58 protein-coding genes and 2 pseudogenes (2 of these 60 running past the window's edge) are annotated in these 55,135 nt (G+C 70.4%); 27 read left to right on the top strand and 33 right to left on the bottom strand.

All coding sequences use genetic code 11. From position 1 onward, the window contains the following. The 4 genes from IE185_RS15245 to IE185_RS15230 all read right to left on the bottom strand — a co-directional run. Positions 1 to 525, bottom strand: the 5' portion of a protein-coding gene (locus IE185_RS15245; RefSeq protein WP_189715331.1) for a serine/threonine kinase C-terminal domain-containing protein. The gene continues 87 nt to the left of window position 1, outside the view; only the first 525 of its 612 coding nucleotides appear in the window; it begins with the start codon at positions 523 to 525; the stop codon falls past the left edge of the window. A 419-nt stretch (positions 526 to 944) separates the two neighbouring features. Then, entirely contained in the window at positions 945 to 2,738 is a 1,794-nt protein-coding gene (locus IE185_RS15240) for an AbeC-like domain-containing protein (protein ID WP_229843524.1), read from the bottom strand. 201 nt (positions 2,739 to 2,939) lie between these two features. Beyond that, a complete protein-coding gene (locus IE185_RS15235) occupies positions 2,940 to 3,437 on the bottom strand; it encodes an NUDIX domain-containing protein (protein WP_189715360.1) in 498 nt (165 codons plus the stop codon). Positions 3,438 to 3,613: 176 nt separating this feature from the next. Further along, positions 3,614 to 4,903, bottom strand: coding sequence for a protein-L-isoaspartate O-methyltransferase family protein (locus IE185_RS15230; protein WP_229843523.1), 1,290 nt, complete (start codon positions 4,901 to 4,903; stop codon positions 3,614 to 3,616). Between the two features lie 720 nt (positions 4,904 to 5,623). Here IE185_RS15230 and lipP1 point away from each other — a divergent pair. Next, positions 5,624 to 6,592: a LipP1 family hormone-sensitive lipase gene (gene lipP1, locus IE185_RS15225; protein ID WP_229843522.1), complete on the top strand. Its 969-nt coding sequence runs from the start codon at positions 5,624 to 5,626 to the stop codon at positions 6,590 to 6,592. A gap of 211 nt (positions 6,593 to 6,803) precedes the next feature. Here the strand turns inward: lipP1 and IE185_RS15220 are convergent, their stop codons facing one another. Continuing rightward, positions 6,804 to 8,045 (bottom strand): MFS transporter, encoded by a 1,242-nt coding sequence (locus IE185_RS15220; protein ID WP_138898684.1) that lies wholly within the window; start codon positions 8,043 to 8,045, stop codon positions 6,804 to 6,806. 123 nt (positions 8,046 to 8,168) lie between these two features. Between IE185_RS15220 and IE185_RS15215 the strand changes: the two genes are divergently transcribed. Then, a complete protein-coding gene (locus IE185_RS15215) occupies positions 8,169 to 9,104 on the top strand; it encodes a LysR family transcriptional regulator (RefSeq protein ID WP_138898683.1) in 936 nt (311 codons plus the stop codon). A 39-nt stretch (positions 9,105 to 9,143) separates the two neighbouring features. On the opposite strand, the gene IE185_RS15210 is transcribed toward IE185_RS15215, so the two are convergent. The 5 genes from IE185_RS15210 to IE185_RS15190 all read right to left on the bottom strand — a co-directional run bounded on the left by IE185_RS15210 (position 9,144) and on the right by IE185_RS15190 (position 14,622). Continuing rightward, positions 9,144 to 9,815, bottom strand: coding sequence for a LutC/YkgG family protein (locus IE185_RS15210; protein WP_189715329.1), 672 nt, complete (start codon positions 9,813 to 9,815; stop codon positions 9,144 to 9,146). After that, positions 9,812 to 11,290, bottom strand: a complete 1,479-nt coding sequence (locus IE185_RS15205; protein WP_138898402.1) for a lactate utilization protein B — start codon at positions 11,288 to 11,290, stop codon at positions 9,812 to 9,814. The genes IE185_RS15210 and IE185_RS15205 overlap by 4 nt, the downstream gene beginning before the upstream one ends. Next, the gene (locus IE185_RS15200; RefSeq protein ID WP_138898403.1) at positions 11,287 to 12,042 is read right to left on the bottom strand and encodes a (Fe-S)-binding protein; all 756 of its coding nucleotides are present in this window, start codon (positions 12,040 to 12,042) and stop codon (positions 11,287 to 11,289) included. Before IE185_RS15200 ends, IE185_RS15205 begins: the two co-directional genes overlap by 4 nt. A 239-nt stretch (positions 12,043 to 12,281) precedes the next feature. Next, entirely contained in the window at positions 12,282 to 13,805 is a 1,524-nt protein-coding gene (locus IE185_RS15195; RefSeq protein WP_138898404.1) for a hypothetical protein, read from the bottom strand. 268 nt (positions 13,806 to 14,073) lie between these two features. Beyond that, a complete protein-coding gene (locus tag IE185_RS15190) occupies positions 14,074 to 14,622 on the bottom strand; it encodes a DUF1062 domain-containing protein (RefSeq protein WP_138894170.1) in 549 nt (182 codons plus the stop codon). Between the two features lie 436 nt (positions 14,623 to 15,058). Between IE185_RS15190 and IE185_RS15185 the strand changes: the two genes are divergently transcribed. Next, positions 15,059 to 15,361, top strand: coding sequence for a hypothetical protein (locus IE185_RS15185; RefSeq protein ID WP_138894169.1), 303 nt, complete (start codon positions 15,059 to 15,061; stop codon positions 15,359 to 15,361). A 561-nt stretch (positions 15,362 to 15,922) separates the two neighbouring features. On the opposite strand, the gene IE185_RS15180 is transcribed toward IE185_RS15185, so the two are convergent. Continuing rightward, positions 15,923 to 16,402 (bottom strand): carboxymuconolactone decarboxylase family protein, encoded by a 480-nt coding sequence (locus IE185_RS15180; RefSeq protein WP_138894168.1) that lies wholly within the window; start codon positions 16,400 to 16,402, stop codon positions 15,923 to 15,925. Positions 16,403 to 16,612: 210 nt separating this feature from the next. Here IE185_RS15180 and IE185_RS15175 point away from each other — a divergent pair, with 210 nt between their 5' ends. From IE185_RS15175 to IE185_RS15165, 3 genes are all read left to right on the top strand, one after another. Continuing rightward, the gene (locus tag IE185_RS15175; RefSeq protein WP_138894167.1) at positions 16,613 to 17,548 is read left to right on the top strand and encodes an RNA polymerase sigma-70 factor; all 936 of its coding nucleotides are present in this window, start codon (positions 16,613 to 16,615) and stop codon (positions 17,546 to 17,548) included. Positions 17,549 to 17,684: 136 nt separating this feature from the next. Then, positions 17,685 to 17,987, top strand: coding sequence for an ArsR/SmtB family transcription factor (locus tag IE185_RS15170; RefSeq protein ID WP_189715327.1), 303 nt, complete (start codon positions 17,685 to 17,687; stop codon positions 17,985 to 17,987). Beyond that, positions 17,984 to 18,376 (top strand): VOC family protein, encoded by a 393-nt coding sequence (locus tag IE185_RS15165; protein WP_138894165.1) that lies wholly within the window; start codon positions 17,984 to 17,986, stop codon positions 18,374 to 18,376. The genes IE185_RS15170 and IE185_RS15165 overlap by 4 nt, the downstream gene beginning before the upstream one ends. 330 nt (positions 18,377 to 18,706) lie before the next feature. On the opposite strand, the gene IE185_RS15160 is transcribed toward IE185_RS15165, so the two are convergent. Then, on the bottom strand, positions 18,707 to 19,219 hold the full coding sequence (locus IE185_RS15160) for a hypothetical protein (protein WP_138894164.1): 513 nt from the start codon (positions 19,217 to 19,219) through the stop codon (positions 18,707 to 18,709). A 174-nt stretch (positions 19,220 to 19,393) separates the two neighbouring features. Here IE185_RS15160 and IE185_RS15155 point away from each other — a divergent pair, with 174 nt between their 5' ends. After that, a complete protein-coding gene (locus tag IE185_RS15155) occupies positions 19,394 to 19,936 on the top strand; it encodes a DUF1707 SHOCT-like domain-containing protein (protein ID WP_138894163.1) in 543 nt (180 codons plus the stop codon). Between the two features lie 252 nt (positions 19,937 to 20,188). Here the strand turns inward: IE185_RS15155 and IE185_RS15150 are convergent, their stop codons facing one another. The 3 genes and pseudogenes from IE185_RS15150 to IE185_RS15140 form a co-directional block, all read right to left on the bottom strand. Then, positions 20,189 to 20,704 (bottom strand): GNAT family N-acetyltransferase, encoded by a 516-nt coding sequence (locus IE185_RS15150; protein WP_138894162.1) that lies wholly within the window; start codon positions 20,702 to 20,704, stop codon positions 20,189 to 20,191. Positions 20,705 to 20,974: 270 nt separating this feature from the next. Further along, on the bottom strand, positions 20,975 to 22,195 hold the full coding sequence (locus IE185_RS15145; protein WP_138894161.1) for a glycosyltransferase: 1,221 nt from the start codon (positions 22,193 to 22,195) through the stop codon (positions 20,975 to 20,977). 172 nt (positions 22,196 to 22,367) lie between these two features. Next, positions 22,368 to 22,838, bottom strand: a pseudogene (locus IE185_RS15140) (serine hydrolase domain-containing protein); the annotation flags it as partial. A gap of 308 nt (positions 22,839 to 23,146) precedes the next feature. On the opposite strand from IE185_RS15140, the gene IE185_RS15135 reads away from it, so the two are divergent. From IE185_RS15135 to IE185_RS33140, 5 genes are all read left to right on the top strand, one after another. Then, positions 23,147 to 23,530 (top strand): VOC family protein, encoded by a 384-nt coding sequence (locus IE185_RS15135; RefSeq protein WP_138894160.1) that lies wholly within the window; start codon positions 23,147 to 23,149, stop codon positions 23,528 to 23,530. Positions 23,531 to 23,689: 159 nt separating this feature from the next. After that, positions 23,690 to 23,992, top strand: a complete 303-nt coding sequence (locus IE185_RS15130; protein ID WP_138894159.1) for an antibiotic biosynthesis monooxygenase — start codon at positions 23,690 to 23,692, stop codon at positions 23,990 to 23,992. A gap of 222 nt (positions 23,993 to 24,214) precedes the next feature. Further along, positions 24,215 to 24,643 (top strand): Rrf2 family transcriptional regulator, encoded by a 429-nt coding sequence (locus IE185_RS15125; protein ID WP_138894158.1) that lies wholly within the window; start codon positions 24,215 to 24,217, stop codon positions 24,641 to 24,643. A gap of 82 nt (positions 24,644 to 24,725) precedes the next feature. After that, complete coding sequence (locus IE185_RS15120; protein ID WP_229843520.1) at positions 24,726 to 25,463, top strand: NIPSNAP family protein; 738 nt, start codon at positions 24,726 to 24,728, stop codon at positions 25,461 to 25,463. A gap of 380 nt (positions 25,464 to 25,843) precedes the next feature. Further along, the gene (locus IE185_RS33140; RefSeq protein WP_229843519.1) at positions 25,844 to 25,993 is read left to right on the top strand and encodes a hypothetical protein; all 150 of its coding nucleotides are present in this window, start codon (positions 25,844 to 25,846) and stop codon (positions 25,991 to 25,993) included. A 292-nt stretch (positions 25,994 to 26,285) separates the two neighbouring features. Here IE185_RS33140 and IE185_RS15110 read toward each other — a convergent pair whose 3' ends face one another. The 4 genes from IE185_RS15110 to IE185_RS15095 form a co-directional block, all read right to left on the bottom strand. After that, the gene (locus tag IE185_RS15110) at positions 26,286 to 27,644 is read right to left on the bottom strand and encodes a (2,3-dihydroxybenzoyl)adenylate synthase (protein ID WP_138894156.1); all 1,359 of its coding nucleotides are present in this window, start codon (positions 27,642 to 27,644) and stop codon (positions 26,286 to 26,288) included. Positions 27,645 to 28,160: 516 nt separating this feature from the next. Beyond that, entirely contained in the window at positions 28,161 to 28,721 is a 561-nt protein-coding gene (locus IE185_RS15105) for a hypothetical protein (protein ID WP_138894155.1), read from the bottom strand. Positions 28,722 to 28,965: 244 nt separating this feature from the next. Beyond that, on the bottom strand, positions 28,966 to 29,475 hold the full coding sequence (locus IE185_RS15100; protein WP_138894154.1) for a DinB family protein: 510 nt from the start codon (positions 29,473 to 29,475) through the stop codon (positions 28,966 to 28,968). Between the two features lie 173 nt (positions 29,476 to 29,648). Beyond that, positions 29,649 to 30,557 (bottom strand): aldo/keto reductase, encoded by a 909-nt coding sequence (locus IE185_RS15095; RefSeq protein WP_138894153.1) that lies wholly within the window; start codon positions 30,555 to 30,557, stop codon positions 29,649 to 29,651. A gap of 176 nt (positions 30,558 to 30,733) precedes the next feature. On the opposite strand from IE185_RS15095, the gene IE185_RS15090 reads away from it, so the two are divergent. After that, entirely contained in the window at positions 30,734 to 31,264 is a 531-nt protein-coding gene (locus IE185_RS15090) for an SRPBCC family protein (RefSeq protein ID WP_138894152.1), read from the top strand. A 238-nt stretch (positions 31,265 to 31,502) separates the two neighbouring features. On the opposite strand, the gene IE185_RS15085 is transcribed toward IE185_RS15090, so the two are convergent. The 4 genes from IE185_RS15085 to IE185_RS33980 all read right to left on the bottom strand — a co-directional run bounded on the left by IE185_RS15085 (position 31,503) and on the right by IE185_RS33980 (position 34,052). Next, positions 31,503 to 32,297 carry a class I SAM-dependent methyltransferase gene (locus tag IE185_RS15085; protein WP_138894151.1) on the bottom strand — a complete coding sequence of 265 codons (795 nt, stop codon included), beginning with the start codon at positions 32,295 to 32,297 and terminating at the stop codon, positions 31,503 to 31,505. Positions 32,298 to 32,777: 480 nt separating this feature from the next. After that, positions 32,778 to 33,014, bottom strand: coding sequence for a hypothetical protein (locus tag IE185_RS15080; protein ID WP_138894150.1), 237 nt, complete (start codon positions 33,012 to 33,014; stop codon positions 32,778 to 32,780). Between the two features lie 55 nt (positions 33,015 to 33,069). Then, the gene (locus IE185_RS15075) at positions 33,070 to 33,297 is read right to left on the bottom strand and encodes a hypothetical protein (RefSeq protein WP_138894149.1); all 228 of its coding nucleotides are present in this window, start codon (positions 33,295 to 33,297) and stop codon (positions 33,070 to 33,072) included. A 134-nt stretch (positions 33,298 to 33,431) separates the two neighbouring features. Next, positions 33,432 to 34,052 carry a CU044_2847 family protein gene (locus IE185_RS33980; RefSeq protein ID WP_369408184.1) on the bottom strand — a complete coding sequence of 207 codons (621 nt, stop codon included), beginning with the start codon at positions 34,050 to 34,052 and terminating at the stop codon, positions 33,432 to 33,434. A gap of 137 nt (positions 34,053 to 34,189) precedes the next feature. Between IE185_RS33980 and IE185_RS15065 the strand changes: the two genes are divergently transcribed. Further along, on the top strand, positions 34,190 to 34,459 hold the full coding sequence (locus IE185_RS15065; protein ID WP_138894147.1) for a hypothetical protein: 270 nt from the start codon (positions 34,190 to 34,192) through the stop codon (positions 34,457 to 34,459). 173 nt (positions 34,460 to 34,632) lie between these two features. Then, positions 34,633 to 35,385, top strand: coding sequence for an ABC transporter ATP-binding protein (locus IE185_RS15060; RefSeq protein ID WP_138894146.1), 753 nt, complete (start codon positions 34,633 to 34,635; stop codon positions 35,383 to 35,385). An 11-nt stretch (positions 35,386 to 35,396) separates the two neighbouring features. Here IE185_RS15060 and IE185_RS15055 read toward each other — a convergent pair whose 3' ends face one another. After that, complete coding sequence (locus IE185_RS15055) at positions 35,397 to 35,753, bottom strand: hypothetical protein (RefSeq protein ID WP_189715325.1); 357 nt, start codon at positions 35,751 to 35,753, stop codon at positions 35,397 to 35,399. Positions 35,754 to 35,769: 16 nt separating this feature from the next. On the opposite strand from IE185_RS15055, the gene IE185_RS15050 reads away from it, so the two are divergent. Next, positions 35,770 to 36,147, top strand: a complete 378-nt coding sequence (locus tag IE185_RS15050; protein WP_229843517.1) for a sensor histidine kinase — start codon at positions 35,770 to 35,772, stop codon at positions 36,145 to 36,147. A 4-nt stretch (positions 36,148 to 36,151) separates the two neighbouring features. Here IE185_RS15050 and IE185_RS15045 read toward each other — a convergent pair. Then, positions 36,152 to 36,779: pseudogene (locus IE185_RS15045) on the bottom strand (LuxR C-terminal-related transcriptional regulator). A 178-nt stretch (positions 36,780 to 36,957) separates the two neighbouring features. On the opposite strand from IE185_RS15045, the gene IE185_RS15040 reads away from it, so the two are divergent. Then, positions 36,958 to 38,016, top strand: coding sequence for a vWA domain-containing protein (locus IE185_RS15040; RefSeq protein ID WP_138894145.1), 1,059 nt, complete (start codon positions 36,958 to 36,960; stop codon positions 38,014 to 38,016). A 217-nt stretch (positions 38,017 to 38,233) separates the two neighbouring features. Here IE185_RS15040 and IE185_RS15035 read toward each other — a convergent pair whose 3' ends face one another. Both IE185_RS15035 and IE185_RS15030 read right to left on the bottom strand, forming a co-directional pair. Next, positions 38,234 to 38,620, bottom strand: coding sequence for a fic family toxin-antitoxin system, toxin component (locus tag IE185_RS15035; RefSeq protein WP_138894144.1), 387 nt, complete (start codon positions 38,618 to 38,620; stop codon positions 38,234 to 38,236). Continuing rightward, positions 38,617 to 38,913 carry a type II toxin -antitoxin system TacA 1-like antitoxin gene (locus IE185_RS15030; protein WP_229843516.1) on the bottom strand — a complete coding sequence of 99 codons (297 nt, stop codon included), beginning with the start codon at positions 38,911 to 38,913 and terminating at the stop codon, positions 38,617 to 38,619. Before IE185_RS15030 ends, IE185_RS15035 begins: the two co-directional genes overlap by 4 nt. A 489-nt stretch (positions 38,914 to 39,402) precedes the next feature. On the opposite strand from IE185_RS15030, the gene IE185_RS15025 reads away from it, so the two are divergent. From IE185_RS15025 to IE185_RS15015, 3 genes are all read left to right on the top strand, one after another. Beyond that, positions 39,403 to 39,954 (top strand): SigE family RNA polymerase sigma factor, encoded by a 552-nt coding sequence (locus IE185_RS15025; protein ID WP_138894143.1) that lies wholly within the window; start codon positions 39,403 to 39,405, stop codon positions 39,952 to 39,954. Then, on the top strand, positions 39,951 to 41,327 hold the full coding sequence (locus IE185_RS15020) for an outer membrane protein assembly factor BamB family protein (RefSeq protein ID WP_138894142.1): 1,377 nt from the start codon (positions 39,951 to 39,953) through the stop codon (positions 41,325 to 41,327). Before IE185_RS15025 ends, IE185_RS15020 begins: the two co-directional genes overlap by 4 nt. A 108-nt stretch (positions 41,328 to 41,435) precedes the next feature. Continuing rightward, entirely contained in the window at positions 41,436 to 42,419 is a 984-nt protein-coding gene (locus IE185_RS15015) for a tetratricopeptide repeat protein (RefSeq protein ID WP_138894141.1), read from the top strand. 595 nt (positions 42,420 to 43,014) lie between these two features. On the opposite strand, the gene IE185_RS15010 is transcribed toward IE185_RS15015, so the two are convergent. Continuing rightward, positions 43,015 to 44,124 carry a substrate-binding domain-containing protein gene (locus IE185_RS15010; protein ID WP_189715323.1) on the bottom strand — a complete coding sequence of 370 codons (1,110 nt, stop codon included), beginning with the start codon at positions 44,122 to 44,124 and terminating at the stop codon, positions 43,015 to 43,017. Between the two features lie 555 nt (positions 44,125 to 44,679). Between IE185_RS15010 and IE185_RS15005 the strand changes: the two genes are divergently transcribed. From IE185_RS15005 to IE185_RS14995, 3 genes are all read left to right on the top strand, one after another. After that, on the top strand, positions 44,680 to 46,080 hold the full coding sequence (locus IE185_RS15005) for a PucR family transcriptional regulator (protein WP_189715321.1): 1,401 nt from the start codon (positions 44,680 to 44,682) through the stop codon (positions 46,078 to 46,080). 179 nt (positions 46,081 to 46,259) lie between these two features. Further along, positions 46,260 to 46,505, top strand: a complete 246-nt coding sequence (locus IE185_RS15000; RefSeq protein WP_138896087.1) for a DUF485 domain-containing protein — start codon at positions 46,260 to 46,262, stop codon at positions 46,503 to 46,505. 5 nt (positions 46,506 to 46,510) lie between these two features. Further along, positions 46,511 to 48,121, top strand: coding sequence for a sodium/solute symporter (locus tag IE185_RS14995; protein ID WP_138896088.1), 1,611 nt, complete (start codon positions 46,511 to 46,513; stop codon positions 48,119 to 48,121). Between the two features lie 117 nt (positions 48,122 to 48,238). Here the strand turns inward: IE185_RS14995 and IE185_RS14990 are convergent, their stop codons facing one another. The 3 genes from IE185_RS14990 to IE185_RS14980 all read right to left on the bottom strand — a co-directional run bounded on the left by IE185_RS14990 (position 48,239) and on the right by IE185_RS14980 (position 49,708). After that, on the bottom strand, positions 48,239 to 48,505 hold the full coding sequence (locus IE185_RS14990; RefSeq protein WP_138896089.1) for a DUF4235 domain-containing protein: 267 nt from the start codon (positions 48,503 to 48,505) through the stop codon (positions 48,239 to 48,241). Next, a complete protein-coding gene (locus IE185_RS14985; protein ID WP_138896090.1) occupies positions 48,502 to 48,936 on the bottom strand; it encodes a DUF3618 domain-containing protein in 435 nt (144 codons plus the stop codon). Before IE185_RS14985 ends, IE185_RS14990 begins: the two co-directional genes overlap by 4 nt. Before the next feature lie 223 nt (positions 48,937 to 49,159). Further along, positions 49,160 to 49,708: a phosphatase PAP2 family protein gene (locus IE185_RS14980; protein ID WP_138896091.1), complete on the bottom strand. Its 549-nt coding sequence runs from the start codon at positions 49,706 to 49,708 to the stop codon at positions 49,160 to 49,162. Positions 49,709 to 50,041: 333 nt separating this feature from the next. Here IE185_RS14980 and IE185_RS14975 point away from each other — a divergent pair, with 333 nt between their 5' ends. Continuing rightward, positions 50,042 to 50,569 carry a GNAT family N-acetyltransferase gene (locus tag IE185_RS14975; RefSeq protein ID WP_138896092.1) on the top strand — a complete coding sequence of 176 codons (528 nt, stop codon included), beginning with the start codon at positions 50,042 to 50,044 and terminating at the stop codon, positions 50,567 to 50,569. 204 nt (positions 50,570 to 50,773) lie between these two features. On the opposite strand, the gene IE185_RS14970 is transcribed toward IE185_RS14975, so the two are convergent. Further along, positions 50,774 to 52,174 (bottom strand): MFS transporter, encoded by a 1,401-nt coding sequence (locus IE185_RS14970; RefSeq protein ID WP_229843515.1) that lies wholly within the window; start codon positions 52,172 to 52,174, stop codon positions 50,774 to 50,776. 94 nt (positions 52,175 to 52,268) lie between these two features. On the opposite strand from IE185_RS14970, the gene IE185_RS14965 reads away from it, so the two are divergent. After that, positions 52,269 to 52,847 (top strand): helix-turn-helix transcriptional regulator, encoded by a 579-nt coding sequence (locus IE185_RS14965; protein WP_138896094.1) that lies wholly within the window; start codon positions 52,269 to 52,271, stop codon positions 52,845 to 52,847. Positions 52,848 to 52,960: 113 nt separating this feature from the next. Then, a complete protein-coding gene (locus IE185_RS14960) occupies positions 52,961 to 53,542 on the top strand; it encodes a hypothetical protein (RefSeq protein ID WP_138896095.1) in 582 nt (193 codons plus the stop codon). Between the two features lie 300 nt (positions 53,543 to 53,842). Here IE185_RS14960 and IE185_RS14955 read toward each other — a convergent pair whose 3' ends face one another. After that, complete coding sequence (locus IE185_RS14955) at positions 53,843 to 54,544, bottom strand: TetR/AcrR family transcriptional regulator (protein ID WP_138896096.1); 702 nt, start codon at positions 54,542 to 54,544, stop codon at positions 53,843 to 53,845. 114 nt (positions 54,545 to 54,658) lie between these two features. On the opposite strand from IE185_RS14955, the gene IE185_RS14950 reads away from it, so the two are divergent. Next, a protein-coding gene (locus tag IE185_RS14950) for a saccharopine dehydrogenase family protein (RefSeq protein WP_138896097.1) crosses the window boundary here: on the top strand, positions 54,659 to 55,135 show its 5' end (the start). Its footprint extends 735 nt past the window's final position; the window shows 477 of its 1,212 coding nt (coding positions 1-477); it begins with the start codon at positions 54,659 to 54,661; its stop codon lies off the right edge, out of view.

Raw genomic sequence — 55,135 nt, 5'->3', positions numbered from 1 at the left:
CGGCCAGTCGACGCTGGGGCCCGCCGCCTGGACTTCGTACGTCGCACCGTTGGGGGCGGTGAAGACACGGTAGAGGCCGCGCCGCCGGCTCCCGCCCGAGGTGTCGTACTCGAAGTCGACCTCGGCCGCCGCCCGGCTCCCTTCGCCGACCGGTGCGATCGACTTCTCGACGTATCCGGACCACACCGACGCCACTCCCCGCGAGAAGGCCCGTGCCGTCTCGATGTTGCTCATCAGTCCGGTCGTACGGCCGACTTCCACGTACGAGGCGAAATCCCGCGCTTCGTGGACGTAGGTGGCGCCCCTGAGGCGCGGAGACCAGTCCGTGGGGACGGCCATGGCCGCTCCGTCAGGGCCGTCGGCGAGGCGGTAGCCGCTGGGCGGGAGGGTCGGGCGCACGGTGGGGAAGGCGGTGGGGGAGGTGTCGCCGGATCCGCCGGACGCGTCGTCGCCGCCCGGTACGAGCCACAACGCGGCGACGACGACCAGCAGCGCCGCGCAGCCGAGCACCACCACCCGGCGCACCAATGGGGTTCCCGGCGCGCGCAGTCGCGTCCGGGAGCCGACGGGAGGCGGCGGGGGCGGCTGCCGGGGGACGGGCGGCGGGGTCAGCGGCCGCCGTGCACCGCGGTGGCCGGCGCCCGGACCGGGCTTGTCGCCGCCCGCGCCCGGCGGGGATGACGGTGCCGGTGCCGGCGGCGCTGTCGGTGCCGGTGACGGCGAGGGGTCCCGGGCCACGGCCTCGGCGGCGGTTCGGGGCGGTGGACCAGAGGCGTTCGTGGAGGATGTGGCCGGGGCGTGAAACTCCCAGCGCTGGGCGCCCGCGTTCCACCGGGCTGTCGGCGGAGCCACGTCAGCCTCCCCGTACGGCGTCGGCCCAGGCGGCGACCGCGCCGGCGGCCGTGGTCGGCGGGCGGGCGACACGCTCCGCGGGCCGGCACCGGTCAGGTCTTCGCACGCTTGGGCTCCTTGTCTCCGCCGGCCGCGCCGGTCGACGTGCTGACGGTGTTGCTGTCACCGATCCCGACCGCGCTGTTGTGCACCGACTGGATGTAGACCGCGCCCTGCCCGAGGTTCACGGCCTTCTGCTCGAACTCGGCCGTCTGCCAGCCGGCTTCGTACAGCGCGAGTTGCACGCCGCGCGCCACCCGGTCCTGAATGGTCTTGAGATAGCGGTCGACGTCCATCGCCTGGAAGAGCGAGGCGTCGGGGTCCGCCCCCAGCTCCCGCACGGCGGCCTCGGGCCCGGTCGGCCGCGCCCGGGCGGACACGGCGGTCACCGCGCGCCAGCCGCTGACCAGGCCACGCGCGAGCGCGGCCACGGCCACCACCAGTGCCCGCGGCGCGTCCACCACGGCGCGGAGCGACAGGGCGACGGCATTGTCCCGGCCGAAGCGCTGGGCGGTGTCGTCCGCCTCCTGGAAGCTTCTCCGTACGGGCCGCAGCACATGCGGGGCGACCTCCAGCATCAGCATGCCTCCTTGCGTGTGCACCCGTACGAAGACGGTGACGACGATGTCCTCGTCCCAGCCGCCGACCCGGATCCGCAGAAAGTGCCGGCGCTTCTCGCCGCCCTCCTCGATGGCGCCCGCCCGGTGCTCCTCGAACTCGTCGGCGTCGACCGGCACGTCCTCCCGCCGGCGCAGGCCCTTGACGGGCAGGAACACGCATTCGTCGACGGCGAGTTCGCGCAGGCGGTCCAGGACCGCGGCCGCCACCTGCGCGGCACCGTGCGCAGACGGCACCCGCAACGCCTCCACGAGCGGAAGGACGCGCCGCAGAATCTCTTCGTTGCCCACGGCGTGGGGCCCTTCGGGACCGATGTCGGTGCGGGGCCTGAGCTCGACCGAGAGGTGCCACGGGCGGAAGGGCATGCCCGCGCCGCAGAACGGGTTCGCCGTCGCGTACATCACCACCGGCCAGTGCTGCTCGCCGCGGATGAGCTCCCGCACGAGGCGCAGACGCGAACCGGGGGAACGCTCGGCCGGATCTCGCGCGAGGTCCGCGTAGTGCTCCCGGGACAGCGGTCCCGACATGGTCCTGGCCGTCCGTTCGTGCCGCAGACCGACGAGCACCGCGAGCAGCAGAAGCAGACCGAGCGTCACGTAGGGAGACTGGAGCCAGGTGTCGTCGTCCGGGTCGAAGTAGAGCTTGTACTGCCATTCCAGTGGCAGCAGCCGGAACTGGAGGTCGAGTGTCTGGACGGCCCAGTGGACGGACTCGACGAACCAGCTGTCGAGCAGGCTGTCCTTCGCCCGGATCAGCGGCGCCATGGCCGTCGTCAACAGGAGAAAGCCCATGAGCAGGCGCGCGTAGAGCTGGAGCAGCCTGGCCGGCACACGCAGCACCGGAGCACTGCGCGTGGCCCTGACGGCCCAGGCCGCCGCGCTGAGCAGCAGACAGGGCAGCAGAAAGCGGGTGGGGAACCAGCCGCCCGTTGCCGACGCGGCCCCCACCCACACCGCCACCACGGCCGCCGACCAGATCAGTTCGTCGCGCCGGGCGCGGAGCGCGTGCCCGAGGACCCGGGCCGCGTCGATGCCGTAGCTCGGGGCTACGACACGCTCGTCGTGCACGTACAGCTCGTCGATGACCCGGTCCCGGAAGCGCGGGTCGAGATACGTCCCCGCACACAGCAGCCGGCCCGCCTCACTGACGGCGGGGTCGACGGGCGCCTTGCCGAGCAGCTGCGGGTCCGGGGTACTGGCCGACTGGGGAGGAACCGCCGTCTGGCTCATCCGGGTGATGGTAGGGGCGGGTGGGGCGCCGGTACAGCCGTAAACGCGCCACAGCGGCGGGAGTTGCGTGGGGGCTTACGACGTCCACCTGCGCCGAGCCGGTCCGCTCGGCGAGCAGCCGCCGGTGGTGGCCGGGGGTGCGTCGAGGCGGGACCCGGCCGTGGCCCCGCAGGCCGAGGGGAGGGTGCCACGGCGGTGGTACTACGGCAGCTCAGCGGGCGGCCCGGGGGCCTGTTCGCCCTGCTCCCCCCAGTCCCAGCTGTCGAAGTACGCGGCCACGCCGGTGCGGCGGGCCCGCATCACCGCTTCCAGGCGCGCGAAGTCCTGTGCCGGCATGAGCGGCTCCCACTCCTCGAGGGACAGGACGCGCACGTCGTCGTGCTCGGCCGGGTCGAGGACGATGGCCTGGATCTGCGCATCGGTGAGCCGCCCGCCGTCGAAGACGAGCCCCATCGTGCTGTACGGCCACTCCTGGCCGGGCAGTCCGTACACCGCTGCCAGCAGCCTCGGCGGGCCGTCCACCACGATGCCGGTCTCTTCGTGGCACTCCCGCACCGCCGTCTGCCACGGCCGCTCACCGAGCTCCATCGTGCCGCCGGGCATCTGCCAGGGGTGAGTCCTCGAGTAGGTGGCCCGCAGCTGGACGGGCCGGTCGTGCTCGTCGGTGAAGTGGACGCAGGCGAAGCCGGTTGCCTTCATCAGGGTCTCGGCGTACTGCTCGGGCGGCAGCCAGGAGCCGGCGGACGCGTCGCGGCGACGCCCCGGGTGCCCGTCCGTGGACTCGGCGGGGATCTCCTGGCCGCTCATGTGCGGGCCGCTCATCTTCTGTTCCTCAGGTGGGGGAGTGGGCAGGGCAGGGTGGGCGTCGGGTCGGTTCACCGTGGGCCTCCGTCGTCGCGAGTGGGCGTGTCGGCGAGTCGCCAGGAAAGGCGCCCGCAGCGCGTGGTCGCCCGCTGAGTGCCGCCCGAGTCGATGATCAGCTGGTAACCGCCGGGCTCGTCGGCAGCGTGCCACCGGGCGGCGACGTCATGGATCTCGCCCCAGATGTCGCGGGGCCCAGAGGCGGTGACCGCCCACCGCCGGTGCCCGTCGGGCCGCACGCGCGTCCACGAGCCGCAGCCAGGGGCGCCGATCACCAATTGCTCGGCCCCGAAGTCGCGCACGAGCCCGCCGTACAAGTGATCCAGCGCCAGCCAGAAACCCAGTGCGGTGTCCGCCGGCGGTGCCGCCTTGGTGCGCAGCGTCTCGTCGCCCGGCTCGGTAGTGATTCGGTCGAGGAACTTCCGGGGCAGGTGGATCCGCCCCATTCCGTCCCCGGCGCGGTGCGCGAACTCGACGGCCCTCAGTTCCGCTGTGATCTTCCCGTTGGCCGTCCTGGTGACGACGGCAAGCCCGGGCCACGAGGGGGACGCTGTGGTGACGTGCAGAAGCAGCCGGCCCTCCGGAGCAAGCTGATCGACCAGCGCGTCCGGAACGCGCGGCAGTGCGAACGACACAAGGATCCGGTCGTACGGTCCGCCTCCCGGCCGGCCCTGCTGCCCGTCGCCGCTCACCACGACCGGCCGGAAGCCGAGATCGCCGAGCCGGGCGCCGGCTGCGTCCACGACATGCCGGTCCAAGTCGACGGTGACCACACCCGTGTCACCGCATGCGTGACAGGCCACCGCGGCGGTCACTCCAGCACCTGTGCCGACATCCAGCATGCGTTGCCCCGGTCGGAGGTCCAGCTCCTCCAGCAGCGAGGCGGTCAGGCTCATCACCGTCGACATCGACGTCATCGACCCGTGCGACCGAGCACCGCGCGCCCTGCCGAGAATCGGCTCCTTGTCGTGCTGGATCAGCACACTGCCCCCTCCGTACAGCACGGTGAGCAGCTCTTGACGGTCCTGTGGTGCGGTCCAGCACAGCAGATCCCACCGCGGCGTTCTGTCGCCGGGGGCGCTGCGCCGTACGTACGCCTGTGGCATCAGCACTTCGCGCGGCAGGGCGAGCAGAGCGTCGCGCACGGGCCCCTGGCCGAGCGTTCCGGACTCCTCGAGCCGTACGACCATCGCCACCCGGGCGGTCACCGGATCCACCACGGCATCGGCGGGGCGCCGGGTGCCGGCCCGGGCGTTGGCGCCGGCAGGCCCGGTGTGCTCCCGGCCCTGGGCGGTGGGGATCACTTCGCCCCCTCCTCAGCGCGCGGGGCGGTCCGTGGGCCCGGGATGCCGCCCTCGCCGGCACCCTTCTTGTCGGTGGGCTCGCTCATGCCGCACACCTCGTATCCGGTCGTGTCGAGCGGCTGGTGCGGGTGCCGGGCCGGCGCGCGCGGAGGGCGGGGGAGGCCGGGAGGCGCCGTCGCCGTTCGAATCCGAAGGGCTGGTGCACGGGGGCGGGTGCCGGGTTCATCGTGTCCTCCGTCTGGGCGCCTGGGTGGCACTGGTGCTCCAGAAACGCGCCGGATTCGAAACCCGTCACGGCCGTTTCGGGGGCAGGTCGTGAACGCACGTTCTGTTCCGGGTGCTCGGGCGGGACGGCTGCGGCTCTCGCTCTTCAAACTCGTTCGATGGGGGCCTGGGCCACTCGATTGAGGGATTGCCGACGCGGTCGACCTCTGCGGGGCGGTGTGGGTGACCGGGTCATGGCCGATGACGCCCAGCCCAGCCCGGACAGTCGCAGTGAGGGTCGAAGGCGTCAGTACGGTCACGCCGTGTGGCCCGCATGGGGTTGCGCGGACGCGTGCGGACGCCTTTGGCGGCAGGTGCTGCTCGGCGGCGCGAGCGTCCCGTACCGCCGAGGACCGATGTGCGCCTGAGGTGTTCGAGAGCGCTCGGGGTTCCTGAGAGGGCCTGGCTGATGACGACAGCATGCGGCTCGACGGACCGTGGACGTACGGTAACCCGATGGGAGAAACGATGGATCTTGATCCGCAGCTTCAGGCTGTCTATGACGAGCGTGCCGCTCAAGGCGCCAAGCCCTTGTACGAGATGACACTCGACGAAGCCAGGGCAGCAGACCTGGCCGCTGTCCAGGCAGACGCGGGAACCCCCGAGCCCGTGCGTGAGGTGTTCGACGAGCCGATACCGGGCCCCGGCGGAACACTGCACGTCCGCGTCTACCGGCCCGTCGCCGACCAGGGGCCCCTCCCCGTACTGGTCTACTTCTTCGGCGGCGGCTGGACACTGGGGAGCATCGAGACGAGCGACGCGATCTGCCGGAGTCTGGCCAACGCCGCCGGCTGCCTCACCGTGGCCGTGGGTTACCGGCTGGCGCCGGAGCACAAGTTCCCCGCCGCGCTCCACGACTGCTTCGCCGGCCTGCGCTGGACCGCCGAGCACGCCGCACGCCTGGGCGGCGACGCTTCGCGCATCGCCGTCGGGGGCGACAGCGCCGGTGGCAACCTCGCCGCCGCCACGACCCTCATGGCGCGGGACGCGGGCGGCCCGGCGATCCGTGCCCAACTGCTCGTCTACCCCAACACGGACTACCTCGCGGACACCCCGTCCCGCCACGGGAACACCGATCCGCTGCTGTTCAACAACAAGTCCGTGCAGTGGTACTGGGACAACTACCTGACTTCCCCCGAGGACGGGCAGAACCCCCTCGTGTCCCCGCTGCGCGCAACCTCCCACGCCGGGTTGCCCCAGGCTCTGGTCATCACCGCCGAGTACGACCCGCTGCGCGACGAGGGCGAGCAGTACGCCCAACGCCTGCGCGACAGCGGTGTCCCGGTCGAGTCCACCCGCTACCCGGGAGTGGCGCACGGCTTCTTCGCCATGGCGGGCGTCCTCGACGCGGGCAGCCGTGCCCTGGGCCAAGCAGCGGCGTACCTGCGCACCGCCTTCGCCCGCGAGGCCACCCACCAGGTCTGAGCGGTCCTCACCCGCGCGCGGCCCACCGGTGGATGAATGCGACCTACAGGCTGAGCATGCCGACGACGGTCAGCGTGACGCCGAAGCCGGCGCCGAGGGAGGTCCCGGCGACAGCGGTCCACAGGCGGCCGGTGCCCAGACGCGCGTAGTGGATGCCTGCCACGCGGGTCGCGGTGCCGGCCGCCGGGACGGGCGCACCCGCGCGGTGCGGTCAGGTCGTGGTGGTGGGGCCAGGGCCCTCGGGCTCCCTGGCCCGAGGGCGATGCGGCAGAAGGAACGGCGTCCCCAGGAGCAGCACACCGGCGACGCCGATCGCCGTCCGTGCGTCGGTGACAGCGGCCAGGACGCCCCACAGGGCGGTCAGCCCGGCGATCGCACCGGTGCCGGTCACCTTCCAGGCCACCAGGACCCGCCCGATCCGCTCGGCCGGCACCCGCTGGAGACGCTCGGTGGCAGACAGCGGGTTGAACACGCCCATGCAGGTGATCATGACCAGTTCGACGGCGACGACCAGGACCACACCGGCGTTCCCGGGCATGACGAAGAACAACCCGACCGGCCACAGGGCACGAAGTGCCCCGGAGGTGATCAGGACGCGGCGGCGCCCGTAGCGGCCTTCCAGGTACGGCGCGACGCGGGCGCCGGCGAATCCGCCGACGCAGGGCAGGCCGAACGCGAGCCCGTACTGCCATGCCACCCAGTGCAGGTCACCCAGCAGCAGGACGGCCAGCAGCGGTTCGGTAGCCATGATCAGCGCGTTGACGGCCACGGTGTTCCAGAACAGCGGGCGCAGGTGCCGGTCGTCGTGGAGGAACCTCCAGCCCGCGACCAGGTCGCAGGCCCGCAGCTTCCCGGCCTTGACCCGCTGGGAACCGGTCTCCTTCTGCCGGATGGCGCCGATCCCGAGCGCGGACAGCAGGAAACCGGCCGCGGTGGCGCTCACGGTGACCGCGGGTCCGAGCAGGCTGATCGCCGCCCCGCCCACGGTCGGGCCGACCGCCGTGGCCGTCCACGTGACGGACTCGAAGCGGCCGTTGGCCACCAGCAGGTGGTCCGGGCGCACGAGCTGCCGGAGGTACGCGCCGCCGGCGGCGGCGAACGCGATGTTCGCCGCCGCACTGATCACGGTGACGACCAGCAGCTGGAGGTAGGACAGCAGTCCGGCGAAGTACGCGGCTGGGATCGTCAGCAGGGCGCCGAACCGCACCAGGTCGGCGACGATCATGACCAGCTTCTTCCGCCGGGCTTCGACCCACGGACCGAGCGCAAGCGCGAGGAGCGCGCCGACCGCCGAGCCGGCAGCCGCCAGCGTCGAAACCTCCGCCGGGCCGACATGGAGCACCTGGATCGCGAGCAGGGGGAACGCGCCGAACCCCAGCCACGTACCGGCCGTGGAGGCGGCGTAGGCCGACCACAGCCGTCCGAACGGGCGTCCGAGCTCTTGCCGCGCCACGAGAAACCTCCGTCACAACCCATCGCTGACGGCGAGGATTCGACCAGACGAAGCAGCCCCCGAGCCAACAACCGCAGCGTCAGTGAGCCACAACCGCTGGTTGTCCCGGGGTAAGGTGCGGGCGTGGACATCGAAGCCGTGCGTACCTTCGTCGCCGTCGTGGAGACCGGGCGGTTCCACGAAGCCGCCGTGGAGCTGCGCATCACCCAACAGGGCGTCTCCAAGCGCATCGCCGGCCTGGAACGCACCCTCGGGGTGACGCTGTTCGCCCGCACCGCACGCGGCGCCCGCCCCACCCTGGACGGGCAGGCGTTCCTCCCGCACGCCCGCGAGGTCCTGCGGGCCGTGGAACGGGCGGCCGCCTCGGTACGCCCCGGCGAGCGCGCACTGCGCGTGGACGTGCTCGGTCGACGCATCGCCCCGGGCCTCGCCCTGCGCGGGTTCTACGAGTCCCGTCCGGGCACGGAGCTGGACGTGGTCACGCTCGCGGACGCCAACGCGACCAGGGCAGCCGAGGCCGTGCGGACCGGCGAGATCGACGCGACCTTCCGTGCCGTACCCGAGGGCGACCTGCCCGAAGGGATCAGCGCCGAACGTGTCCTGGACGACCCGCTGCAACTGCTCGTCGGCCCCCGCCACCCGCTCGCCGCCGCACGGACCCTGACCCCGGCCGACCTGGCCGGTCACCGGATCTGGATCCCGGGCATCAAGCAGGGCACCGAGTGGGCCGCCTACTACGACGAGCTGACCGAAACCTTCGGCCTGCGCATCGACGCGGTCGGACCCGACTTCGGGAACGAAGCACTGATGGACGCGATCGCCGACTCCGCCGCACTGGCCACACTCGTCGGAACCCGGGACCGGTACGTGTGGCCGACGGCCCACGACCTGCGGCGGATCCCGGTCGAAGGACCGACACCGGTCTACCCGCACTCGTTCCTGTACCGGACGGCCAACCCCCACCCGACCCTCACGGCGCTGCGCGCACATCTCCTCCAGGCACGACCGACGCCGCCTGACGACATGTGGACACCGACCTGGGCCCGCTCGCACTCCTGAGCCGACGCAGGTCCCCTCATCCCCTGAGAACGCCCCCCGTCAACCCTGCCCCTCGGTTCGGCCGTCGACCAGGATCACCTCAAGAGTGCGCGGGCCGTGGACGCCCTCGACCCGGTTCAGCTCGATGTCGCTGGTGGCCGAGGGACCCGAGATCCACGTCTGCGGCCGCCCGGGAGCCAGCCGTTCGAGTGCCTGCGGTACGGACCCGACGACCTGGTCCGGCACCCGTACGACGCAGAGGTGATGGTCGGGCACCAGAGTGATCCGGCGCCTGCCCTGGTCGGGCCCGCCGTCCAGGACGATCGTGCCGGTCTCGGCGATCGCGACCGCGCAGCCCGTCACCACGCTGTCCACGGCGTCGAGTGCGTACGCCGTGTCCGCCTCCCGGTCGGGCACCAGGGCCAGGACCGGGTCGGCGGCAGCCAGCCACCCGGGCGGGAGCCCCGGCGGTACGAGCACCGACCGCGAGCCGTGCGCGGCCAGCAGCCGCTTCAGCAGCTGGGGCAGCTCTGCTGCGTCCACCCGGTGCACGAGCGCCCGGTAGTCCGCGAGGTTCTCCGCGAGCAGGTCGACCGTCCGCGCGGTCGTCCGGTCGCCGTGCACGCGCAGATAGCCGCGCTCCACCCGGACGTCCTGCGGCCGCTCGTCGCGCGGCACATCCGCCAGCGCCCGGCGCACCCGCGCCAGCACCCGTTCCCTGCCGCTGCTCACCGGGCTCCTCCACGCGTGCGCTGCCACCAGTGCCTGAACGACTCCGCGGGCACCTCAGGCAGCGCCCGCGTGTCGCTCCACGCCCGCCCCGGCCCCGGCAGCCGCTTCGGATGGATGCGGCGCGTACGGGACGCCAGCCGCTGGCCGGCCCGCAGCGCGCCCGGGTGGTCCAGCGCCCAGCGTGCCGCGCGCATCACCGCCCGCTCGCCCCGGTGCCCCTTCGCGGGCTTGATGGTGACCCGCTCCCCGTTCCTGGTCACCTCGCCGCCCTCCACCACCCGCTCCCGCAAGTGCACCAGCACCTCCGGGATGTCGATGGCGACAGGGCACACGTCGTAGCAGGCCCCGCACAGCGAGGACGCGTACGGCAATGAGGCGTCGACCTCGCTCGCGATGCCCCGCAACTGCGGGCTGAGGATCGCGCCGATGGGCCCCGGGTAGACCGAGCCGTACGCGTGGCCGCCCGCCCGCTCGTACACCGGGCACACGTTGAGGCAGGCCGAGCAGCGGATGCAGCGCAGCGCCTGGCGTCCCACCTCGTCCGCGAGCGTGTCCGTGCGGCCGTTGTCCAGCAGGACCAGGTGGAAGGCGCGCGGCCCGTCGCTGTCCGTCGTACCCGTCCACATGCTCGTGTACGGGTTCATCCGCTCCGCCGTCGAGGAGCGCGGGAGTGTCTGCAGGAACACTTCGAGGTCCCGCCAGGTCGGAACAACCTTCTCGATGCCCACGACGGAGATCAGCGTCTCGGGGAGGGTCAGACACATCCGGCCGTTGCCCTCGGACTCGACCACGACGAGCGTGCCGGTCTCCGCCACCATGAAGTTGGCGCCGGAGATCCCGACCTCGGCGCGGAGGAACTTCTCCCGCAGATGGACGCGGGCCGCCTCGGCCAGCTCGGCCGGGTCGTCGCTCAGCCCGGCCGGGGCAGCCCTGCCCCAACTCCCCATCTCGGCCCGGAAGATGTCGCGGATCTCGCCCCGGTTGCGGTGGATGGCGGGCACCAGGATGTGCGACGGCCGGTCGTCGCCGAGCTGCACGATGAGCTCCGCGAGGTCGGTCTCGTACGCGCGGATGCCTTCGGCCTCCAGTGCCTCGTTGAGCCCGATCTCCTGCGTGGCCATCGACTTGACCTTGACCACTTCGCTCCGGCCGGTCCGCTTCACCAGCCCGGTCACGATCCGGTTCGCTTCCCCGGCGTCCGCGGCCCAGTGCACGGTGCCGCCCGCCGCCGTGACCGACTCCTCCAACTGAACGAGGTAGTGGTCGAGATGGCGCAGCGTCCGCTCCTTCACGTCCCTGCCGGCCGCACGCAACCGCGCCCAGTCGTCCAGCTCCGCCACGGCCTTCGCTCGCTTGTCGCGGATGGTGTGCGTGGCGTGGCGAAGGTTTCCGCGCAGTGTCTCGTTCCGCACGGCGTCCCGCGCCGCTGCCGGGAACGCCGGCATCCCGAGATACGTACCGCTCGTACCGCTCATGCGTAGGGCTCCTCCTCGGTCGCGGCGAGAATCTCCGCGATGTGCACGGGCCGCACCGAGGACCCCCGCCTGGCGAGCGTGCCGCCGATGTGCAGGAGGCAGGAGCTGTCGACCGCGCACACCGCTCCGGCGCCCGTGGACTCGATGGCGTGCGCCTTGTCCGCGCCCATGGCCGCCGACACCGCGGCGTTCTTCACGGCGAAGGTGCCGCCGAAACCGCAGCACTCCTGCGCGCCCGGCAGCTCGCGCAGCTCCAGCCCCTTGACCCGCTCCAGCAGTCTGCGCGGCCGCTCTCCCAGACCCAGCAGGCGCAGCCCGTGGCAGGTGGGGTGGTAGGTGACGGCGTACGGGAACCAGGCACCGACATCGGTCACCCCGAGGACATCGACCAGGAACTCCGTCAGCTCGTACGTCTTCGGCACGGCCCGCCCCGCCGCCTCGGCCAGTGCCTGGCCGCGCCCCTCGGCGGCCGCCTTCGCCCCGATGCGCGGGTAGTTGTCCCGGACCATCGCGGCGCAGGAACCGGACGGCGTGACGACGTACTCGTAGTCGGCGAAGGCGGCGTCGAAGCGCCGTACCAGCGGCTCGGTCTCGTGACGGTAGCCGGTGTTGAACTGCGGCTGCCCGCAACAGGACTGGGCCTGCGGAAACTCCACCTCCACACCAAGCCGTTCCAGCAGCCGCACCACGGCTTGCCCGGTGCGCGGAGAGAGAGTGTCGTTCACGCACGTGACGAAGAGAGCTACGCGCACACCACGCTCTCCTTCCTTGTGCCTGTGCCTGTCCTTGTGTTGATACGGTCTGGGGCCTCGTCCCACGCCGTACGACCGCCCGCCGGATCGTAGTACCGCGACGCCCGCGGTGGCGCGCAGCAGCGCCCGCAGACCGGCGAGTCGCCCGCCGGCCACGCGCGGCCGCCCGCCTGAAGGGCCGCCGCGTGCGCGCCAGCTGTGCCGGCCGGCGGCTCCTGGCACTCCGGAGCGCCCCTGCCTCACCTGCCGCCCGCGAGGGGGACCGCCGCCGCGATGCGTCCACCGGCGCCGAAGTGGAGATGATCGAGGCTGTCACCGTACGGCCAGTCCTCCGCCCGGTGGAAGCACAGGTCTGTGGGGATCGGCGCCTGGCGCAGGTCCGCGACATGGGTTCCGGCGGGGAGGCCGGTGACGGCGGCCCGCAGCGGGTCGGTGGACGAAGCCCACTCGTCCAAGGGGGCCGGACGGGTCCACGGCTCACCGGTGTTCGGAAAGAACCAGGTGGTGGCCCCGGCGAGGGAACGCGCGAAGTCGGGGCTGCCGGCCGCGTCGCGGGCAAGACGAGCCACGGTCAGCAGCAGGTGCGGAAGCGACTCCGCCAGCAGAGTGACCTCGGGGAACTCCCGGAGGCTGCTCGGGTCGGTGGGCACCGAGACGGCGTACCCCCACTCACCGGTGTCCACGTCGACGCGGATCTGCGCGAGGGCGGTGTGGCGCCCGTACACGACCCGGGCGACGGGCCAGTACGTCCCGTCGCCGCCCATCATGCGGTGCACCTCGGGGTCCACGCTGTGCTCGGGCGCCCCGGGCAGCAGCTTCAGTTCCGGCAGGCCCGCCATGCGCACCCCGCCGATCTCACGCAGTACGTCGCGAATGCCGGCGGGTACGGGCACCGGCCAGGTATCCATCTCCGCGTCGCCGCAACCGTCCTGCAGGGCCACGAGGCCGGGCAGCTCGGCGGCCAGCGCGCGCAGCCCGGCGGCGGCCCGCGGGCCGGCATCGTCGGGGACCCGGTGACGGCGTACGCCGCCGCGCAGGAAGTCGCCGCTCACCATGCTGCGAATGAGCAGCACCTTGCCGTCCCCGGCCAGCCGGAAGTCGACTTCGCTGCTGCCGGTGTCGGCGGTGTTGTAGTCGGTCGAGTGGTACGGCTCCCAGCTGACGCCGCACGGATAGGCCGGCAGCGAGCGCAGATCGACCAGGTCGGTGAGCGAATCTCCGCGCCCGACCAGGGCCAGCAGCTCGGCGTCCGTATCCGCGCTCTCGGCGATCTCCACGGACGGGACGGCTCCGGTGAAGACCGTGGGAAGGGGGCGGTCCTCGGGAGTGCCGCCGTCGGCGAGGCGCTCGGCGAGACCGAGGAGCCAACCGGTGAAGTCCGGTGCCTCGACGGTGACTTCCGGCTCGTCGTACGGCTGGACTGCTACGACCGGGCCCCAGTCGGAGCGCCGTGCTCCGTCCACGCCGACGAGGAGCGAACCCTGGCCCCGGTTCAGCTCTCCGAGCGTCCAGTGGCCGTCCGCGAAGGGGCGGCGGCCGTGGGAGCCGCCGCGGGGTCCGAACACGTATCGGGAGTCGCCGGCCTCCAGGCCACCGGTCACGCGCAGCACGACGCGTACCGCTTCCGGTACGCGGACCGGCCACGTGTCCAGCTCCGCGTCCGTGCAGCCGTCGAGCAGTACGATGCCGTCCGGCCGTCGTGCCGCCAGCGCCCGCAGCGCTCCGACCGCGGCCTCTGCCCGCGCCGTACTCTCGTCGGTCATGTGGATCCCGCCCCCGTTGTGCCTTGTCCGGCGATCGTGGGTTGTGGTGCGTGCCGTACCGGTCGATGATCCACGGCGTCGGCGTTCCATGTCCAACAAGGCGGGACCAGAGCGAGGGGGAGCCGGCACGGGCGCGGGCGCGGGGGCCGGGGTGGGAAGCGGATGTGCGGCGGGCACCAGGCCCCGCCCGGCAAGTCCCCAGCCCCACACCGCCCGTGGGGCCTGTCCGGCGGATCTCGCCGGACAGGCCGCTGATTTCTGGAAGGGCTCAGCGCTTGAGCGTGAAGGTGAAGTCGCCGGAGAGCTTGCCGCTCAGCCGGACTGCCGAAACGAGTCTGCCCTCCGTGATCAGCCTCTCGGCCTCGGCCCGCGAAAGACCGCAACCCTCAGCGATCAGTCGCACCGGCCGGACAGGGATGCGCGCCGCGAAGCGGACCGAGACGTCGATCACCTCGCGGTCCATGTGCTCCGATCCGCCGGTGTCGAGGCGCCAGGCGTTGTCCCAGTCGAGGGCGATGCGATTACGGCGCCGCACGACCGGATCCTGGAGCAGTTCAGCTGTCAGGCCAGGGTCGTTGTCATGCAGCCGGTCCAGCAGCTCAGGTCGTACGGAGCGCACATGCACCCGCTCCAGGACTGTGAGCTTCGCCGTTTCCCCGCAACCGGTACAGAGCACGAGGAGCCAGGCGTCGAGGAACTTGTGGTTCGCGTTGACGCGGAACTTACCGCTTGCCCGGAAGCGCTCGGCCGCGCACGCGTGGCAACGGCGGAGAACGATCGGCAGGCAGGTGGGCACAACCACCCAGGTATTGAGCACAGAAGTACACCGGTTTCAGTGAGAAGTCCGCAGCAAAAAGCAGCGCGGCGCACATGCGCGACGCGCGACGAATCAGCGCTCGGGAGGTCTCACAGGGTGTACAACGGCACGTCCTTGCCCTCGACGACTTGGTTCGGCAGCACGGTAATGGCGCACAGCGAAGCTGTTCCACTGGTTTTCGAGCGCCTCACCGCGAGGTTCTGTCCGGCGGACCGCTGGTCGCAGGCACGGGACGACGCCGTTCCCCGCCTGGCCGAGGCTGCAACAGCAGCGGCGCGAGGCTGAGCGAAAGGAGCGGGAAGCGGCCGCGCTTGCGGCGACGCGCTTCTCACCGGCCCTGGTCAGGGCCGTCAAAGGCGCCGAGGAAGTCATTGCGACCGCGGGCAGTACGACGTTTGGCACGCTGGAGCGCCGCCGCCAGGCGGTGTGCGTAACCATGGAGCAACAAGCCCGCCGTACTGCGGCCGCTCGGCTCAAGTCCGCCACCATGGAGGGGTACGCCGCCGAGGACGAACTGAAGCGTCTCCTCCAGCTCACGCAGGAACTGTTCCGGGCGCTGCGTGCCGCCGAGGAACTGTTTCCTCCCGCTGAGGCGGTCAAGGCCGCGACGAGCCGCTACAGCGCCCGCGTCGACCAGATCGTCGCCGCACGCTACGGCTCCCTTCCGGCGAACGGCGACGGAGCCCATGAGGAGCGCCGCGCCCTGGACGCTGCTCGGCGGCGAGTCGAGCAGCCGTAGCGGGGGAGCGGCGTACGCCTGGAGGAGGGCACGCCGCCGGACATGCCACGTCTGTTGGCACGCACGACAGGGACGCCGTCCGCCACGTGCCATTGCTGCGCCTGGTGACAGGGCGTGGATCGACTTCAACATCGTGAACCGCACGGACCGCAAGGGGCATAGATGCACGGCATGCACTACCTCCGCACCTCGGGCAACCTCGCCGCCGTGCAGGTGTGCGGATGGTCCAGCCTGCCTCCGCAGACAGTGGCCGGGCCGGAGCGTCCCTCCACGGCAGTGGTTTCTGCGCCGGCGGCTGACGACCCCTCCCGCCGGCAACCACCGGGTTCGCCGACGTGGCGCCGCCCCCGTACCTGCCGCGTGCCAGGGGCTGGTCCGGGTCCCCGCCGTGTGACACCGAGGCGATCGGCGGCCACGACACGCGAGCGCTGAGCCGTCCGCAGCCGCTCGCCCGTGTCCGTTGCGCGACAGGAGGGCCGGCCGTGCGATGCGTGAGCCCGGGCATGGGCGGGCCCGGCCCGGGGCGAATTATCCCGGGCCGGGCGAGACTTCGTCCGCCGGTCAGCTCGGCATGTTCGCGAACATGCCGGGCTCGTACGAACCCCCCGGGTTGTGCACGATCACGTTCATCCGGGTGGCGGCGTTGACCAGTGAGACCAGGCAGACCAGCGCACCGATCTGGTCGTCGTCGTAGTGCTTGCGCACCTCGGCCCAGGTCTCGTCGGTGACGCCGTGGTCGCCGAGCCGGGTGCCCTCCTCGGCGAGAGCCAGCGCTGCCCGCTCGGCCTCGGTGAACACGGTGCTGTGGCGCCAGGCGGCGACCAGGTTGAGCCTGAGCGCGGTCTCACCCGCAGCCGCTGCCTCCTTGGTGTGGACGTCGACGCAGAAGCCGCAGCCGTTGATCTGGCCGACCCGCAGCTCCACCAGCTCCCGCAGGGTCCTGGGCAACGTCGACTGCTCAAGAACCGACGCGACGTTGTAGAACCGCTTGGTGATCTTCGAGGCGGTCGGGCTGTCGAACAGGTTGAAACGAGCTTCCATGGCTTCGTCCTCACTCGTGGAGTTGTGCGCCGCGCCGATCGTTCGCGCCGATCGTTCGCACGGCGTCGTGACGGCATGGAGATGCCGCCGCCCCGGTTTCTGTGACAGCGGTGTCATGTGACGTGCGCCACCCCCGCCGGGTGTCACGCGGCGGTGGGGACCGGTGTCTTGTGTGCGTCACGGTCGACACCGAACAGGCGGGAGCCAGTCATGGGCGAGCGCGGCGAGCGAACAGCGGGCACAGTCGAGGCGCTCGCCCGAGGCGGCCGTACGGACTCCGCCACCCAGGCGTTCGTCGCCCACCGCAACCTGCTGTTCACGGTCGCCTACGGGATGCTCGGCTCGGCCGCCGACGCGGAAGACGTCCTGCAGGAGACCTGGATGCGCTGGGCGGGCGTCGCTCCCGACACCGTGCGGGATCAGCGCGCCTACCTGGTCCGCATCACCACCCGCGAGGCGCTGATCCGGCTGAGCACACTCCGTCGGCGCAAGGAGTCCTACGTCGGCCCCTGGCTGCCCGAGCCGCTGCTCACCACCCCCGACGTGGCCGAGGACATCGAGCTGGCCGACAGCATCTCGATGGCGATGCTGCTGGTCCTGGAGACGCTCACGCCGAACGAGCGGGCGGTGTTCGTACTGCGCGAGGTGTTCGATCTGGCGTACGAAGAGATCGCGGAAGCCGTCGGTAGGAGCCTGGCCGCCGTCCGCCAGATCGCGCACCGCGCGCGGGCACACGTCGCGGCGCGTCGACCGCGCGGGGCCGTCTCTCCGGCGGAGGCCCGAGAAGTGCTCAAGGCGTTCGAGCGGGCGATCGAGACGGGTGATCTGCAAGGCCTCCTGGACATCCTCGCGCCGGATGTCGTCCTCCTGGGTGACGGCGGCGGAGTCGTGCAGGCCGTGCGGGAACCCGTCGTCGGAGCCGGCCCAGTGGCAGAGCTGTTGTCCGGCCAGGGCAGGTTCGGCGCCGCGGCATCGCTGCAGCCGGCGCACGTCAACGGCTGTCCGGCGTTGATTCTCCGGCTCAGCGGCGAGATCGACACCGTCCTGGCGGTGCGCGTCGACAGCGGCCTCGTCGCCGGGCTCTTCGTCGTGCGCAACCCGGTGAAGCTGTCACACGTCGAGCGGGCGACCACTCTGCGCCGCTAGCAAGTACTTCCCCCGTGAGGTGAGCCGGCTGTTCGCGGCGACGTGTGGGCTCGCGGAGGGGCTGGATGGTGGGCAGAACCGGGACACTGCGCATGTCGACTTGATAGGCAAGTGAATGCTTGCCTATTGTGGAGTCGTGGCCGACGACCTCTTCAAAGCCTTGGCCGACCCCACGCGCCGGACCATCCTCGACGAGCTCGCGGAGAAGTCCGGACAGACTCTGTTCGAGATCTGCTCCCGACTGAGCATGAAGCACCAGCTCGGCATCTCGCGCCAGGCGGTCTCCCAGCACCTCGCCGTGCTCGAGGCCGCCGGGCTCGTCGAGACCAGGCGGGAGGGCCGCTACAAGTTTCACGACCTGAACACGGCCCCGCTGCGGCAGATCGCCGAGCGATGGCTCGTGCCCGACACATCCGGACCAGGGAAGAGCGCCCCATGAAGATTCATCTGACCAGTGTCTTCGTCGACGACCAGGCCAAGGCCGAGCGCTTCTACACCGAGATCCTCGGCTTCGTGAAGAAGCACGACGTCCCGGTGGGCGAGAAGGACAGGTGGCTGACCGTCGTCTCGCCCGACGAGCCCGACGGCACCGAACTCCTCCTCGAGCCCGCAGGCCACCCGGCCGTCAAGACCTACCAGGACGCGCTCGTCGAGGACGGCATCCCGCTCGCTCAGTTCGCCGTCGACGACGTGAAGGCCGAGTACGAGCGCATGCGCGGCCTCGGCGTCCGCTTCACACAGGAGCCCTTGGAGATGGGGCCCGTCACCACCGCCGTCTTCGACGACACCTGCGGCAACCTGATCCAGATCGCGACCACGCCGCAGTAGGCGGTTCCCGTATGAGCAGGCCGGGCGCGGCGTCGACCGGGTCCGCGCCCACGACTCTCCGGACCGCCCCGACACTGCTGCCGCTACTCGGCTGCCGAAGGGGCCATGAGGGTGGGCGGCCAATGAGGGCATTGATGGTTTGCCGTGGGCCGGAGAACGGCGTAATGGTCACGCCATCGGACACGCGCCCGGTCGGCCCCCACCGCCCTCACCGCCCTCACCGGACAGTCGCCCTGGGCCGGTGACGAGGTGTCATGAGGTGCTGAGACGCGGCACCCCCGAAACCACCAGGGCCCGAGCCGGTCACTGAACGGCGAGGGCGTGGTGAGGCTACGCCGGCCCTTGTGCCCGGTGCCGCTTGGCGTACGACCAAGTCACCGCGGTCATCAGCGCTGGGATGGCGAACAGCGGGGCGAAAGCGGCAACCCAGACCGTCTGGGCCGCGCCACTCGCCAAGTACGTCTGGCTCTCGACGGCGAAAGCGACCACGAGTTGCCACAGCGCCACCAGGAGCAGGACGCCCGATGCGGTCCAGGCAAACGCGGAGAGGGCCCGGGGGCGCAGCGGCCGCCACCGGTCGCTGACGAGCAGCAGCGGGAACAGGGCGGCCAACTCGGCAAGGACGGACAGACCGACGACGTACGCGATGCCCCAGCCCGGGATGCCGTACATGTCGCGCAGCACTTGGTCGCTGTAGCCCACATGGACACCGGATGCCATGGCGACGCGCCAGAGGCCGGACGGGACCGCGCACAGCGCGATGGCGTGGGCGGCGCGACGCGCCCAGACCGGCGCGGGCGCAGCGGCGGGGAAGGTTTCGTTCGCTGTCGTCATAGTGCCCATGCTGGTCCCGGGCGTGGCAGCCGTGCGTCGTCCGCTACGGCGTACTGCCTCCGCCCTGCGGCGGAGGGCGCATCCTTTGGAGGGAGGATTCGAGGAGCCGCCTCCACGGCAACTACCGTCCTCAGCTAGGATGTTGACGTGCCCGGATTGTCGGTACGGCACTAGAGTGAGACGGTGACCTCTCTGCGGGAAGACCCGCCGTCGCTGATCAGCGAGGACGACCGCGATACGGCCGTGCGGCGCCTTCAGGAGGCGTACGCCGAAGGGAACATCCCACACGAGGAGTTGGACGAACGCCTCCACCAGGTGCTCACCGCCACGACACGCACCGACCTCGTGCCGCCGCTGGCCGCGCTCCCGGAGGAGAAAGCGGGCCCCACGTCCACGATTGCCGCCGCTGGCGGGCGGATCCGACGGCGCGGGGTATGGCGGGTACCTCGGACCCTCAAGGTCGAGTCCGCGTTCGGCAGGGTGCACCTGGATCTGTCGCGGGCGGTCATCGAGCATCCGGTGGTCGACATCGAGTTGCAACTCGGCACCGGCAGGGCCAAGATCACGGTACCTCGCGACGCGATCGTCGACTTCGAGGGTCTGCACACCGGGTGGAAAGACACGCTCTACAAGAGCCGGCGGCACTCCCGCCCCGGTGGGCCGAGGATCCGGATCTCCGGGACCATGGGGTTCGGACGGTTGCGGATCCGCCACGCGCGGCATTGAGGCCCCGTCCGGCTTCCTTGTGTAAGGGCAGTGACGCCCTTCGCGCGGGCATGCTGAGGGGGCGAGGGCCGGCGGGCCCCCGCCCGTGTGTCTTCGCTACCTCCTGGGTGTCGCCTTCGTGTCGCCATCCGGATGCGGTGGTGTGCCGGCCGATGGTGAACGAGGTTCTGTCTCTCCGATCACAGTGGTCGTCCGGGCGCTCAGCCACCGTGACGGGTCCTGGAGGGCATCGCCTCCAGGACCCCTAGGCCATCAGCGCCGATCGTGGTCCGGGCGCGCGATCCTGAATTTGGCCACGTTCTCCCCGGTGGCCCACCGGTGGAAGCCGGCCTTCTCCAAGACTCGGACCGAGGCCGGGTTCGACAGCTCCACGTCGGCGGACACGGTGTGGACATCTGGCAAGGTGAGGGCGAACTCGGCCAGGGCCCGGGTGGCCTCGGGGGCATAGCCCCGGCCACGGCGGGAGGCCACGATGCCGTATCCGATCTCAAGGACGCCCGTGCTGGGCGGCCAGAACAACCCGATGGAGCCCACCACCAAGCCGCTGTCGCGCTCGATGATCAGACGGTGGCCACAGGTGCCGAGCCAGTCGGGGTGCTGGTCGAAGAGGCCCGCGATCACGCGATCACCTTCGGCGGGAAAGTCGTCCGCCCAGTGCGGGGACCGGGTGCCGTCGAGGACCGCAGCGGTCTCGCTCATGGCCCAGGGCCGCAGGACGAGGCGCTTGGTGCCCACGTGGGCATGGGCAGGTGAAGGAGGGGAAGACATGTGTCTCTCCTGGTCGTTGGAACGACCGGCCGCGCTCTGCTATGACGCGGGCCGGATGAGGGCATGCTGATGAGGGCCGACGGCGGCCATATTCATCAACCTCCCCATCCCGAGATCACGCGTCTGTCGCGCTGGCGTGAGCGTAGTAGCCCCTCTTCGGCTAGGACAACCCATTTCCAGGTCGCTGACCGGGGCTTACGCTCGCTGAAGGCCGTATCCCTTCGAGCGGCGGCTCATTGTTCTGACGGCGTAAGCACTGCCGACAGGCTGTCAGCCGACGGCGCCCAGCAGCAGTTTCGCGGCCGCCGTCGCCCCGTCGGCGTCGCGGACTGTGCCCGCCACGGTTGCGGCCCGTGCGCGTGTCTCTGAGGTCAGGGCCGTCTTGAGAGCGGCTGACAAGGACTCGGTGGTCGGCGTCGGACCGTCGTGCGCCGCGCCGATGCCCAGGTCGGCCACCCGGCCGGCCCAGTACGGCTGGTCCGCCCCCTGGGGCACCACCACCTGCGGCGCGCCGGCCCGGGTGGCGGTCGTTGTCGTACCCGCGCTGCCGTGGTGCACGACGGCGGCCACTCGGCCGAACAGAGCCTGATGATTGACCTCGCCGACGACGAAGCAGTCGTCCTGGTCGTCGATCAGGGCGAGGTCGGCCCAACCCCGGCCGACGATCACCCGGTGGCCCTGCGCGCGGATCGCCTCGACGGCCACCCGGGCGAAGTCCTCCGGGGGTCTCACGGGCATGCTGCCGAAGCCCACGTACACCGGTTGCCTGCCCGCGTCCAGGAACGCTGCCAACTCGGCGGGGAGCGGGCGATCGTCGGTCAGGACCCACGCGCCGGTCTGCACCACGCCGAGGTCCGCCGACTCCGGCCACGGGTCCAGGGTCGGATCGGTGGCCAGCCACGGGTGGTCGGTGAAGGCGTAGTCGCGGACGTTGTCCACCGGCGGCAGGCCGGCTGACGCCCGCTGGGTGTTGAGCATCTCGCCGAACATCGTGTTCGCGATCTGGGCGTCCAGGTTCCACAGCGCGCGGTTGTCGGTCACGTCCTCCGGCAGGGGTTGGCCCCGGCGCGCGGGCGGCCGACGGTACGGCGATGGCAGGCTGACCGGCTGGTGGCTCACATGCACGTAACGGATGCCCAGTTTCTCGGCCGCCGACCGCGCGCCGGCCGTCACCGGCAATGGGCCGGTCGCCACCAGTGCGTCACATCCCTCGGCCGCCGCGGCGACCGTGTCGAACTGCGCGGCCATCAACTCGGCCGCACGCTGCGCGATGCCCACCGCCGACCCCGGCTGCACCGTGGTCACCAGTGGGCGCACCGGCCGCCCGGTCGGCACCATCTCCACGCCGACCTCGGCCAGGCGATTCGCGAACTCCTCGTCCGGCGGCGCGCACACCCGCACCTGCGCTCCGAACTCCCGCAACCGCACCGCGAGTCCCGCCATCGGTTCCACGCTCCCGCGCGCCCCGTACGTCGTCAACGCCACACGCATCTTCGTGACTCCCATGTCCGCGGGTCCAGGCTTCGGTGGGTGATTCTGCGGTACGACCGGGGCCTTGCCGCAAGCCCCCCGGTGCGCTATAGGTTGATCACGGAAGGGGCGGGGGCTCTACTCTGCCTCAACGGACGGTACTGATGAACGGTTCCTGGAGACGCGGTCGCGGTCAGCGGCACAGGGCCGTGTCCACGACACTCTCCAGATGCTTGGTGGCTTCCCCGTCGGCCGGGTTGCTGGTCCGCCACACTGGCGGCGCGGCCGCCGCCGGTTGCTCCACCCCGGGTCTCGTATCCCGCGATGTCACCGCCGTGGCCCCAGTAGGAACCGCCGCACGACAGCGGCCTGCTCATGAGCCCGGGGGCGAAGTCGGCCTTGCGCTGCAGAGCGATGTCCAGGAGGTCGCGGGGTTCGAAGTACCGGCGCTGCAGGATGTCGTCCTCGACCTCCTTCTCGTAGTCGGGAACTCCCCTGGCGTGCTGGAGCAACTGACGGACGGTGATGCGGCGTCCGTCGATCCCCTCTCTCCGCGGACGAGGCCCGGCAGGCAGGTGTCGACCTTCGCGTCGAGGACGATCTTCCCTTCACCGACCAGTTGCAGTACGACCACCGCCGTGAACGTCTTGGTGTTGCTGCCGATCAGCCACTCCTACCGAGTCGTGGGGAAACCAGCGGTTGTGTGGGGCCCAGCATTCCCGGGTGCGACCGCCTGGGACGATCCTGCTACCCGCCCACCTGCAGGTGGGGTCAACCCCCCGGGCGCTCGCGCCCAGCCGATGGCGAATGGGGGACTGGTGGGAGTGGAGGAAGGGGAGTTGGAGCCTCACGCGACAGAGGGGCGTCCGCGCCCCAGGGGCCTGAAGTGCTACCGGGGCCTGAGCTGGGTGTGCGCGAACAATGAGCGCAGCTCGGTGGCGTCCGGAGCGGAAGTCAGGAAGGCTGGGGCGCATGGTTTCGGTTTTGCAGAACGTGGCGATTGACTGTGCGAATGCCTACGAGCTGGCTCGGTTCTGGAGCAGTGTGACGGGCTGTCCGGTGCATCCTGACGTCAGACCGGGTGATCGGGAGACGCAGGTACTGCTTGCGGAGGGCCCAGAGCTGTACTTCAATCAGGTGCCCGAGGCCAAGACCACCAAGAATCGGATCCATCTGTGTTTGCGCCCTGAGACCTCACGCGACCAGGAGGTGGACCGCCTGCTGAGCCTCGGGGCCACCTTTGTCGCTGATCACCGGAATCCTGATGGTTCAGGCTGGGCAATCCTCGCGGATCCCGAGGGCAACGAATTCTGCGTTCTGCGGAGCGAGTCCGACCGAGCCGCCATGAATTCCTGACGCTGACGCGCTGTTCTGGCCGGTTTCGCACGGGAGTTGGTCACCGCCACACGTTGAGCTCCGCATGATGGTCACGGGACAGCCGTTGGCCGCGGCGGTGCAGGGTTGCCAGAGCACGCGGCACGAAGCTGGCGTCGCCTCTGCGCGCGTGACACCCTGATGACCGTGATCATCAGGGTGAGTGAGGCACGCATACGCCCTGGACGGTTCGAGGCGTTCCGCGACATGATCGTCTCTGCGGTACGCGAGTTTCCCAGCCTCTACCCAGGGCTGCTGGACCACGAGGTGCTGCTCGCGCCACCCGACTCGCTGCTGTACGTGAGTCGCTGGCGCGGCGAGCAGGACCTGGTCGACTACGCCGGGGAGCACTGGCGAGACGAGCCCGTAGTTCTCCCGGGCGAGGACGAGCACCTCGTTTCGCCACTTCGGGTGCGGCACTTCACGGTTGCGTCGCTGAGCTAGCCAAGCTGTCGGGGCACCGGCTGTCAGCGCTCCCCGCTCAAGGGCTGCCGTCGCTGCCGTTGCCTTGGACGCTCGCCTCGTGGAGGACGCCGGCCGAGGCGCCTCCTCCGTCGGAGGTTCGCTTTCAGTGGTGCTCGGCGCACGGGATCGCTGGTTTCCTGAACGCCCTCCCTCGCCTGCCGGTACGCTGTAACAGAAGGTGTTGCAGTAAGGGGGGAAGGGATGGCGGCGAACAGCCGATTGACCATCGCGACGCATGTCTTGGCGTGGTTGGCCTTGGCGCAACGCCGGGGCCGGGAGGTTCTCACTTCGGATCAGGTCGCGGCCAGCGTCAACACCAATCCCGTGATCATCCGGCGCAGCCTCGGTGACCTGAGGCGTGCGGGCCTGGTGGAGGTCCGCCACGGCGCCGGGGCGGGCTGGAGCCTCGCGCGGAGCCCGGAGGGGATCACCCTGCTTGAGGTGTACGACGCCGTCGGCGCGCAGCCACCGTTCGGCCTGCACCACACCGAGCCCAATCTGGAGTGTCCGGTCGGCCGAGGCATCCGGCCCGCGCTGAGCGACGTCTACAGCCGGGTCGAGCGGGTCGTGCGACAGGAGCTGGCCGACACGTCGATCGCCGATGTGCTCCGCGAGACGCTGCTGAAGTAGCCGACGGGCCGTTGGGGCGACGGTCGCCACACCCTCTGTTGTAACAAACATTGTTTCATTAACTGAATCAGGAGTAGGACTGGTGGATGTTCTACGGTGTCCGGTCGTCGAGCTGCGGCAGTACACGCTGCACCCAGGACAGAGAGACGTACTGATCGATCTGTTCGACCGGGAGTTCGTCGAGCCCCAAGAGGCAGTCGGCATGACCGTCCTGGGGCAGTTCCGTGACCTGGACGATCCCGACCGGTTCGTCTGGCTCCGCGGCTTCGACGACATGCCGAGCCGTGCCGAGGGGCTCGGGGACTTCTATGGCGGGCCCGTCTGGCAGGCGCACCGCGACCAGGCGAACGCGACGATGGTCGACTCCGACGACGTACTGCTGCTGCGGCCGGCCTCGGCGGGCGGCGGGTTCCCACCGCCGATCGGTGCCCGGCAAGCCCCCGGCGAGCCGGCGGCGATGCCGCCGTCGCCGTTCCTCGCCACGATCTGGTACGGCCACGGCCCCTTCGACACCGCGTTCGTCGAGTTCTTCGAGCGACGGGTGCGGCCCGTACTGGCGGAGACCGGCGGCGAGCCACTGGTGTACCTACGGTCGGAGCACGCCACGAACACCTTCCCGGCGCTGCCGGTGCGGATGAACGAGGAGGTCTTCGTGTGGTTCGCGCGTTTCACCGACGAAGGCTGCATCGACGATCACCTGCATCGCTTGGAGCGTTCAGAACGCTGGCGCGAGGAGGTGCTGCCGACCGTCTCGGACCGGTGGGCCAGGACCCCGCAGCGGCTACGGCTGGCGCCCACGGAGCGGTCGCTGCTGCGGTGAGCCCGAGGGTGGAAGGGCCTCGTACCACACATACGGGCTCTCTGACGTGGTGCGAAAGGCCAGAGCACGCCGGTACTCGAACTCACCGGCCAGTCTCACCTTTCGCCGGAGCCCGGGGCGGCGGAGGCGGACGACGACACGTTGATCGAGAAGCTGCGGGCCCGCGCTTGGGATCCGGGACTACGTTTCGACAGCGCAAGGTCCCAGCCACGTGGAGGGCCGAGCGCTACGGGCCGGACCACGTGACAAGGATCCGCGCCCACATCGTGGGGCACGTCAGTGACGGGACGATCGCCCTCAAGTCACACACGGACGAAGTGGCCGCCTACTACGCGCACGCTCCACGCGGACCGCTGTTCCCTCCCGTCACGCCGGCAGAAGTGGAGAACGCAGAACGCGCCATCGGGCGCCGCCTGCCCGAGCTGCTCCGGCGCGTCTACACCGAGGTGGCCAACGGCGGCTTCGGCCCCGACCGCGGCCTCGCGTCCCTGACCGACGGCAGCCGCGCGCCGGGGCACCTGACCGACTGACCGTCTGCTGTGAGCATCCACCAGCGCAACCGTGCCAGGGGTCTGCCGGCATCGTGGCTCTACCTCACCTCCGGCGGCTGCACGAGGGAATGGCACGCCTTGTTGATCGCGGTCGACCACCCGGTACTGTTCGTCGACGCTGACGGCTGGGAGCCCCCATGGGGTGAAGACGCACACGACGGCCTGCGTCATGCAACCCCATCACTCCGGCGATGGCTCGGAACCTGGGCTGATGGCGGCCACGTAGGGGACGAACACCTCGGCCGCTTCTCTGGTGATGAGTGACGTGTGGTCAGTCCGCCACGGGATCGAGGCGACCGGTCACCACCAGATTGCCGTCCGGGGTGCGCCGCGCGAGAACGCCGGTGCGAAAGAAACCGTCGGTAGTGAAAGCGCGTGCGTTGTGATCGGGCGCCCGGTAGTACCCGCGCGGGGTGTACGGACCGCGGGCGAGGACTTCGCCGGGGTCCCCCTCGGGCACGTCGTTCCCGTCGGCGTCGACCATGCGGATCTCATCGTCGGGCGAGAGCGGGCGGCCCTGCGTGGTGAGGACGTCCTCGTCCGGGTCGGCGGACCGGGTGAGAGTGAGCACGCCCTCACTCATGCCGAAGACCTGCTGCAGGCGGCAGCCCAGTACAGGTCCTATCCGTTCGGCCGTCGACCGGGGCAAGGGCGCGCCGCCGATCTGCAGGAGACGCAGAGTGCTCAAGTCGGCCTGCAGTGTGCCCCGTACGTCGAGCCAGAGCTCGGCGACGGCGGGCACCACTGACGTGATGGTGACCCGCTCGCGTCCGATGACCGGAAAGCAGTCGGCAGGTTCCGGGTTCTCGACCAGGACGACGGTACCGCCGGCGGAGAGGGTGCCGACGATGCCCGGGCAGCCGAAGGTGAAGTTGGCCTCGGCGGGCAGCGCGGCGAGATACACGTCGTCCTCGGCGAGCGACACCAGCTCGGCGGCGGCCCGCGCCTGGTAGGCGTAGTCGTTGTGGGTGCGCGGGATGAGGTTGGGCGCCGTGGTGGGACCACCGGAAGGCAGGAAGAACGCCACCTGGTCGGCGCTCTGGGCAAGCGCGGACTGGGGCGGGGCGTCGACGGAGCTCAGCGGGAAGTAGTGGCAGCCCGACGGGTCGGTCGTCAGGCCGCCGTACGGAGACGAGGCACCCGGCGCCTCCAGGGTGAACACCCGCCGCAAGAAGGGCCCTCCGGCCGCGATGTCGGCGGCCATCGCCCTGTGGTCGAAGCCCTGGTACGTCGAGGGACCGACGTAGCCGACGGCCTGAGCGCCCCGTACGAGATGCGAGACCTCGGCTGTGCGGTGCGAGACCGGGCAGAGCACGGGGACCGCGCCGGCGCGCATCAGCGCGAACACGGTGATGACGAACCCGGGAACGTTCGGCAGCTGGACGACGACCCGTTGCCGGGGCCGCAGGCCGAGCAGCCGGAATCCGGCGGCCATGCGGTCCACACGCCGGTTCAGGTTCGCGTACGTGATGCGGGTGTCGCCGCGCACGAGGGCGGTCCGCGGTCCGTACTGCAGGGCCCAGCCGCGCAGCAAGTTGTCCAGCGTAGTGCCACGCCAGTGCCCGGCCGCCCAGTAGCGATCGACGAACTCCTCGGGCCACGGCGTACAGCCGTCGAGCTTGGATGTCATGCGCTTCCCTCTGTCCCAGTCGCGGGCCGATCCAGCACGACGGCAACCTCCAGGAGGAGCCGGGCTCCAGCCGACAGCCGGGCCGGCCGGTGTCCATCCAGGTCACACCCATACGGCCCCTTCTGGACGTGGGGAGCAACCCCGCCGCTGTCTCGACCTGGGCAATCCAATGCGTCAGCAGTCCTGTCCGCAATGTGCTTTCCGAACAGTGGACGCCGACTTCTGTCAGCAGAAGGACCAATGAGCGCCGCTGACCAGGAGGAATGGTCGGGGCTCACTCCAACTCGGCCCAGCACCCCGGTGGAACCTCGTTACGGTGCGGCTGTCCAGGCCGCCAGCGCACCCTGGTGCACTGCGTCCGCGCCGCTATCGCGCCACAGCGCGGTGATGAGTGTGCCGAACCGACGTGAGCTCAGCCCGATGAACGGGTCTGTCCAGGACGGCTCCAGGGCCGTGACGCACCAGTCGCTGCCAGGTGGTCGGACCGGCTCACCACCAGTGCGGGGCTTCCTCGATTCAGGAGGAGCCTCGCTGCGGTTCTACAGCCGCGAGCAGGCATTCGCGGTCGTCTTCACTGATCAGCCCCTCAGGAAGAGTCTCGTCCTCCAGCAACGCGCGCAGCGCGGAGGCGTGTGCGGCGAACGCGGACCTGCACCATTCGCGTTCCGGGTGATCGCAGTCGTTGCCGAGTAGCAGCACCTGGCGTTCGTTGTCCGCGTCGACGGGTTGAGACAGCTCCGCGGCAACGACCAACAGGTCGACCACGCCGGGGCGCACCGCGATGTCGGGGTCGGCCGCCAGGCGAATCAGGAAGGGCAAGGCAGTCGACATCGCCGCGCTCGCGTGAAAGACGCTGTCCATCAAGACGTTGCCCAGCACGCGCAGGGCCTCGGGGCCGGCGGCCTGATCGAGGAGACCGTGCAGCAGGACCGGGACTCCAGCGGGACAACCGGGAACCTGCGACCAGGCGGCCTCGGCGTTGCCCACAAGCGCGGGGTGGTCGCGATCGGCTTGACCTACCTGCGGATACTCGCGGACGAACCGAGCGACGGCAGCCTCTTTGGCGGCTGCATCCATCACGCACATCCCTCTGCCCCCGCCCTGGCTCAGGCCACGTCGCCCAGATGAGCGTCCGCCGGACGAAACTCTTCCCGGAGTGGGCGTCAAACGCAAGCGCCAAAGACACTGCCCACCACGGAGTAGTGGCGTGACAGCCCGGCACCGTACAAGGGGGCAGCCCTGAGCCGGAAGAACTCACCACTCCAAGTGCTGGCACAGCTCTCGCCTGTGACCCATGCGATTGCCGTCGTGGGGGTCCGGCTCAGGCCCCCACGGTCCCATCGACCCCCTGACGCAGAAAGTCCGCGTGCCCGTTGTGGCGGCCGTACTCCAGGAGCACGTGCAGCATCACCATCCGCAGCGAGACCTCCTCGCCCCACCGCGGCTGGTGCCCGGCCCGGTCCAGGGACTCAGCCTCCCGCTCGATACGGCGCGAGTTCTCCACCTCGGCCTCCCAGGCTGCGAACGCTTCTTCCCTGGTCGAGGTGCTTGCGTCGTACGCCGCCTGGAAGTCGATCCTGTCGGACCAGACCATGGGTGCGTCGTTGTCCTCGAACACCCTCCGGAACCATGCCCGTTCCACTTCCGCCATGTGGCGCACCAGGCCGAGCAGCGAAAGAGTGGATGGCGGCATCGACTGCTGCCGCAGCTCCTCGTCGGTAAGCCCTTCGCACTTCATGGCGAGGGTTGCGCGATGGTAGTCGAGGAAGGCCCGCAGCATCTCCCGTTCGTCACCGAGATGGGGCGGTCCTATGCGCTTGTCGCTGGTCACTTGCGATGCTCCTCATCCGTCCTGTTCCCAGGGTAGGCAGTTGTGCTTCGTCAGCTCTTCTCGGACGAGTCGGTGCACCAGCCCCGACTGCCGTCACGGGGCCCGCCCTGCATGGCACCCGCCAAAGGCGCGGGTGGTACGGCGTACCCGCCGGTCGGCGCTCCGAACGGTGCTCAGGATTCATGATGGTGCACGGACTCGAGGACAGTCAGCTCTTCCTCGGACAGGCGCAGACCGCCGGCGGCCACGTTGTCGACCAGGTGGTCGCAGTCTCCGGTGCCGGGGATGGCCAGGACGTGCGGGCCGCGGTGCAGGGTCCACGCGATGCGGATACGGGCCGGGCTGACCCCGTGCGCCCGCGCGGCGGCCACAACCTCCGGCGCGTCACCTTCGCTCGCTCCGGCTTGGCCCTGGGAGGCGGCGATCGTGTAGAACGGCACGAAGGCGACGCCCTGATCGCCGCAGATCCGTACGAAGTCGTCCTGCTCAGGGCGCATCCCGAGGCCGTAGGCGTTCTGCACGCACACCACCGGTGCGACGGCCTGGGCCTCGGCGAGGTGTGCGGGAGTGACATTGGAAATGCCCAGATGGCGGATGAGTCCGGCGTCACGCAGCTCCGCCAGTGCGCCGAAGCGCTCGGCGATGGAATCGGTCCCGACTATGCGGAGGTTGACCACATCCAGATGGTCACGGCCGAGCTGGCGCAGGTTCTCCTCCACCTGGCCGCGCAGCTGCTCAGGCGTGGCGTGCGGCAGCCACCGACCCGACGGGTCTCGCCTCGGGCCCACCTTTGTGGCGATGACGAGGTCGTCCGGATACGGCGCCAGGGCCCGGTTGATGAGTTCGTTGGCGGAGCGCAGCGGTGAGAAGTAGAACCCGGCGGTGTCGATGAGGTTCACGCCGAGTTCGACCGCGCGACGCAGCACGCTGATCGCCTGGGCGCGGTCGCGCGGTACGGCGTCGGGGATGAGCGCTTCGCCGGTCTGCGGCAGCCGCATCGTACCGAACCCGACCCGGTTGACCGTCAGGTCCCCGAGCCGCCATGTTCCTGCCGCCGCAGCGGTGATCGTCTGTGAGGTCATGCCGGAATGATGCGCACCTCGTAGTGTGACCGCCATCGATTTAGACACACAGCAATTCTCCATGGGGAACGGACGTCGGCATCCTGCGGACCGCCGGCCCCTACGGCCGCCTTACCCTTCTTGCCAAGCGAATCAAGGTCGGGGACGATCAAGGGCGACGACATCGAGGGGGCGGCGTGCGATTCGCCGATGGTCCGAGTGTGCACTGTGATGTTCACGTCGAGGCAGCCGTGCCGCGAGTCTGGGCGCTGGTGACAGACATTCGTCTGCCTGCCCGGCTCAGCCCGGAGCTGCAGCGCGTCGCATGGCTCGATGGCGCGGACCGGCCCCTGGTGGGTGCGCGCTTCGAGGGCTACAACCATCATGCGCGGCTGGGGGAGTGGCGGACCGTGTCCCATGTGGTCGAGGTGGACGAACAGCGGGTGTTCGCGTGGGCCGTCACGGATGCGGACGGCCGGTACGGAGAGCCGACGCTGGACCCGGCGAAGCCCATGGCGTCCTGGCGCTACGAACTCGAGGCCGAGGGCGGGGGCACCCGGCTGCGGCAGTCGGTCCTCATCGGGCCTGGCCGCAGCGGAGTCACGCTGGCCATGGAGCGTTGGCCGGACCGGGAGGAGGAGGTCATCGCCTTCCGGCTGAAGGAACTGCGCGCCGGGATGGAGGCCACCCTGTGCGGAATCAAAGGGTTCGCAGAGGACAGCAGCTAGGGACGTGGCGCGGGTGCGTGCGGCCATGCGGTGATGACCGAGACGAAGACGGCCGCTTCGTAGCGGGCCGCCGGCTTGTCGCTCCTCGTGCCCTGGGGCGGACCGGCCGGTGCAAGCCGGGCTCAATCACCTGTGCGGGGAGGGCGGGGGAGCAGGCCCGAGAGCACGTCGGCGTACGACCTCAAAGGGCATCGCCCAGGGCTGCCGACAGCGCGGTCGGGGCGAGTGAGCGCCGGCCTCAGCGGGGTTTCCAGCCCCACACGGTGAGCATGCCGGCCGACAGTGCGGCGCAGTCGTCGGAGTCGAGGTAGCGGACCGCCCCGTCGACCGCCGCGTCGTCGACCAGGCCGGTGGCGAGCATCGCTGCTCGGCCGCGCTCCCACGTGTCCGCCCAGAAGCGGCTGATGGGACTGCCCCGGAGCAGCGGCGGCACGTGGATCTCGGCGGCGACGGACTGAAGCCCCGCCCCGCGCAGCAGGTGCGGGTACGACGGCACCCAGGAGACGTCGGTGCCGATGGTGGCCCGTAGTCCCTGCCACATCGTCCGCATCACCGCGGTGTACGGCGTGCCGGGCGTCCGGTCGCTCGTCAGGTCGACCGCGTCGCTGAGCACCAGCACACCGCCGGGCGCGACCAGTTCGGCCAACGCTGTGATCACGCGCTCGCGCTCGGGCAGGTGCATCAGTACGAAGCGGGCGTGGACGAGCCCGAACCGGCCCGGCGCGAAGCCCGGTGCGGTGATGTCGGCCTCCAGCACGTCGAGTCCGGGCGCCGGCCGCTCGCTGAGGAAACGTGCGTCGCGGTCCACGGCGAGCACACGCGCCACCCCGGCCTCCTCCAGCAGCCGGCAGGAGACCGTGCCCGTGCCGGCGCCCACGTCGAGGCAGCGCCACCCCGGTCCGACCCCGAGGGCGCGCAGCCGCGCCATGGTGATGTCGTCGTAGGCGAGCGCGCCGAAGTCGATGCGCTCGCCCTCGCCCGCCTGTTCGGGACGGAAGACGGCCTCGCCGTACCCCCCCGCCGGGCGCGTCACCGCGCGAAGCGCCGCTCACCTCGCCGCCCCCGGGACGCCGTGGGTGTCGTCGAGCCGGTCGTACGCCGTCTGGTCGAACAGTTTCATCGCCGGACCTCTTCACGCTGCGGGGCGGTGCCGGGTGGCGGTCCTGCGGCCGCCACCCCTACCGATCGATCGTCCACCGACGGCCGCCCGCACGCCCGAGGCGCGCCGCGCCTGGGCCAATCGAGGCAAGGGGCGCGGCGTACGACGTGACAACGCCTGTCGCATCCGGTGGCGACCGCGCGGAACGGCATGTGGTGGTCGACCGCCCGCTCGACGGTGTCGCGCTGCCTGGGCCCTCCCGCCTCCCGGCCCGGCGGCTGCCGCTGCTCTGCTGCGCGGTGATGTCCATGCCGGTCATCGTCCGACTCTTGCCGCCAGCGGCAAGGTCAACATCGCATCCTGTGCCCCACTTACCCGTAGACCCCTCTTTCTGGCGCCTGTACGAGTCGCGTGTCAGCTGTCCTCGTCGGCGGTTCGGTTCGCCCCCGGGTCCACCACTTCGTCGAGGACCTTGCGGACTGCCTCGTACGCGGAGTGGAGAATCGCAGCCTCAAGCGGCGGCTGGTGAGCCGCCTCACTCGTCTGCGCTCTGTCCGACTCGCCGCGCCAGTGCTGTTCCTCCTGCGCTGCCCAGTCCCGTGCGCGGCGAATGCGCCGCAACAGCTCATCTGCGTCCACGACATCAGCCATGCGCGGATGTATACCCAGCGGACGGACCTGACAGGCACCCATGGGGAAGCCGGCTCTACGAGGCTCCCCGGCCCTGGCTTGCGGCCCCGGTACCCGCGTCGGTGGGCATGTAGATGTCCGGGTCGGTGGACAGGTGCCCGTGGTCGGGGGCGAGGATGCCGCGCAGCCTTTTCACGGGCGTGTAGAGGGGCCGGTTGTCAGGTTCGATGCCGTCCTCGTCGGGAGAGTCGAAAAGCCGGTCGAAGGGCACGGTGACGAAGGGCCACGCGCCGGGGATGTCCATCGAATCGGAGTGGTACTGCCACACGGTGCCGAAGTGCCGGTTGTGAACCTCCCCGACGTACCACGATGCGGTCTGGAGGAAGTCGCCCGCTTCGTCCTGACCGGCCTGCGCGGCGGTGGCGTAGCGGTCGCGGATCAGGTCTTCGAGGCGGACGAGCGAGCCGAGGCTGAAGTCCCACGTGCCGGGGACTCGTTCGGCCCAGTCCGGGGAACTCGGAGTGCTGGACGGCCAGCCAGGCGTTCAGGACGCAGTTGTCGGACCTCAACTGGTCGAGTCGGCGCAGCTCCTCGTACGCGTCGTCGTCGATGTCCATGCCTGCGACCCGATCGGCCGGTCGTGTCACGGGCCGTCCCCAACAACGGGGTACGCTGCAAGCGGTGTTGGAAGTCGAGGTGGCCGAACGTCTCGTGCTGCGTGGTGCCTTCCTCGGGCGTCTTGCCAGGCGCTTGCGCCGCGATGTCCACTTCGGGCTCTCCTTTGCGCCAGGTAGCGGTCACTTTGAGAGTGGCCTTGCCGCCGGCCTCCGTCACGACGCTCACCAACTTGCCGCTCTTGACGGCGATCTCGATGCCGAACTCCAGCGTCACTTCGTCCGGCGCGGCGCGCCGCAGCCCGGACCTGACACTTTGTGTGACGGTCTCCAAGGTCGTGGGGAGATCGCCGAGCTGCCGTGACACGCTGTCCCCGAAGCCGGTGTCCTGCGGGCCCTCGTCATCGTCGTTGACGCGTACCCAGATGGAGGTTCCGTTCGGCATGACTGCCGGGACCGCATCGGACACAAGTCCCCCTCGCTCGGCTCACTGATCCAAGAGATGCCCGGGTTCCCGGGGACGCCCGGCGACCGGTCACCTATAATCATCACACGATCACAGCACCCACGCTGGACCAACTGGTGGCCGTCACCAACCCGGTGTGGTTCTACTCCGCGCGATTGCCCCCGTACGACGTCGAGGGGCGTGCGCTCTTCCACACCGAGCGCCGCCCCGACGGCTCGTGGACCAGCATGCGTCCGCTGCCGGGTGCCGTACTCGGCGCCGCCTCGTTCGCGGGGGTCCAGAGCGCCGCGGCCGGCATGGCGGACGGCTCCGTCGTCGTGCTCGGCATCGCGCCCGACAACGCCCTGTGTAGGACCTGTCCGGGCGGTACATCCGAAGCCGGATGACGAGGGCTGCCGCTGTCGCGCGCCGAGGAGAACACCCCGCGTATACGGCCCGTGCTGGGCGCGGGTCGCATGGACACACCCCGATGCTCGCGTCCAGGGGTTCGGTTTTCCGAACCCCTGGTTCGGGGGTGGGCACGATCGATCGCCGTGCCGCACCCGCCGAGGATGAGGGCATGGCTGAAACAGCGACAGATACAGCGAGGGGAACTGCCGCGCGGGCGCACGAGCTGCACCGTGAGTACGGGCGCGGCACCGCCGCCGTGCGGGCATTGCGCGGGGTGTCGGTGGCCCTCGCGCCGGGGACGTTCACGGCAGTGATGGGGCCGTCGGGCTCCGGCAAGACCACCTTGTCGCACTGCCTCGCGGGGATGGACCGGCCGACTCGGGGCTCCGTCTGGTGGGGTGGGACCGAGGTGTCCCGGCTGCCCGAGCGACGGCTGGCGGAACTGCGGCGCAGCCGGGTCGGGGTCGTCTTCCAGGCGTTCAACCTGATGCCGGCGACGACGGTCGCGCAGAACGTCGAGCTTCCCGGCCGGCTGGCCGGCGAACGGCCTGACCGGGACCGGGTGCTGGACGCGCTCGACCGGGTGGGACTGGCCGGGCGGGAGCGGCACCGGCCCGGGCAGCTGTCCGGTGGCCAGCAGCAGCGAGTGGCGATCGCCCGGGCGCTGGTCTCCCGCCCCCAGGTGCTGTTCGCCGACGAACCGACCGGCGCGCTCGACCAGGCCACCGGCCACGAGATCCTCGCCCTGCTGCGCGCCGGTGTGGACCGGGACGGCCAGACCTGCGCGATGGTGACGCACGATCCGGTTGCCGCCGGTTACGCGGACCGGGTGCTGCTGCTCGCCGACGGGCTGGTGGTGGACGAGCTCGACCGTCCCACCGCCGCCCAGGTCGGCGAACGCCTGAGTCGGCTGGGCGGGTGAGCGCGATGACCTCACTCGCCCTCGGGCAGATGCGTCGGCGTCCGGCCGCCTTCGTCGGCCTGGCGGTCGCGCTCTTCCTCGCCATGGCCACCGTGACGCTGTTCGGCTCGCTGCTCGCCGCCGACATCACCGCACCGGCGGCCGCTCGTAAGGCGGCCGCAGGGGCCGGACTGATGGTGATCGCCGGCGCCTTCGGTGAGATCGCCGTACTGGTCGCGTTCTTCGTCGTCGTCAACGCGTTGGGCTTCGCTCTGCGTCAGCGGCACCGCGAGTTGGCCCTGCTGCGCACCATCGCGGCGACACCGCGCCTGACGCGGCGGCTGGTCCGACGCCAGGGACGACACCATCACCGAGCTGCGGCGGCTCACCCGGGGCATCCACCCGGTGGCACTGGACGGAGGCCTCGGCGAGGCGTTGCCCGGGCTCACCGTGACCTCGAAGGTGCCGGTCACCGTCCGCATGGACCTGCGGGAACGCCCCGACCAAGCGGTCGAACGGGCCGTCTACTTCTGCGCCGCCGAGCTGCTCACCAACGTCGCGAAGCACAGCGGAGCCGACTCGGCCGAGCTCACGGCGACTGCGGCCGACGGCCGGGTCCGCCTGACCGTGGGCGACGACGGGCGCGGCGGCGCGAAGCTGGGAGTCGGCACTGGCCTGACCGGTCTCGCCGAACGGCTCGCGGCGGTGGACGGCGTCCTGCGGGTCGACAGGCCGCCCGGCGGGCCCACCGTGATCACCGCCGAGCTGCCTGCGCGTCTGTGACGTATCAACTTCCGCTTCCGCTGCCGCTTCCGCTTCCGCTGTCCGCCAGATAGGCGAGGACGGCCTTCACTCGTCGGTTGTCGGTGTCCGCGGCCCGCAGGTCGAACTTGGTGAAGATGGCGGCGACGTGCTTCTCCACCGCTCGCCCCGACACCACAAGCAGCGTGGCGATCGAGAGGTTCGAGTGGCCTTGCGCCATCAACTCCAGCACCTCACGCTCGCGCGGCGTCAGGGTGCCCACCCGGCTGCGCTGTCCACCACGCATCAGCTGGGTGATCACCTCCGGGTCGAGCGCAGTGCCCCGTCGGCGACCCGGTGCAGAGCGTCCACGAACTCGGAGGTGCGGGCGACACGTTCCTTCAGCAGGTACCCGATGCCCGCCGCGCCGTCCGCCAACAGCCGGGAGGCCCAGGCCGTCTCCACATGCTGGGACAAGACCAGAATGCCGACCTCGGGAGTCCACGCAAGGATCTCGACGGCGGCGCGGATGCCCTCATCGGTGTGTGGGGGCGGCATCCTGATGTCCACCACGGCTACGCAGGGCCGGTGCTCCACCACCGCGGCAAGCAGCTCGGATGCCGTCCGGCGGTGGCCATCACCTCGCATCCGCGGGCGCCGAGCAACTCGACCATACCGTCACGGAGAACGACGGAGTCCTCGGCCAGTACCACGCGCAGGGGCTTGTTGATCACGACGCCATTGTCCGGTCCGACCCGACGGCCGCCGGTGAATGTCCGTCAAAGGGCGTTGTCAGTGCCTCCCCATAGTGTGGAGACATCACTCGGGGAGCCTCGTAGAAGGAGCAGAATCATGTCCGCCAACAAGATCCAGCACAAGGTGAATCACGTCGCGCTGGTAGTGGACTGTTCGGGTTCCATGCGTCAGCACCAGAGTCAACTCGTCCGCGTGGTCGATGAGTTCGTGGCAGGCCTGAAGGCCGAGTCGGACAGCCTCGGTCATGAGACCCGGATCAGCCTCTACTCCTTCGACCACAAGGTGGAGAACCTGGTCTGGGACATGGACGTGAAGCACCTGCCGTCCATGCGGGGTCTGTACAAGGTCAACAATGGCGCCACGGCGCTCATCGAGGCCTCTCTGAAGTCCCTGGACGACCTGGGCCACATCTGGGAGGCGTACGGCGAGCACAGTTTCCTCCAGATCGTGGTGACCGACGGCGAGGAGAACGCCTCCGGCGGCGACCGACGGCACGACGGCGACATGTCCATCCTCGGCCCCTGGCTCGACAGGATCGCGGCGAAGATGGGTGCCCTTCCGGGCCACTGGACCTCCGCGATCCTCGTTCCGAACTCCCTGGCGAAGCGAACCGCCCAGAACTACGGCTTCCCGGCAGGGAACATCGCCATCTGGGATGCGGATTCCCAAGAGGGCGTCGAGGAGGCGATCGGTACCGTCCGCGCTGCCGCCACCAGCTTCCTCCGTGGCCGCGAGCAGGGCGTGCGCGGCACGAAGAACCTGTTCGCGGTCGGCCAGGACATATCGGTCGACGACGTGCGAGCGAACCTGGAACCGGTCCCGGCCGACAAGTACCGACTCCTGAAGGTCGACACGGAGGTCGAGATTCGATCCTTCGTGGATTCGCATCCGGGCGTGACGTACGAACGTGGGTCGTGTTACTACCAGCTGGGCACCCGTGTTCAGGTGCAGCCGGACAAGGAAGTCATCGTGGTCGAGAAGGACACCGACCGCGCATACACGGGCGACGCGGCACGCAGTCTTCTGTTCGGCACGGGGATCCAGGGAACCGTCTCCGTGAAGGCGGGGCGCAATCCCAAGTTGGAGGTGTACGTGCAGAGTCGTTCGGTGAACAGGAAGCTCAAGCCGAACACGCGCCTGCTCATCATGCTCTGAAACTCACGACGAAGGCCGCCTAGCAGGTCGTCCAGGACCGGTTGCCCAAGGGCCGGCCGGTCGTGGGCCTCACCCGGGACCGGTCCCGCGAGCACGGTCGTGGCCGGTCTGGCCGCCATGGTGTGCCGACGACGGGGGCGCTGTGGCGACCCGGATCGGTGTACGTCGCGTAGGCAGGCTTCCGCCCTGAAGCGGTGCCCGCGCGGGTCTGGCAGAGTCAGCTGACAGTCCACTCGCGGAGCTGGCGGGCGATGCGGGCCACGCCCAGTGTTCCGGCGGCGGTGTCACGCACGAGGGCGACGGCGGCTTTGGGCGGGTAGTCGAGCCGGTGGCCGTTCAGAGCCAGGTAGGCCTCAGTGGAGTGCCAGGCGAACGCCTCGCCCGAATGCTCGAGGCAGGGGAGTTTCACCAGGGTCTGGAGCAGGGCGGCGGCTTTGAGGTGGAGGGAGCCGTAGATGTCGCGCTCCATGGCGCCGGCGTTGATCCGTGCGACGGCCGCGTACAGCGGTCCGAGGTCGTCGACCTGCGGGTCGCCGTCGAGGAGCTGGGCGGCGTGCAGCAGGAAGGTGATGTCGAGCGGGTGCGGCGGTTCGGGCAGGCTCACGCGGCCTGGCCCTGGTTCTGCCGCTCAAGCTCGGCGCGGGCCTGCTGCTCGGCGGCCCGCTCCTCCTGGGAGGGATCGACGCTGCTGGGCTCGGCGGCGAACGCGGCGCCGCTGCGCGCCATCGACTCCTTGAAGCCGTCCAGGAAGCGCTGCTCGACGGCGGTCGCGCGGGCGTAGGCGGCGGAGAGGATGTACTCCTGCATGCTCACCCCCTCCTGCTTCGCGGCGGCCGCGATCGCGGCCCGCTGCTCGGGGTCCGGGAAGCGCAGATTCATGGCCTTCGGTTCCGTCATGGCACCAACGGTACCAGCGGTACCACAGCCGGGGGAGTCCTCTGCCGATCGCGGCTTGCGACGGCCGCCTGCTGCGCAGGGAGGGTGGGCTCCCACCGCTGGGTCCGCCCCCACTCGGGGAGGACCTCCGACCGACAGGAACCCCAGAGATGTCTCGTACGCGCAAGATCCTCGCGCCCTTGGCCGTGACGCTCGCGGCGGGCACCCTCGCCGCGCCCGGAGCGGTCCCCGCGGTGGCTGCCACCCCCGCGCCGTGCGGGGCCGCGCCTGCCGCCTCGGTTGTCTGCGGGGCAGCCTCTTTGAGGTGGTTGTTGGGATCGGAGGGGCACAGGTTGCTTGGCCGGCTTGCCCTTGTTTGTCTGCCGCAGTGGCATTCAAGGCGGGGACCGGAAACGTTCGAGCGAAGTCCTGCGGAAGAACATCGGAACGGCAGACATAGATTGACTGTGCTCCGCGCGTCCTTGTGAGCGTTGAGGAACGGGAGGGCCTATGGATCCGCAGGATCACGAGAGATTCCGGGACTTTGTCGATGTCCGGTGGAGCGCTCTGTTGCGCCTGGCGAACTTGCTCACCGGCGGCGACCGGCACGAGGCGGAGGATCTTGTGCAGAGCGCCCTGATGAAGGTGCTGGGCCGCTGGCGGCAGATAGAGGACCCGGAGGGTTACGTGCGCAAGGTGATGTACCGGCACCAGATCAGCCGCTGGCGGCTGCGTCGCCCGCACCGCGAGGCGACGTTCGCCGCGCCGCCGAAGGACCTCGGCGTCGCTGACGGCACGTCCGCCGCCGATCTGCGGATCACCGTGGGTCAGGCGCTCGCCCGTCTGACGCCGCGGCAGCGCACGATGCTGGTGCTGCGCTATTTCGAGGACCTGTCCGAGACGGAGGTGGCGAGCGCGCTGGGCTGTTCGGTGGGCACGGTGCGCAGCACCACCCATCGGTCGCTGGCCCGGTTGCGCGGTCTGGCGCCGGAGCTGGGCGCCCCGGCTCAAGCCGCAGCCACCGTCCCGAGCAGCAGCGTGCCGAAGGGTGCCCACGTATGAACGCCGACCAGCTGGACCGCGCGATCCGGGACGTCCTGCACACATGGGCCCCCGACGACCCCAGCGCTCCCACGGATGTCGCCGACCGCATCGTGCGCCGCCATCGACGGCGGAGCCGCATGCGCGTCACCGGCGCGGCTCTCGGCCTCACCGGTATCGCCTTCGGCGCGCTCCTTGTCACCGGTACGGGTGGCGACGACGGGACGCGACAGCCGGCTTCGCGGGTGAGCAGGCAGAGCAACTTGCTGTGGCAGACCACGATGCCCGGCAAGTCCTGGGACGCCTGCACCACCGGTCCTCGTGCCGTCTACTGCCGAGGGGCGGAGTACGACGGCATCGGCCTGGACGCCCGTACCGGAAAGGTGGTGTGGCAGCAGAAGGCCAAGGGCGTCAGCAGCGGCAGGTCTCCGGCGGGATCACTGCCCGGCGTCCGCGACGGAGTGCTGTACTCCTACGCCGATCACGCCCCCGGCGCGCCCCGGGCCGGCACCGACCTCGTCGCCTTCCACATCGGGAGCCGAAAGGTGCTGTGGAAGCACGAGCTGGCCGACGACAGCCGCCGCTGGTCCTCTGCCGTGCTGTTCGACGGCGGGGTCCTCGCCAACGCCCCGACCTCCAAGCGCGTGACCGCGCTGGACTACAGGACGGGCCGGACGTTGTGGACGCATTATCGGTCGGATGTCGATTGCGACCGGGCCGCGATCGGCGGCGTCCCGTACTTGATGTGCTCGCCGGACAGTGAGAAAGCCCCACAGCGCAGCACCGTCGTCCGGTTGGACCCGGCGACCGGCGAGCCGCGGACGGTCGCGACCGTCAAGGGCCCGACGGCCTACATCGGAACGGACGGGGACGCGGTGCTGCTGGGCGGTATGGCCGGCGGACAGAGGTTCCTCAGCGATCCCGGACCCGCCACCCTGACCCGCGTCGACGTCAGCTCGGGCAAAGTGTCGCAGCACCGTGTCGACAGCCTGCCGATGGGCGTGGTCGCCGACGGCATCATCCTGGCGTCCGGCGGGAACGGCAGCGCCGTCGCGTATTCGGCCGACGACGGCAAGCGGCTGTGGTCGCGCGACCTCGGGCTGAAACTCCGCAAGGACTCGCGCGATCCCACGATGCGGGAACTGCCCTCCGACGCAGCGGTGGATCTCGGTAACCGGGTGGCGTACTACCTTGATCCGTCCGGGCATCTGGTGGGCCTCGACCTGGACAGCGGTGCGATGCGCTGGCGCGGCCAGGTGCAGGTGCAGGTGCCGAAGCGTCAGGTGGAGGCGGGGGTCGCCCCGGAGCTGATGGTCTACGACCACGGACTCATCGGCCAGATCGGCGGCGAGCTCTTCCGGATCAAGCCCACGCTGCCCAAGGCGCGTTCGTAGTCAGGGACGAGAGGAGCTCGCGCGGGCCCCGGCAGAGGAACTCGGGTCCCGCGCCGGCCACGGAGTGCGGCCGGCGCGGGACGACGGGCTCACGGATATCCTCGGGCGATGTCGAATCGATCGGTAGTAGCCGGAGTAGGCCTCGCGCGGGTGATGGCGCACTGTGGGGGCAGCCCAGCGGCAGCCGCGCGGCATCTGGCGGATGCCATCGCCTCCGCACCTGAGGATCCCGAGCCTTACGCGGTGCTTGCCGAGTTGTGGAGGGACAAGCCGTCGGAGCTGGCCGGCGTCGTTCAGGACGCCGACTCCTTGCGGGCGGTACTGGCACAGTCGTACATCAGGTTCCTTGAGGGCGACATGGACGCCGCGGCGCTGGCGATCGGCTCGGTCACGGGCGTGCGACCCGACATCGCGTGGGCCGAAGCGCCCTGGTTCGGCGACGAACGGTTTCTCGGTGCGGTGAGTGCCGACGCGCTGGCCGAAGCCGCGATGCGGACGATGGACTACGGCCATGGCCTGGACACGGAAAGCATGCGGGAACGGTTCCAACCGTGGTTCCAAGCCATCGACGTGGTCTCTGCCCGCCGGCCGGTGCCGGAGGCGTTGGCCAGGATGGCGATCCTGCTGCGGGCATGCGGTCTCACCGACGCGTCATTCGCCCTCTGCGACCAGGCGGACTCCGTTGAGCGGATCATGCTGACCGAAGTCGTGCGAGCGGGCACGTGGCGCAAGCTGGGTGATGCTGAGGAGACCGCGGCGGCGTTCGAGCGCGCTCTTGCCCTGGAGCCTGCCAACTGGTCGCTCTACCTGGACCTGGCCGATGTGCGCGCCGAGCAGGGTGACTTCAGTGCCGCCGTCCGGCTGATCGATCAGGGACTGCGGTACGAGCCGACTGAGCATGTACTTCGCGCGGCCGGGGCCGCCTACCGGGCACGGCTTACCGGCTCACCTGCCGAACTGAGCGAACTCATCCAACTGGCCCCGAACCTGCCGAACGACTCGTACCGCGGCCTGCTGATTGATCACGCGTGTGCTGGTCCGGCCCTGCCCGCCGAGCTCGTGGCTGCGGCCCGCCGTATCCAGAACAGCTGAGCGCTCCTCGGTGTTCGCCGATGAACGAACCTCTGGAGTCGCTCAAGTTTGCTTTGGTTTCCGACGGCCGAGGGCATCTCCCCCGCATGTGAGAAGCGAGTACTTCGCTTCGGGGGACCGACGGACGGTGGGGGAGCGATGCGAATCTTGGCTTTCGGCCTTGTGGTGATCGTGGTCATGCTGATCGTGGGCCTGCTGGCGACCGCGGCGAACCGGGTCGAACGGCCACCGGTCAAGAGCGGGCGCAGCTGGTGGGCAGGCAATCACCGGGGTGGCTCGCATGGGGGCGGAGGCTCCTCCTGGGGAGGAGGCGGCGGCTGCGGGGGCGGCGGTGGTTGCGGCGGAGGCTGAACCGTCGCCGTGCACACCCGACGCGGGGGTGCAGCCGGACGGCCCCCCGGTCAGTTGCTGAAGGGCGTGGGGCCGATGCGGCCCCACGCCACAAGACCTCGCTGACCCGCCACGCGGCACCGGGTGTGACCGACCCGCTGCCGCGCCGGCAGCGCGGTGCGGCCCGCCGCGGTGTATCGCGCGGCGGGCCACTACCTGACGCTGACGAAAGGGGTACGGGGTCCAAGGCCGGCCCAGCGGGAGACTACTCGAGCCCGAGCTCCTCGCACTCGTCTCGGATCTCGCGAACGCAGATCTGCTTCACCGTGTAGAGCCCGTCGGCGACGACGGTCTCCTCGATGTTCTCCTTCGTCAGTGCGATGACGGGGATGCGCACCGTCGGCACGGACTTCTCGGTCGGCGTGTCGATGTCCGTGTGCGCGGCGGCGCCGAGCGACATGTTCCTGGCCAGCAGGATGGCCATCTCCGCGGCGGCCTCCGCCTCCGGTGCGTACTGCTTGTAGACGGTCATGTACTGATCACCGGCAACGATGCGCTGCACGGCCGCCAGTTCGGCGTCCTGGCCGGTGACCGGCGGGAGGTCGGTGACACCGGCGGACTTGAGCGCGGCGATGATGCCGCCCGCCATGCCGTCGTTGGCGGAGTAGACGCCGGCGATGCCGTCCTTGCCGAGGGTGGCGAGCGCGGCCTCCATGTTCGCCTCGGCGTTCTCCGGCTTCCAGTCCTTGGTGTCGTACTCGAGGCCGATCTCGACCATGCCGTCGAGTTCGGTGTGGGCGCCCTTCTTGAACATCGCGGCGTTCGGGTCGGTGAGGGCGCCGTTCATCATCACGATCTTGCCCGACGCGGACCCGGGCCTCGAACCGGCCCCGGCCTTGAGGGCTTTCAGCAGGGACTTGCCCTGGATGTGACCGACCTGCTCGTTGTCGAAGGAGACGTAACCGTCGATGGGGCCCTCGGCGAGGCGGTCGAAGGCGACGACCGGGATGCCGGCGTCGTCCGCCTTGCCTATCGCGCCGGCTATGGCCTTGGAGTCCACCGCATCGACGATCAGTACGTCGACCTTGTCCTTGATCATGGATTCGAGCTGTTGCGTCTGCAGATCGGCGTCGTTCTTCGCGTTGGCGTAGCGGACCGTGCCCTTGCTGTTGGTGAGCAGCGCGATGCGCTCCTCGATGACCGGCTTGTCGAATTGCTCATAACGAGCGGCCTGGTTCTCCGGGAGCAGCAGACCCACAACGATGTCGTCACTCAGCCTCACACCCGGTTGTTCGGTCGTCCCGCAACCGAAGAGGGACACGGCCATCGCGGGGGCGGCGGCTGCGACGGCGGCACGACGCAGAAGTGCGTTCATTGGTTGAATCCAACCTCCATGATCAGCCGCATCAATTGCGGCCAAGGTGGCCGAAATCCAACTCGGTGGTGGAGGAAGCGTCAAGGTGCCTCTGATTAACGTGACCGCAACGTGATTCTCTGTAAGCAAGCGTTCAAGCATCTGTGATCGGCAGGGGCGAACGGATGCCAGGCGATGCCAATGGCCGCGGCGATACGTCAAGCCGGGAGGTGCTCGCGACGGGCGCCTCGCTGACGGGCGCCAACTGGGTCTACCCGCCACCGCACTTCGCCGGCGGTCGGGTGCACCGGGCCGGTCCACCCGGACGCCCCCGCCACCCGGCAGTGAGGTGACGCCATCGGTACCGCCGGGCCGGATGCGGCGGAATCATCACGGTTTCGTTGAGGCCTCGCCCTGGGGTAACCGACTGCTTAGCATGGTGCCTTCCCGGAGGATGCCGCCGCCTTCCCCACTCCGGTGGCCGACTCGGTGGAGGAACCGCACAGCGCACCGCGCAGCTCCACAGACGGCGTCTCGCCGCGGTGTTCTCGCACGTCCCGTCCGTTTGGAGGGTCCATGCACACCAATGCCGTCCCCGGCAGCGTTCGTCCCACCACCCCCGCCGGCACCACCCGAGGCGACGAACGCCTCTCTGCGGTGAACGGGAAGCCCCGCGCCGAGCTGCGCCGTGAGAGCGCTCGCGGCCACGACGAGGCCGTCGGCGGGCCGCCCGTCGCCGCAGGGGAGTCCACTGCGCTCCAGCTCTTCGACCGGGCCTGCCGGCGCCTGCTGGGACGCGGCACGGACTTCACCGACACCGTGGTCGAGAAGATCCGGGCCGAGGTCCAGTACTACGCCGACCCGCTCGCCCCGCCCGACCTGCGGCGGTCCGTGAGCACCGGCGTCCGCCACGGGCTGGAGGCGGGCCTGGACCCGGGCAGACTCGTGGACGTAGAGAGGTACACCAGGGAACTGGGCATCCGGCGCGCCGAAGAGGGCCGCCCCCTCGACGAGGTGATGCACGCCTACCGAGTCGCCGGCTCGGAGGTCTGGAGCGGGATCGTCCGCGTGGTGGAGCGGTACGGGCTCGGCGACACGCGCCAGCTGGTGCACGTGGCCGAGCTGGTGTGGAAGCACAACGACCGCGATGCCGTCCTGGTCGCCGACGCCTACCGCCAGGTCGCCAAGGGCGTCGCCAGCCGGCACGGTGAACGCGTCCGCCTGATCCTCGCCGCCCTGCTGGAGAGCCGCAACGAACCCGACTTCGCGCGGGACGCGGCGGCGATCCTCGATCTGCCGCTCGACGGACGGTACGCGGTGGCGATGATCGGAGCCACACCGCCGTACGGCCGTGTGCCGGAGACCGTCCCGGAGGTACGCGGGATACGGATCCTGCGCCACCCCCGCGGGCAGCGCGCGGTGCTCGTCGCCCACCTGGGCGACCGTCCCCTGGACGCGCTGGCGTCGGGCCTGGTCGCCGGAACCGGACTGCGCATCGGTATCAGCCCCGTCGTACAGGGGCTGAACAGCCTGTCCCGAGCCCGAGACATGGCCGGACTGGCGCTGCGCACGTGCCGCGCCGACGGCGAGATCGCCCGGCTCGACTCCCGCCTGCCCGACGGTCTCCTGCTCTCCCGGCCCGACCTGTCCGCCGAACTGACGCTTCAGGTGCTCCAGCCCATGTACGACCTGGAACCGGCGGACCGCGACACCCTGTTCGCCACCCTCGGAGTCTGGATCGAGAACGGCGGATCCGCCGTCCGGACCGCCCGGCACATGCTCTGCCATCGCAACACCGTGCTCAACCGGCTGCGCCGCTTCGAGCAGACAACGGGGCTCGCTCTGTCCCGGCCCCGCGACCTGGTGCAGCTCACCCTCGCCCTCGACGCGCTGCGCCTGCTCGGGCCGTCCGCCGCGCCCGCCCCGTCCGCCGCGCCCGGCGCCCCGGAGACATCGCGCCCCCCGTCGGCCCTCTGACGACGTGCGGCGGCCCTGAGGGGCGCCGCCGTGTGGGCATCAGCACAGCGACCCCACCGACCCGTTGGGCGTGGACAACAGCGCGGGCACAGAGCGTGGACCGGCCGGGCCGCAGCTGCTCTGGTGGCCCGCATCGCGGGCAGTCCGCCCGCCGCGTACACGCCCGCCAGGAGACCGCCATGCCCCGCCAGCACGCCCCCCGGCTTCATCATCGGCCACAGCCGTACCGCCCAGGCAGGTCCTTCGCCCTGGTCAACGGAGTGACCTTCGGCGTACATCTGCTGCTCGCCCTGTTCGCCGCCGAGTTCATGGCCACCCGCACGTGGGGAGAAACGAACATCGGCATGCTGGCCATCCTCGTCCAGGGCTCTCTCCTGCTGTGGACAGCGGTGCGGTACGACCGCCACGCGGACGTGGAGCACTGATCCTGATGACGACTGCTCAGCTCGTGCTCGCCGCGTCACCCGGTGCCGGCGTCCTGGACTCGGACACGCGTGGCATGGTCCTCGTGGGGTTCCTCGCGTTCATCGTGCCCATTCTCTTCATCTGCGTTCTGAGCGGCCCCGCGCGGGACCGGGTCAACGACTTCTACACAGCCGGTCGCGCGCTTTCGCCCCTCCGCGGCGCCCTCGTACTGTCCGGCGTCTACCTCTCGGCGGCCACGGTGCTCGGTACGACGGGAAGCGTCGCGGTCTTCGGCTACGACGGTCTCTTCATAGCCCTGTGTACGGTGCTGTCCCTCGGCGTGCTGCTCCTCCTGGCCGGCCCCCTGCGCGAGCGCGGCCTCTACACGTTCGGCGACATATTCGCCCTGCGGGCTCCGGGGCCCGCGGTGCGGATCGCGGTCGCCGTCGTCACCTTGAGCGTCTGCGTCCCGTATCTGGTGGTGCAGCTGTCCGGTGCGGGAGTGACCACCGCGATGCTGCTGGGGCTGTCCGGTCCGGGCCCCGAGCAGACGTCCATGGTCATGATCGGCCTCCTCGTCGTCTGTGCCACGACGTTCGGCGGGATGCGCGGCATGATCACACTTCAGGTACTCAAAACGGTCGTACTGCTGGGCATGGCCCTGGTCGTGGCAGCGGTGGTGCTGGACCGTTTCGGCTGGAGCACCGACTCCCTGATCCAAGCCGCCGGACAGGGCAGTGGCCGCCCCACCCTCTACGCACAGCCCGGGCTGCGCTTCGCCGACACCGGCGGAGCCGAAGGCACACTCGACTACATCGGCCTGATGGTCAGCATCGTGCTGGGGGTGGCGTGCCTGCCCCACGTCGCCATGCAGCTCAACACGGCGCCCGACGCGGCCGCAGCCCGCCGTACGGTGCGCCACACCATCGGCATGGTCGGCGCCTTCTGCCTCACCACAGCCGTACTGGGCTTCGGGGCAGCGGCGCTGGTCGGCGCCCGGAAGATCCTGACCGCGGATCCGGGGGCCACCAGCACGCTGCTGATGCTCACGGGCGAACTGGCGAGCGGCTCGTCCACGCGCGACGCCTGGCTCGTCGTCCTGGTCTCCTGCGCGGTGTTCCTCACCACGCTGGCGGTGGTCGCGAGCGTCACCCTGGCGGCCGCGGGAGCGGTCGCGCACGACCTGGTCACGCATGTCCTGCGCCGAGGGCGTACGACCGAGGGCCGGGAGGTGGCCGCCGCCCGCATGGCGTCCGCCGGGGTCGGACTGCTGAGCATCGGGCTGGCGGTCTGGGTGCAGGGCTGGAACGTCGGGTTCCTGTCGGCGCTCGCGCTGGCGGTGGCAGCCTCCTGCTTGCTGCCGGCCCTGGTGTACTCGCTCTTCTGGAGCCGCTACACCCGCGCCGGACTCCTCTGGACGCTGTACGGAGGGCTGTTCTCCGCCATCGGACTGCAGATCTCAGGACCGGTCTTCTCGGGCACACCCATGGCGCTCCTGCCCGACTGGCATTTCGACTGGTTCCCGCTCCAGACGGTGGTCCTCGTGTCGATGCCGGTCGCCTTCCTGCTCGGCGGGCTGGGCAGCATCGCCGGGAGACGCCGGGCGGCGGCGTACACCGAGCACATCCCGGCATGACGTGCCTGCCCGTCCCGCCTCGCCGAGACCCGGCTGACTCCGCAAGGTGTGCCCGCCGCACGCCGCACTTCTCGCCTCCCGAGCGGCGGGTGCACCTCACGGGGACCGGTCGACGGGTCAGCCGGGCCAGGTGCCGGTCAGGCGTCGCACCGCGGTGGCGCCGCCGCGGTCGACGGCCGCTTTGACGGCCGCGAAGATCGCGCCTTGGAGAGTGGCGGCGAGCAGGACCTCCTGCCATCCGCGCTCCTCGTCGGTGGCGTCCGGGGCGTCTTCGTCGTGACCGACGACTTTCCACACCTGTTTGAAAAGCCCGCCGGCCACGACGCCGCTCGCTGCGCCGAGCGCCAGGCCGATGGGCTTGTAGGCAATCTTGGACGCCTTCATCGGCGCACCCTCCTCCGACGGCGTACGAGGACAAGGGCGGCGAGCGCAGCGGCACCGGTGACGACCAGGCCGAGGTTGCCGCGCCCGCTCTCTGCCCCTCGATACGCCTTCTCGCGTACTGGATCCGGGACCTTCTCCTGGAACTTGTCCGCCACGGCAGCGGCCGCACGCGCGATCTGTTCCTTGGTCTGCGCGGCCTTCTCGCGCACCGGTTCGGGGGGTGTGTCCTGCACAAGGTGCAGCGCATGGCCGGCATTGTCGTGCGACCGGCTCTCTACCTGTGCTGCCTCGTGCGGGGCCCGGGCCTTCGCGTCGGTCTCGGTGGCCAACGCCTCATCGGTCGGGCCGAGTTCCCGACGGGTTCCTTCCACCTGTTCACGCAGTTCGTCAGGTGTAGGTGCGGAGCCGGTGTCCTGCGGGTCAATGGTCATCGGTGCGCCTTCTCCTTGATCCTGTCCTCCTTGGTCCTGGCGACGTAGCGGTCAGTACGAAGGGGTCGCCCTTGCCGACTGGTGCCGTACCTCAAAGCATGCCGCCATGACGCCTCACTCTCTCCGTTCGGGTCGGGTACGGGACGTTTCCCGCCGCGTACCCGAGCCCTGGCCGGCCATGCCGCTCCGCCCCCCTGTGGGACGTACGGCACCGAACTGTGGGTTACAGCAGTCTGCGGAGCAGCGGCCGAGGCGCCCGGTGGACGAGCCAGGCGCTCGCCATGCCGATAGCCGCCCCGACCGCGACATCGCTGGGATAGTGAGCTCCGCTGTGGACGCGCTCGACGGCCACCATCGTGGCGGGAACCGCGGCGGCCACCCCCCACCAGGGCGAGGTGGCGGCGACCGCGGCGGTGAAGCCCACGGCGGCCGCGGTGTGTCCGGAGGGGAAGGACGAGCTGTCCGGCCGGTCCTCGACGTCGTCGTGCGGAATCATGTCCGCCGGGGGCCGGCGCCGCTCGTACAGCTGCTTGCAGCCCGCGTTTCCGATCAGCTGTGCGGTCAGCATCCCAGCCACGCCCGCCGCCGCGGCTCTGCGTTCCGAGTGCCCGCCTGCGGCTGCCATGACAACGGCGAAACCCCACCAGAGCTTCGTCTTCTCCGCTGCGGACTCCACGGCCGGGAGCACCTGCCGCGCCCAAGGGGAGGTCCAGGAGGCGGCCCGGCGGGTCAGCCGGCGATCGATGCGACGAAAGTCGTGGAGAAGATGCATGAACCGCTGGTTCCCCCATCCCGCTCTCCGACACGGCCGACTCGGCGCACAACGGGCGCGCTGTACGGGCACGGCCAGGTCGTGCCGGTGAGCGTCGTGGGGCGGTGACCGCCGCCACCAGGCACGTCCCGGCGGTGCGGGGGCGAACTCACCCGACGCCTGGCCCTTCTCGATCAGCCAGGGTGAGCCGGGCTGCGACGGGCTGCGTGCAGGGCACCGAGGACACGAGCCGCGCGATCGGCTCGATCCTCCGGCGGGCGCAGGGTGCGACGGCGCGGGCCCCCTCGCATAGCCTGGTCGGCTCATCCGACGCACCGCGACGAGGACCAGCCCATGCGCAGCAGCACCAGGATCCGCCTGATCGAGCCCACCGACGCCGCCCCGATCGCCGCGCATCGGGCGCGGGACTTCGAGGCTTTCCGGCCGTGGGAACCGGCCCAGCCGGCCGACTTCTTCACCCCCGAGGGCCAGGCGGAGCGGATCGACAGTCTGCTGGACGGATACCGGGCCGGCGCGGTCTGGCCGGGCGTGGTGCTCGCCGACGACCAGGTGATCGGGCAGGTCACTGTCGGAGGCATCCTCCCGCAGCCGCACCTGCGCCGAGGCTCCGTCGGATACTGGATCGCGAGCGTCGCCCAGAACCAAGGGCACGCCGGGCACGCCGTCGGGCTCGTACTCCGGGTGATGACGGACGAACTCGGGCTGCACCGTGCCGAGGCGTCCACCCATCTGGAGAATCTGCCGTCGCAGCGCGTGCTGCGCCGCAACGGGTTCAGCCCGTACGGCGTCGCTCACTCCTCGATCCTTCTCGACGGGAGCTGGCGCGACGGGCTGTTGTGGGAGCGCGTCCTCGGCGACTAGCCTCGCCGTCTCGGTTGAGATGAGGCCGGAGCCGGGGAGGGATGACGAAAGCGCCTCCTGAGCGAGGACGATGAACTCGTCGTGTGTCGGCTGCTCACGGGACCAGTGTGATGTCGGGCGACACCTGGCCATGTCGACCGGCGGATGGGCGGGCTCGTCAGCTCTCCGCGGCTTGAGTGCGATGCGCGGGAAAGTGCGCTTGCGTCAGCGGGTGTTGACGGCTGCGGACCGCGAGGCGCGCGCCACGACGAGGAGGAACAGTCCGCAGGCCGCCACGAGCAGCCATCCTGGGCGCGACGCGGCGGCGAGGCCCGCGGGGTCGGCGCCCGCGACCGTGCCCCCGGCGACGGCGATTCCGACCGCCGCCCCGACCTGGCGCGCGGTGGAGGTGATCGCCCCTGCCACGCCGGCCCGGGAGGGCGGCAGACCACTGACCGCGGTATTGGTCAGGGGGGCGTTGGCGAAGCCGAACCCGATGCCGATCAGCAGGTAGGCGAGGAGAATGAGCGGCACGCTCGTTTCCCGGCCCAGGTTTGTCAGGCACATACCACCGACCGTCATGAAGACACCTGCGAGGATCAGGGGACGCCGCGGTCCGAGGCGTCCCACCATGGCGCCGGACCATGGCGCGCACACCGTGGCCCCGAGCGCCATGGGCAGGGTCGCGGCACCGGTCGCAAGAGGTGTCCAGCCCCGGGTGTGCTGAAGATAGAGGGTGTTCAGCAACAGGCTCACGTTCAGCGCGACGAACACCGCGACGGCGCCGAGTACCGCCGTCGCGAACGGCGGTCGGCGGAAGAGGCCGAGGTCCATCAAGGGTTCGCTGCGGCGCAGCTCAACCAGGACGAACCCGGCCGTCGCCGCCATGATCAGCGCGTATCCGGCCAGGGCCGTCGGTGAGGCCCAGCCGATCCGAGGTCCTTCGATGAGCACACCGACCAGAAGCAGGAGAACCACGGTGAGGAGCACTTGGCCGGGCAGGTCGAGGCGCCGGGCGCGCCGCGCGCGGGACTCCGGTACGAACACGGCGACCAGGATTAGGGCGGCGACCACGACCGGCACGTTGAGCCAGAACACCGAACGCCAGCCGAACGCGGCGATGAGCGCCCCGCCGGTGACCGGGCCCGCCGCCATGCTGAGCCCGAAGACGGACGCCCACACACCGATCGCCCGGGCGCGTTCCCGAGGGTCGGGCATCGCGTTCACCACGATCGCCAGGGCCACGGGGCTCAGCATGGAGGCCCCGACGCCCTGGACGGCCCGGGCGGCGACAAGCACGCCGAGCGACGGGGCGAGGGCGCATGCGAGGGAGGCCAGGCCGAATACGAGCAGCCCGCACTGGAAGACGCGGCGGCGCCCGAAGCGGTCGGCGAGCGCACCGGAGACGATGAGGAGGCTGGCCAGGACCACGGTGTAGGCGTTGACCACCCACTCGAGACCACGGGTGCCCACATCGAGGCCCCGCCCTATCTCAGGCAGACCCACATTGACGATCGTGGTGTCCACCCCCACCAAGAACATGCTGAGCGCGCACACGGTCAGCACGGTCCAGCGCCGGCGCGCGCTGAGTGGGGAGGGTGGCGCGGCCAGGGATGTCGTGAGCACGGAAGTACCCCTTCTGTGGAATCGGTTGCCGCCCAGACTCGGTCGGGGGAGCGCCCAAGCCCAGGAACTTTGCGGAAGCTGCAAAAATGGCCGCATGGACGCCGAACTCGCGGAACTCCTCGACAGCATCGGGCCACGGCTGCGCGCCCTGCGGCGCGACCGCGGCCTCACCCTCGAAACACTCGCCGAAGACACCGGGGTCTCCGTGAGCACGCTGTCGCGCCTGGAGTCCGGCCTGCGGCGCCCGACACTCGACCTGCTCATCCCGCTGGCCCGCGCCCACCGCGTCGCGCTGGACCAGCTGGTGACGGCTCCGGCCACCGGTGATCCGCGCATCCACCTGCAGCCGCTGAGCCGGGAGCGCGGAAACGTCCTCGTCCCTCTGACGCAGTACCCGGGCCGGGTTCAGGTCTTCAAGCAGGTCCTCGCACACCGTGAACCGAGACTGGTGACCCACTCCGGCTACGAATGGCTCTACGTACTCGCCGGCGAGCTGCGCCTCATCCTCGGGGAGCGCGAGATCACTCTCCGGCCGGGCCAGGTGGCTGAGTTCGACACCAGCGAGCCCCACTGGTTCGGCCCTGCCGGAACTGAAGCGGTGGAGATCCTGCACCTGTTCGGCCCCCACGGTGACCAGGCGGTCGTCCGCACCGGCCCGCCGGCGAACGACTGAGCAGCCCCCGACCGGCACGCGCGGCGTAGCCACTGCCGAGGGTTGGGCATCGGGCTGCCCTCGGACCCACAGCCGACGTAACCTCGCACTGCACACGACGACGCGGGGGATCAGTGGATCAGGGATGGTCGGCGCTCATCGCCGGAATAGCCGGACTCTTGGGAGCGGTACTCGGCGGATACATCGCGAAGCAGGGAGCCGTCGCCGGCGCCAGAGCGACGGCTGAGGCCACGGCCCGCCAGGTCGAGCTCCAGGGCCGCAACGAACTCGCCCACTGGATCCGCCAGGAGCGCCGGGCTGCCTACGGCGAAGTGGTGCGCGCCTACAGCGTCCTGGCGAACCAGCTTGCGGCGTACCGCGTGGCCGTCGGCCGGGGCACCGCCCTCGACGACTTGAGCAGTCAGGTGGACGATGCCCGCAACGCCCTCATCATCGCGTGCAGCAGCACGCACTTGTTCGGCCCTGAAGCGGTGTGGGACGCGGCGTACGACGTGCGGAGCACAGCGCAGGAGGGCGTGCTCGCCCACCGGTCCTTCGCCGACCACAGCCAGGCAGGCAGCCGGTCGGGCCTGGAGGAGGCGAGGCGTGATCTCTCCGTCGCGCGGGTTGCCATGAGGGAGTCCCTGATCTCTTTCTCGGAGCGATGCAGGCAGGCACTCCTCAGCGAGCATGTGGTGCAAGCGCCGCCGCATTGATGGGTCGGACACACGGAAACCAGAGAGCGCGGACACACCGGCGGTGCTCGTTCGGGGACCAGGGCCGTGACGGGGCCGTGCGCGATGTGGTGCCAGCGCGTCGGGGGGACCATCGAGGTGCACAACGCACCTCTTAGAGGCTAATTGCCCCAACTCGGCGCGGATCGGATCCGCAGCTTCCTGGCGACCGAGGTAAGAACTCATCGTGGGTGACCTTCTTGTCCTGCCGAGTGCCACTCCGATCCGATGCCCGCAGACCGCCGTCCTTCATGGCGCGGACCGGTGACCAGAACGGCTCGCTCAGCCGGCTTCGAGCGTTGCCGCCGCGCTGTCGAGCAGCATCTCCAAGGTGGTCGGGTAGGCGCTGTCGTTCATACGGGCGACCAGCAGGGGAGCGGTCGCCGCGATGTTCGGGTGGGTCTCGGGGGAGAGCTGCGCGTAGGTGGCACGCCAGACTTCCTCGTCGGCCGCGCGCGCCGCTTCCGGGAGGGCGAGGCTGGCGGCGTCGAGGGCGGCGAAGGCGAGGGTCAGGTCGATGAATGCCTGGTAGACGCGTACCGCGTCGGGATCGGGCAGGCCGGCGGAGCGCAGGATGCCGAGAATCGCCTCGTCGGTGGCGATCTCGTTGGCCCGGCCGCTGACCCGATTGGCGGTGAGGACGGCCGCTTCGGGGTGGTTGAGGTACGCGGTGTGGATGCGAAGCCCGACGTCGCGCAGGTCGGCGCGCCAGTCACCACTGGCTTCCCAGCCGCGCATGGCGCGCCCGATCAGCTCGTCGGCGATGGCCAGTGTCAGGTCGTCGGTGCCGCGAAAGTAGCGGTACAGCGTGCTGGGATCGGCACCGAGCGCCACGCCCAGGCGCCGCACGGTCAGCCCTTCCCGGCCGTGTTCATGCAGCATGCGCAGTGCCGTCTGCACGATCATCTCCTCCGTGAGGACGACGCCCTGCTTGGTCGGTTTCCTGCGGCGCCGGTCCGTCTCCGGCACCACTTTCTTGGCCATGACCACTCCCTTCCGCTCCCCGCAAGCTTATGCCAACACGGTTGACGGTTTTTGACGCGTGCCCGTTTCATAGCGCACCCAGGGCTTCGGCCTCTCCGACGAAAGGCTCCTTTCATGCGAGTACTGCTGGTGGGTGCGGGCGGCGTGGGCACCGCCGTGACCAAGATCGCCGCCCGCCGCTCCTTCTTCGACCACCTGGTGGTCGCCGACTACGACGTCTCCCGCGCCGAGTCGGCTGTGGCCGCACTGGGCGCGAGCGAGACACGGTTCAGCGCGGCACGCGTCGACGCCTCCGACCAGGCTGCGGTCACCGATCTGCTCCGGCAGGAGCGGTGCGATGTGCTGCTGAACGCCACCGACCCGCGTTTCGTCATGCCGCTGTTCGAGGCCGCACTGGCGGCCGGCGCGCACTACCTGGACATGGCGATGTCCCTGTCCTCCCGTCACCCCGAGCGCCCGTACGAGGAGTGCGGGATCAAGCTCGGCGACGGTCAGTTCGAACGCGCCGCCGAATGGGAGAAGGCCGGCAGGCTCGCACTCGTCGGCATCGGCGTGGAGCCCGGCCTCTCGGACGTCTTCGCCCGCTACGCG

It is taken from the genome of Streptomyces chryseus, assembly GCF_014650755.1.
GTDB classification, from domain to species: domain Bacteria; phylum Actinomycetota; class Actinomycetes; order Streptomycetales; family Streptomycetaceae; genus Streptomyces; species Streptomyces chryseus.
This window is presented reverse-complemented; position numbering and strand designations above follow the sequence as displayed.

Bases quoted from the DNA above. Each gene is read 5' to 3' on its own strand.
- IE185_RS14965 (WP_138896094.1), top strand. From the start codon at position 52,269: ATGGACGCCGAACTCGCGGAACTCCTCGACAGCATCGGGCCACGGCTG.
- IE185_RS15040 (WP_138894145.1), top strand. From the start codon at position 36,958: ATGTCCGCCAACAAGATCCAGCACAAGGTGAATCACGTCGCGCTGGTA.
- IE185_RS15030 (WP_229843516.1), bottom strand. From the start codon at position 38,913: ATGACGGAACCGAAGGCCATGAATCTGCGCTTCCCGGACCCCGAGCAG.
- IE185_RS15095 (WP_138894153.1), bottom strand. From the start codon at position 30,557: ATGACCTCACAGACGATCACCGCTGCGGCGGCAGGAACATGGCGGCTC.
- IE185_RS15010 (WP_189715323.1), bottom strand. From the start codon at position 44,124: ATGAACGCACTTCTGCGTCGTGCCGCCGTCGCAGCCGCCGCCCCCGCG.
- IE185_RS15165 (WP_138894165.1), top strand. From the start codon at position 17,984: ATGAAGATTCATCTGACCAGTGTCTTCGTCGACGACCAGGCCAAGGCC.
- IE185_RS15150 (WP_138894162.1), bottom strand. From the start codon at position 20,704: ATGTCTTCCCCTCCTTCACCTGCCCATGCCCACGTGGGCACCAAGCGC.
- IE185_RS15130 (WP_138894159.1), top strand. From the start codon at position 23,690: ATGACCGTGATCATCAGGGTGAGTGAGGCACGCATACGCCCTGGACGG.
- IE185_RS15195 (WP_138898404.1), bottom strand. From the start codon at position 13,805: ATGACCGACGAGAGTACGGCGCGGGCAGAGGCCGCGGTCGGAGCGCTG.
- IE185_RS15015 (WP_138894141.1), top strand. From the start codon at position 41,436: ATGTCGAATCGATCGGTAGTAGCCGGAGTAGGCCTCGCGCGGGTGATG.
- IE185_RS15205 (WP_138898402.1), bottom strand. From the start codon at position 11,290: ATGAGCGGTACGAGCGGTACGTATCTCGGGATGCCGGCGTTCCCGGCA.
- IE185_RS15145 (WP_138894161.1), bottom strand. From the start codon at position 22,195: ATGCGTGTGGCGTTGACGACGTACGGGGCGCGCGGGAGCGTGGAACCG.
- IE185_RS14990 (WP_138896089.1), bottom strand. From the start codon at position 48,505: ATGAAGGCGTCCAAGATTGCCTACAAGCCCATCGGCCTGGCGCTCGGC.
- IE185_RS15060 (WP_138894146.1), top strand. From the start codon at position 34,633: ATGGCTGAAACAGCGACAGATACAGCGAGGGGAACTGCCGCGCGGGCG.
- IE185_RS15235 (WP_189715360.1), bottom strand. From the start codon at position 3,437: ATGAAGGCAACCGGCTTCGCCTGCGTCCACTTCACCGACGAGCACGAC.
- IE185_RS15025 (WP_138894143.1), top strand. From the start codon at position 39,403: ATGGATCCGCAGGATCACGAGAGATTCCGGGACTTTGTCGATGTCCGG.
- IE185_RS14955 (WP_138896096.1), bottom strand. From the start codon at position 54,544: ATGGCCAAGAAAGTGGTGCCGGAGACGGACCGGCGCCGCAGGAAACCG.
- IE185_RS15175 (WP_138894167.1), top strand. From the start codon at position 16,613: ATGGGCGAGCGCGGCGAGCGAACAGCGGGCACAGTCGAGGCGCTCGCC.
- IE185_RS33980 (WP_369408184.1), bottom strand. From the start codon at position 34,052: ATGCCGAACGGAACCTCCATCTGGGTACGCGTCAACGACGATGACGAG.
- IE185_RS15105 (WP_138894155.1), bottom strand. From the start codon at position 28,721: ATGGATGCAGCCGCCAAAGAGGCTGCCGTCGCTCGGTTCGTCCGCGAG.
- IE185_RS14985 (WP_138896090.1), bottom strand. From the start codon at position 48,936: ATGACCATTGACCCGCAGGACACCGGCTCCGCACCTACACCTGACGAA.
- IE185_RS14980 (WP_138896091.1), bottom strand. From the start codon at position 49,708: ATGCATCTTCTCCACGACTTTCGTCGCATCGATCGCCGGCTGACCCGC.
- IE185_RS15005 (WP_189715321.1), top strand. From the start codon at position 44,680: ATGCACACCAATGCCGTCCCCGGCAGCGTTCGTCCCACCACCCCCGCC.
- IE185_RS15020 (WP_138894142.1), top strand. From the start codon at position 39,951: ATGAACGCCGACCAGCTGGACCGCGCGATCCGGGACGTCCTGCACACA.
- IE185_RS15080 (WP_138894150.1), bottom strand. From the start codon at position 33,014: ATGGCTGATGTCGTGGACGCAGATGAGCTGTTGCGGCGCATTCGCCGC.
- IE185_RS14975 (WP_138896092.1), top strand. From the start codon at position 50,042: ATGCGCAGCAGCACCAGGATCCGCCTGATCGAGCCCACCGACGCCGCC.
- IE185_RS15000 (WP_138896087.1), top strand. From the start codon at position 46,260: ATGCCCCGCCAGCACGCCCCCCGGCTTCATCATCGGCCACAGCCGTAC.
- IE185_RS15240 (WP_229843524.1), bottom strand. From the start codon at position 2,738: ATGAGCCAGACGGCGGTTCCTCCCCAGTCGGCCAGTACCCCGGACCCG.
- IE185_RS15075 (WP_138894149.1), bottom strand. From the start codon at position 33,297: ATGGACATCCCCGGCGCGTGGCCCTTCGTCACCGTGCCCTTCGACCGG.
- IE185_RS15185 (WP_138894169.1), top strand. From the start codon at position 15,059: ATGGAGCAACAAGCCCGCCGTACTGCGGCCGCTCGGCTCAAGTCCGCC.
- IE185_RS15110 (WP_138894156.1), bottom strand. From the start codon at position 27,644: ATGACATCCAAGCTCGACGGCTGTACGCCGTGGCCCGAGGAGTTCGTC.
- IE185_RS15135 (WP_138894160.1), top strand. From the start codon at position 23,147: ATGGTTTCGGTTTTGCAGAACGTGGCGATTGACTGTGCGAATGCCTAC.
- lipP1 (WP_229843522.1), top strand. From the start codon at position 5,624: ATGGGAGAAACGATGGATCTTGATCCGCAGCTTCAGGCTGTCTATGAC.
- IE185_RS15125 (WP_138894158.1), top strand. From the start codon at position 24,215: ATGGCGGCGAACAGCCGATTGACCATCGCGACGCATGTCTTGGCGTGG.
- IE185_RS14995 (WP_138896088.1), top strand. From the start codon at position 46,511: ATGACGACTGCTCAGCTCGTGCTCGCCGCGTCACCCGGTGCCGGCGTC.
- IE185_RS15180 (WP_138894168.1), bottom strand. From the start codon at position 16,402: ATGGAAGCTCGTTTCAACCTGTTCGACAGCCCGACCGCCTCGAAGATC.
- IE185_RS15160 (WP_138894164.1), bottom strand. From the start codon at position 19,219: ATGGGCACTATGACGACAGCGAACGAAACCTTCCCCGCCGCTGCGCCC.